Origin of the sequence: Vibrio sp. YT-17 (assembly GCF_033337375.1) — a bacterium.
Taxonomy (GTDB): Bacteria; Pseudomonadota; Gammaproteobacteria; order Enterobacterales; family Vibrionaceae; genus Vibrio; species Vibrio alginolyticus.
Map to the genome: position 1 here is coordinate 1 of NZ_JAWOQP010000004.1, position 57671 is coordinate 57671.

At 45.1% G+C, this 57671-nt stretch carries 48 protein-coding genes (1 of these 48 running past the window's edge); 26 read left to right on the forward strand and 22 right to left on the reverse strand.

Annotated elements, in window-relative coordinates:
* Positions 1 to 326 (forward strand): integrase core domain-containing protein (locus tag R7F67_RS05180; RefSeq protein ID WP_193843805.1); only part of this gene is annotated, 326 nt, incomplete at its 5' end.
* 30 nt (positions 327 to 356) lie between these two features.
* On the opposite strand, the gene R7F67_RS05185 is transcribed toward R7F67_RS05180, so the two are convergent.
* A complete protein-coding gene (locus R7F67_RS05185) occupies positions 357 to 1637 on the reverse strand; it encodes an HlyC/CorC family transporter (protein WP_005379948.1) in 1281 nt (426 codons plus the stop codon).
* A 124-nt stretch (positions 1638 to 1761) separates the two neighbouring features.
* Positions 1762 to 2556, reverse strand: a complete 795-nt coding sequence (locus tag R7F67_RS05190; RefSeq protein ID WP_005379950.1) for an inner membrane protein YpjD — start codon at positions 2554 to 2556, stop codon at positions 1762 to 1764.
* A 224-nt stretch (positions 2557 to 2780) separates the two neighbouring features.
* Here R7F67_RS05190 and ffh point away from each other — a divergent pair, with 224 nt between their 5' ends.
* From ffh to rplS, 5 genes are all read left to right on the forward strand, one after another.
* Entirely contained in the window at positions 2781 to 4163 is a 1383-nt protein-coding gene (ffh, locus tag R7F67_RS05195; protein ID WP_005385423.1) for a signal recognition particle protein, read from the forward strand.
* A gap of 209 nt (positions 4164 to 4372) precedes the next feature.
* On the forward strand, positions 4373 to 4621 hold the full coding sequence (gene rpsP / locus R7F67_RS05200; protein WP_005379962.1) for a 30S ribosomal protein S16: 249 nt from the start codon (positions 4373 to 4375) through the stop codon (positions 4619 to 4621).
* Positions 4622 to 4650: 29 nt separating this feature from the next.
* Positions 4651 to 5199 (forward strand): ribosome maturation factor RimM, encoded by a 549-nt coding sequence (rimM, locus tag R7F67_RS05205; protein WP_318057063.1) that lies wholly within the window; start codon positions 4651 to 4653, stop codon positions 5197 to 5199.
* A 27-nt stretch (positions 5200 to 5226) separates the two neighbouring features.
* A complete protein-coding gene (trmD, locus tag R7F67_RS05210) occupies positions 5227 to 5988 on the forward strand; it encodes a tRNA (guanosine(37)-N1)-methyltransferase TrmD (RefSeq protein ID WP_017635923.1) in 762 nt (253 codons plus the stop codon).
* A gap of 41 nt (positions 5989 to 6029) precedes the next feature.
* Positions 6030 to 6383, forward strand: a complete 354-nt coding sequence (gene rplS / locus R7F67_RS05215; protein WP_005379971.1) for a 50S ribosomal protein L19 — start codon at positions 6030 to 6032, stop codon at positions 6381 to 6383.
* Between the two features lie 312 nt (positions 6384 to 6695).
* Here the strand turns inward: rplS and yacG are convergent, their stop codons facing one another.
* From yacG to nadC, 8 genes are all read right to left on the reverse strand, one after another.
* On the reverse strand, positions 6696 to 6890 hold the full coding sequence (gene yacG / locus R7F67_RS05220) for a DNA gyrase inhibitor YacG (protein ID WP_017635922.1): 195 nt from the start codon (positions 6888 to 6890) through the stop codon (positions 6696 to 6698).
* 158 nt (positions 6891 to 7048) lie between these two features.
* A complete protein-coding gene (gene zapD, locus R7F67_RS05225; protein ID WP_005373086.1) occupies positions 7049 to 7789 on the reverse strand; it encodes a cell division protein ZapD in 741 nt (246 codons plus the stop codon).
* A gap of 27 nt (positions 7790 to 7816) precedes the next feature.
* Complete coding sequence (gene coaE / locus R7F67_RS05230; protein WP_054576332.1) at positions 7817 to 8431, reverse strand: dephospho-CoA kinase; 615 nt, start codon at positions 8429 to 8431, stop codon at positions 7817 to 7819.
* On the reverse strand, positions 8432 to 9301 hold the full coding sequence (locus R7F67_RS05235) for a prepilin peptidase (RefSeq protein WP_054576331.1): 870 nt from the start codon (positions 9299 to 9301) through the stop codon (positions 8432 to 8434).
* 64 nt (positions 9302 to 9365) lie between these two features.
* Positions 9366 to 10589: a type II secretion system F family protein gene (locus tag R7F67_RS05240; RefSeq protein WP_258475987.1), complete on the reverse strand. Its 1224-nt coding sequence runs from the start codon at positions 10587 to 10589 to the stop codon at positions 9366 to 9368.
* 23 nt (positions 10590 to 10612) lie between these two features.
* Positions 10613 to 12298, reverse strand: coding sequence for a type IV-A pilus assembly ATPase PilB (gene pilB, locus R7F67_RS05245; protein WP_017820394.1), 1686 nt, complete (start codon positions 12296 to 12298; stop codon positions 10613 to 10615).
* A 12-nt stretch (positions 12299 to 12310) separates the two neighbouring features.
* Complete coding sequence (locus R7F67_RS05250) at positions 12311 to 12748, reverse strand: prepilin-type N-terminal cleavage/methylation domain-containing protein (RefSeq protein ID WP_137282354.1); 438 nt, start codon at positions 12746 to 12748, stop codon at positions 12311 to 12313.
* A gap of 261 nt (positions 12749 to 13009) precedes the next feature.
* On the reverse strand, positions 13010 to 13897 hold the full coding sequence (gene nadC / locus R7F67_RS05255; protein ID WP_213885641.1) for a carboxylating nicotinate-nucleotide diphosphorylase: 888 nt from the start codon (positions 13895 to 13897) through the stop codon (positions 13010 to 13012).
* A 92-nt stretch (positions 13898 to 13989) separates the two neighbouring features.
* Between nadC and ampD the strand changes: the two genes are divergently transcribed.
* From ampD to lpdA, 5 genes are all read left to right on the forward strand, one after another.
* Positions 13990 to 14541 carry a 1,6-anhydro-N-acetylmuramyl-L-alanine amidase AmpD gene (gene ampD / locus R7F67_RS05260; protein WP_042521337.1) on the forward strand — a complete coding sequence of 184 codons (552 nt, stop codon included), beginning with the start codon at positions 13990 to 13992 and terminating at the stop codon, positions 14539 to 14541.
* A 405-nt stretch (positions 14542 to 14946) separates the two neighbouring features.
* Positions 14947 to 15714, forward strand: a complete 768-nt coding sequence (gene pdhR, locus R7F67_RS05265) for a pyruvate dehydrogenase complex transcriptional repressor PdhR (RefSeq protein ID WP_005379989.1) — start codon at positions 14947 to 14949, stop codon at positions 15712 to 15714.
* Between the two features lie 48 nt (positions 15715 to 15762).
* Positions 15763 to 18426 carry a pyruvate dehydrogenase (acetyl-transferring), homodimeric type gene (gene aceE / locus R7F67_RS05270; protein ID WP_005386612.1) on the forward strand — a complete coding sequence of 888 codons (2664 nt, stop codon included), beginning with the start codon at positions 15763 to 15765 and terminating at the stop codon, positions 18424 to 18426.
* Positions 18427 to 18445: 19 nt separating this feature from the next.
* The gene (aceF, locus tag R7F67_RS05275) at positions 18446 to 20338 is read left to right on the forward strand and encodes a pyruvate dehydrogenase complex dihydrolipoyllysine-residue acetyltransferase (RefSeq protein WP_005396678.1); all 1893 of its coding nucleotides are present in this window, start codon (positions 18446 to 18448) and stop codon (positions 20336 to 20338) included.
* Between the two features lie 267 nt (positions 20339 to 20605).
* On the forward strand, positions 20606 to 22033 hold the full coding sequence (gene lpdA, locus R7F67_RS05280; protein ID WP_005379993.1) for a dihydrolipoyl dehydrogenase: 1428 nt from the start codon (positions 20606 to 20608) through the stop codon (positions 22031 to 22033).
* A gap of 138 nt (positions 22034 to 22171) precedes the next feature.
* Here lpdA and opaR read toward each other — a convergent pair whose 3' ends face one another.
* A complete protein-coding gene (gene opaR / locus R7F67_RS05285; protein WP_005379994.1) occupies positions 22172 to 22786 on the reverse strand; it encodes a transcriptional regulator OpaR in 615 nt (204 codons plus the stop codon).
* Between the two features lie 319 nt (positions 22787 to 23105).
* Here opaR and hpt point away from each other — a divergent pair, with 319 nt between their 5' ends.
* The gene (gene hpt / locus R7F67_RS05290) at positions 23106 to 23636 is read left to right on the forward strand and encodes a hypoxanthine phosphoribosyltransferase (RefSeq protein ID WP_005379995.1); all 531 of its coding nucleotides are present in this window, start codon (positions 23106 to 23108) and stop codon (positions 23634 to 23636) included.
* A gap of 76 nt (positions 23637 to 23712) precedes the next feature.
* Here hpt and can read toward each other — a convergent pair whose 3' ends face one another.
* Positions 23713 to 24381 carry a carbonate dehydratase gene (gene can, locus R7F67_RS05295; protein ID WP_005379996.1) on the reverse strand — a complete coding sequence of 223 codons (669 nt, stop codon included), beginning with the start codon at positions 24379 to 24381 and terminating at the stop codon, positions 23713 to 23715.
* Positions 24382 to 24662: 281 nt separating this feature from the next.
* Here can and R7F67_RS05300 point away from each other — a divergent pair, with 281 nt between their 5' ends.
* The 4 genes from R7F67_RS05300 (at position 24663) to R7F67_RS05315 (ending at position 29329) form a co-directional block, all read left to right on the forward strand.
* Entirely contained in the window at positions 24663 to 26333 is a 1671-nt protein-coding gene (locus R7F67_RS05300) for a SulP family inorganic anion transporter (RefSeq protein ID WP_005379997.1), read from the forward strand.
* 250 nt (positions 26334 to 26583) lie between these two features.
* Positions 26584 to 27501, forward strand: coding sequence for an ABC transporter ATP-binding protein (locus R7F67_RS05305; protein WP_005380000.1), 918 nt, complete (start codon positions 26584 to 26586; stop codon positions 27499 to 27501).
* Entirely contained in the window at positions 27502 to 28272 is a 771-nt protein-coding gene (locus R7F67_RS05310; protein WP_005386598.1) for an ABC transporter permease, read from the forward strand.
* Between the two features lie 127 nt (positions 28273 to 28399).
* Positions 28400 to 29329 (forward strand): Kdo(2)-lipid IV(A) acyltransferase, encoded by a 930-nt coding sequence (locus tag R7F67_RS05315; RefSeq protein ID WP_258475983.1) that lies wholly within the window; start codon positions 28400 to 28402, stop codon positions 29327 to 29329.
* A gap of 53 nt (positions 29330 to 29382) precedes the next feature.
* On the opposite strand, the gene panC is transcribed toward R7F67_RS05315, so the two are convergent.
* The 7 genes from panC to sfsA all read right to left on the reverse strand — a co-directional run bounded on the left by panC (position 29383) and on the right by sfsA (position 35329).
* Positions 29383 to 30288: a pantoate--beta-alanine ligase gene (panC, locus tag R7F67_RS05320; protein ID WP_318057064.1), complete on the reverse strand. Its 906-nt coding sequence runs from the start codon at positions 30286 to 30288 to the stop codon at positions 29383 to 29385.
* Between the two features lie 11 nt (positions 30289 to 30299).
* Positions 30300 to 31094 (reverse strand): 3-methyl-2-oxobutanoate hydroxymethyltransferase, encoded by a 795-nt coding sequence (gene panB, locus R7F67_RS05325; protein ID WP_005386592.1) that lies wholly within the window; start codon positions 31092 to 31094, stop codon positions 30300 to 30302.
* 24 nt (positions 31095 to 31118) lie between these two features.
* Positions 31119 to 31604 carry a 2-amino-4-hydroxy-6-hydroxymethyldihydropteridine diphosphokinase gene (gene folK, locus R7F67_RS05330; protein ID WP_017635910.1) on the reverse strand — a complete coding sequence of 162 codons (486 nt, stop codon included), beginning with the start codon at positions 31602 to 31604 and terminating at the stop codon, positions 31119 to 31121.
* The gene (pcnB, locus tag R7F67_RS05335; RefSeq protein WP_213869173.1) at positions 31601 to 32968 is read right to left on the reverse strand and encodes a polynucleotide adenylyltransferase PcnB; all 1368 of its coding nucleotides are present in this window, start codon (positions 32966 to 32968) and stop codon (positions 31601 to 31603) included. Before pcnB ends, folK begins: the two co-directional genes overlap by 4 nt.
* Positions 32969 to 33070: 102 nt before the next feature.
* The gene (gene gluQRS, locus R7F67_RS05340; protein ID WP_047102653.1) at positions 33071 to 33934 is read right to left on the reverse strand and encodes a tRNA glutamyl-Q(34) synthetase GluQRS; all 864 of its coding nucleotides are present in this window, start codon (positions 33932 to 33934) and stop codon (positions 33071 to 33073) included.
* A gap of 95 nt (positions 33935 to 34029) precedes the next feature.
* Positions 34030 to 34476: an RNA polymerase-binding protein DksA gene (gene dksA / locus R7F67_RS05345; protein ID WP_005386584.1), complete on the reverse strand. Its 447-nt coding sequence runs from the start codon at positions 34474 to 34476 to the stop codon at positions 34030 to 34032.
* A 136-nt stretch (positions 34477 to 34612) separates the two neighbouring features.
* Positions 34613 to 35329: a DNA/RNA nuclease SfsA gene (sfsA, locus tag R7F67_RS05350; RefSeq protein WP_017635909.1), complete on the reverse strand. Its 717-nt coding sequence runs from the start codon at positions 35327 to 35329 to the stop codon at positions 34613 to 34615.
* Positions 35330 to 35395: 66 nt separating this feature from the next.
* On the opposite strand from sfsA, the gene hrpB reads away from it, so the two are divergent.
* The 10 genes from hrpB to R7F67_RS05400 all read left to right on the forward strand — a co-directional run bounded on the left by hrpB (position 35396) and on the right by R7F67_RS05400 (position 51722).
* Positions 35396 to 37864 (forward strand): ATP-dependent helicase HrpB, encoded by a 2469-nt coding sequence (gene hrpB / locus R7F67_RS05355; RefSeq protein WP_318057065.1) that lies wholly within the window; start codon positions 35396 to 35398, stop codon positions 37862 to 37864.
* Positions 37857 to 40229 carry a penicillin-binding protein 1B gene (gene mrcB / locus R7F67_RS05360; RefSeq protein ID WP_005380020.1) on the forward strand — a complete coding sequence of 791 codons (2373 nt, stop codon included), beginning with the start codon at positions 37857 to 37859 and terminating at the stop codon, positions 40227 to 40229. Before hrpB ends, mrcB begins: the two co-directional genes overlap by 8 nt.
* Before the next feature lie 122 nt (positions 40230 to 40351).
* Positions 40352 to 42682, forward strand: a complete 2331-nt coding sequence (locus R7F67_RS05365; RefSeq protein ID WP_033905586.1) for a patatin-like phospholipase family protein — start codon at positions 40352 to 40354, stop codon at positions 42680 to 42682.
* A 268-nt stretch (positions 42683 to 42950) separates the two neighbouring features.
* Positions 42951 to 45548, forward strand: coding sequence for a bifunctional aconitate hydratase 2/2-methylisocitrate dehydratase (gene acnB / locus R7F67_RS05370; protein WP_005380009.1), 2598 nt, complete (start codon positions 42951 to 42953; stop codon positions 45546 to 45548).
* A 99-nt stretch (positions 45549 to 45647) separates the two neighbouring features.
* The gene (locus R7F67_RS05375) at positions 45648 to 46016 is read left to right on the forward strand and encodes a YacL family protein (RefSeq protein ID WP_064368753.1); all 369 of its coding nucleotides are present in this window, start codon (positions 45648 to 45650) and stop codon (positions 46014 to 46016) included.
* Between the two features lie 188 nt (positions 46017 to 46204).
* Positions 46205 to 46543 carry a P-II family nitrogen regulator gene (locus R7F67_RS05380; protein ID WP_005386570.1) on the forward strand — a complete coding sequence of 113 codons (339 nt, stop codon included), beginning with the start codon at positions 46205 to 46207 and terminating at the stop codon, positions 46541 to 46543.
* Between the two features lie 27 nt (positions 46544 to 46570).
* Entirely contained in the window at positions 46571 to 47800 is a 1230-nt protein-coding gene (locus tag R7F67_RS05385; RefSeq protein ID WP_005386568.1) for an ammonium transporter, read from the forward strand.
* A 152-nt stretch (positions 47801 to 47952) separates the two neighbouring features.
* Positions 47953 to 48966, forward strand: coding sequence for a Fe(3+) ABC transporter substrate-binding protein (locus R7F67_RS05390; protein ID WP_005386566.1), 1014 nt, complete (start codon positions 47953 to 47955; stop codon positions 48964 to 48966).
* A 99-nt stretch (positions 48967 to 49065) separates the two neighbouring features.
* Entirely contained in the window at positions 49066 to 50691 is a 1626-nt protein-coding gene (locus R7F67_RS05395; protein WP_025768193.1) for an ABC transporter permease, read from the forward strand.
* A complete protein-coding gene (locus R7F67_RS05400) occupies positions 50691 to 51722 on the forward strand; it encodes an ABC transporter ATP-binding protein (protein ID WP_005380055.1) in 1032 nt (343 codons plus the stop codon). The genes R7F67_RS05395 and R7F67_RS05400 overlap by 1 nt, the downstream gene beginning before the upstream one ends.
* Positions 51723 to 51879: 157 nt before the next feature.
* On the opposite strand, the gene R7F67_RS05405 is transcribed toward R7F67_RS05400, so the two are convergent.
* From R7F67_RS05405 to R7F67_RS05415, 3 genes are all read right to left on the reverse strand, one after another.
* On the reverse strand, positions 51880 to 53292 hold the full coding sequence (locus R7F67_RS05405; RefSeq protein WP_005380053.1) for a phosphoglucomutase/phosphomannomutase family protein: 1413 nt from the start codon (positions 53290 to 53292) through the stop codon (positions 51880 to 51882).
* Between the two features lie 125 nt (positions 53293 to 53417).
* A complete protein-coding gene (locus R7F67_RS05410) occupies positions 53418 to 55826 on the reverse strand; it encodes a GH36-type glycosyl hydrolase domain-containing protein (RefSeq protein WP_193838121.1) in 2409 nt (802 codons plus the stop codon).
* Positions 55827 to 55910: 84 nt separating this feature from the next.
* Positions 55911 to 57671, reverse strand: partial view of a beta-N-acetylhexosaminidase gene (locus R7F67_RS05415; protein WP_005380048.1) — the 3' portion only. It continues 159 nt past the right edge of the window; the window shows 1761 of its 1920 coding nt (coding positions 160–1920); its start codon lies off the right edge, out of view; its stop codon occupies positions 55911 to 55913.

Sequence of the window (57671 nt, forward strand, 5' to 3'; positions counted from 1 at the left end):
TTATCTCAGCTCTCAGGCAACGGCAGAGTGAAGAAAAGCTAATACACCACTCAGATAGAGGCTCACAATACTGTTCGAAGGAATATCAAGATATCCATAAGAAACATAGAGTGACTTGCTCAATGACAGACGGGAATGACTGTTATCAGAATGCTTTAGCTGAGCGTGTAAATGGGATACTCAAAATGGAGCTCTTGCTGAAGAAACCGAAAGATCTGAAAGAAGCAAGGACGATGGTAGCAGAGTCCGTAGATATCTATAATCAAATGAGGCCTCATACGGCTTTAAAATACAAAACGCCCGATGAAGTACATCGAGCGTTTTAGTTAAAAAGTGTCAACCCATATCAGGACGGGTCATTTGGATGTCGATTTTTTCTTCTTCGGATAAACACGAACGAGCTTGATTCGGTTCTCTTCAATCTCAACAAGTTCCATTGGGTGACCCGCTACTCTCACGCTTAAATGGCTCTCTGGAATATCTTCCAGGTGCTCCAAAATAAGACCGTTTAACGTTCTTGGGCCATCCGTTGGTAAATCCCATTTCAGGCCTTTGTTAATATCTCGAATATTGGTGCTGCCTTCAATAAGAAAGCTTCCGTCACCTTGAGGACTGATTTCATCAGAGAGGCTTGGAGAAATTGACGTCGTGAACTCACCAATGATCTCTTCCAGAATATCTTCAAGAGTGATTAGACCGATGATATCACCGTACTCATCCACGATCAGACCGATACGTTGCTTGTTGCGTTGGAATTTCAACATTTGCACGTTCAGTGGTGTGCCTTCTGGGATGTAATAGACCTCATCAGCAGCACGTAATAGCGTTTCTTTGTTGAATTCGTTCTTTTCCAACATCAGACGATAAGCTTCACGCAAGCGCAGCATGCCAACCACTTCATCAATTTGGTCACGATAGAAAACTATGCGTCCATGTGGTGAGTGTGTTAGCTGGCGAACAATGGATTTCCAGTCGTCGTTAATATCAATACCGGTAATTTCATTGCGTGGGACCATAATGTCGTTCACGGTGACGTGCTCAAGATCTAAAATAGACACTAGCATGTCTTGGTGTCGGCGAGGGATCAAACCGCCAGCTTCATTTACCACCGTACGCAGCTCATCGGAGCTAAGATGATCTTCTGCTGAGTGATCCGCTCTTACACCAAGTAAGCGGATAAAGCCATTCGTAATAAAGTTAACAAGCATCACTAAAGGCGACAGTAACTTCATCAGTATGGTCAATAATATACTGCTCGCGTAGGACACACGTTCAGGGTAAAGCGCTGCAATTGTTTTAGGGGTAACCTCGGCAAAAACCAATACAACCATAGTTAGTGCACCGGTTGCGATAGCGACACCTAAATCACCATACAAACGCATACCAATAATGGTCGCGATCGCGGACGCGAGAATATTAACGAGGTTGTTGCCGATAAGAATAAGACCAATCAAACGATCTGGACGGTCTAATAGTCTTTCGACTCGCTTAGCACCCTTATGCCCGTTTTTGGCTAAGTGTTTTAAGCGATAACGATTCAGAGACATCATCCCTGTTTCTGAACCGGAAAAGTAACCTGATATGACGATAAGACACGCGAGTAGCGCAAACAAGATACCCGTAGAGATGTCGTCCAAAACGTTGCTGTTCCTTGTAAGTATTGGGTTATATAACGGTTGAGTAAGTCCGTTAAGTCAAAGAGTTAAGGCGTACTGTATTTTATCTAGCCTAAAATATAAAGGATAGGAGCCCTAGAGCTCCTTAATTCAAGATGATTTCTTTTACAAAGCGACTGCCAAAATATGCCAGAGTTAACAGTGTTGCTCCTGCAACAGCGAACCATGTGACTTTTCTACCACGCCAGCCTTTTTGATAGTGACCCCAAAGCAGTATTGAGTACACCACCCAAGCGATGAAAGAAAGAATGCCCTTATGTGCCTTACCTTGGGCAAACATATCCTGCACAAAGACAAAGCCAGTAATGAGCGTGGCAGTTAACAATAAGTTACCGATCAAAATAATTTTGAAGAGTTGACGCTCCACCATTAATAGAGGCGGCAGGTTTGGGTTAATCGCCAAAGATTTTTTTGCTTTCAGTTTGTGATCCAGCCAAGCCAACTGAAGCGCATAGAGTGCCCCGATAGTTAAAGTCGCGTATGAGAAGAGCGCAAATGAAATATGAATGAGTAGCTTAGGGTCATTCTCTAGGTGCTTTATAAACGTGCTTGGCAAAAATGTGGCAGCAGATAAATTGATGGCAGCAAAGCTATAAACGACAGGCAATAAAAACCACAGTCGGTTTTTCAACATAGCAAGGCTCATGACCAGAGAAATAATAAAACTGATCAAAGAAGCCACGTTGAGAATACTCAGGTTTTGACCTGAACCATCAAAGATCAGATCACTCAAAATCCACGCATGAAAAACAAGCGCACAGGCAGCACTAGCAAACACTGTTTTTGCTTTGATTCCTGACTGTTGTGAGAGTCCGGGTATGATGGTCGCAATCGCCAAGACATAAAGTATGGCGGCCGCGATGGCTATTAAGCTATCCATGAATCCTAAATATTATTGTGCACGATGGAGAAATTATACCTTGCATTACACTTTGGGGCTACGTTATATCCGACATCAATCGTGAGAGATGAGATATTGAAATTAATAAGTTACCGCACCATATATAAATAGAGACAAGAATAGGACAGCGGTACGGGTATGACTCAGACCTTGGCTAATGTATACTCACACTAATTAATCGCCATTTTAGCGAAGAGACAAAGATGTTTGAGAATTTAACGGATCGATTATCCAAAACGCTGAAAAATATCAGTGGTAAAGGTCGTCTGACCGAAGACAACATTAAAGAAACCCTACGTGAAGTCCGAATGGCTCTACTTGAAGCTGACGTTGCGCTTCCGGTCGTTCGTGAATTTGTGAACCGCGTTAAAGAAAAAGCGGTGGGCGTAGAAGTTTCTAAATCTCTGACTCCAGGTCAGGAATTTATCAAGATCGTTCAAACAGAACTTGAAGCCGTAATGGGTGAGTCGAATGAGGCGCTAAACCTTGCTGCTCAACCACCTGCTGTGCTTCTTATGGCTGGTCTACAAGGTGCGGGTAAAACCACATCGGTAGGTAAGTTATCTAAGCTTCTAAAAGAACGTGACAAGAAGAAAGTCTTGGTTGTGTCTGCCGACGTTTACCGTCCTGCGGCAATCAAGCAGCTTGAAACACTGGCATCAGACATCGGTGTTGACTTCTTCCCATCATCACCAGACCAAAAGCCTATTGATATCGCCAATGCAGCGATTGACCATGCGAAGAAAAAATTCTACGACGTATTGATTGTCGATACCGCAGGTCGTTTGGCAATTGATGAAGAGATGATGGGGGAGATCAAAGATCTTCACGCAGCTATCAACCCAGTAGAAACGCTATTTGTTGTTGACGCCATGACGGGTCAAGACGCAGCAAATACAGCAAAAGCCTTTGGCGATGCGCTACCTCTTACCGGTGTAGTTCTAACTAAGGTTGATGGTGATGCTCGTGGTGGTGCGGCACTTTCAGTACGCCATGTCACGGGCAAACCAATCAAATTCTTGGGTGTCGGTGAAAAAACTGACGCGCTAGAACCGTTCCACCCAGATCGTGTTGCTTCACGTATTCTTGGCATGGGTGACGTTCTGTCTTTGATTGAAGACCTACAACGCAACGTTGACCAAGAAAAGGCAGAAAAGTTAGCGAAGAAGTTCAAAGAGAAGAAAGGTTTCGACCTTGAAGATTTCCGTGAACAGCTAGGCCAGATGCAAAACATGGGCGGCATGATGGGGATGATGGATAAGCTTCCAGGAATGTCCCAGCTACCAGACAATGTGAAAGACAAAGTCGATGACAAGATGTTCAAACAGATGGAAGCGATCATCAGCTCCATGACAATGAAAGAACGTCAACGCCCAGAAATTATCAAGGGCTCGCGCAAGAAGCGTATCGCGGCTGGTTCTGGTGTGCAGGTTCAAGATGTAAACCGCTTACTAAAACAGTTCACCCAAATGCAGAAAATGATGAAAAAGATGCAAAAAGGTGGCATGAAAGGCATGATGCGCAACATGCAAGGCATGATGGGCGGCATGGGTGGCGGCGGTGGCTTCAACCCATTTGGTCGTTAATTAATCGATCACGCATAGATTCAGGGTGTTAGGTTCGTCACAAACTTTAAATTCAATTTATGTTGGTGAAAAAGTAACTAAACTCCTTGCATTGCTCCGGGAGAAGAGTAAAATTCCGGAGCTTTATTTTGGCACGAGACCCCAAACTGTTTAATTTCTTGAATGGTTTTTGGGGTTAATTTTATTTTTGAGAAAGCAAAGAGGACGACATGGTAACCATTCGTTTGGCACGTCACGGCGCTAAAAAGCGTCCATTTTATCAAATCGTAGTAGCGGACAGCCGCAACGCTGCAACTGGCCGTTTCATCGAGAAAGTTGGTTTCTTCAACCCAACTGCTAAAGGTCAAGAAGAAGGTCTACGTCTAGACCTAGACCGCGTTAACCACTGGGTTGGTCAAGGCGCGTCAGTATCTGACCGTGTTGCTAAGCTAGTTAAAGACGCTCAAAAAGCGGCTTAATTTTTTACTTGAAAAGTAGAAACTAGTTTATGTCGATGAAAGGTAAAGAAACAATGAGCAACGAAAAGATTGTTGTAGGCAAGTTTGGTGCTACTTACGGCATTCGTGGTTGGCTTAAGGTTTTTTCCTACACAGACAATGCTGAAAGCATTTTCGATTACAGCCCTTGGTACATTAACCAAAAGGGCAAGTGGGTTGAGTACAAAGTAGAAAGCTGGAAGCGCCATAACAAAGGTATGGTGGCTAAGCTGGAAGGCATGGATGTTCGTGAAGACGCGCATCTAATGACGAACTTTGAAATTGCTATTGACCCTGCGGTACTTCCTGAATTGTCAGAAGATGAGTTCTACTGGCGCGAATTGTTTGGGATGCAAGTTGTAACTACTAAAAGTTACGATCTAGGTGTTGTTACTGACATGCTAGAAACTGGCTCAAACGATGTTCTGGTTGTTAAAGCAAATCTTAAAGATGCTTTCGGGCAGAAGGAACGATTAATCCCGTTCCTTGAAGAGCAAGTGATCATTAATGTTGATCGCGAAGCTCAACGGATCGAAGTTGACTGGGATCCTGGATTCTAATCTCCAAAATTACAGAGCGAGATAAACATGTGGGTTGGCGTTATTAGCCTTTTTCCAGAAATGTTCCGTTCTGTTACTGATTTTGGAGTAACAGGTCAAGCGGTTAAAAAAGGTCTTTTGTCGATTGAAACTTGGAATCCTAGAGATTTCACTCACGACAAACATCGCACAGTCGATGACCGACCTTACGGTGGTGGCCCTGGTATGTTAATGATGGTTCAGCCTTTGCGCGATGCCATTCATACCGCGAAAGCAGCCTCACCGGGCAAGACGAAAGTCATCTACCTTTCTCCTCAAGGTCGCAAGCTCGACCAGAAAGGAGTGGAAGAACTGGCAACGAATGAGAACTTGCTTCTGATTTGTGGTCGTTATGAAGGGGTAGATGAGCGCATCATTCAATCTGAAGTCGACGAAGAATGGTCGATTGGTGATTTTGTGATGACGGGTGGTGAGATACCAGCCATGACGTTAATCGACGCTGTCTCTCGGTTTGTTCCGGGTGTACTAGGGGATTTCGCGTCAGCAGAAGAAGACTCTTTTGCAAATGGCTTGTTAGATTGCCCTCACTATACGCGTCCAGAAGTATTGGATGACAAAGAGGTACCAGCGGTACTGATGTCAGGCAATCACAAGGATATTCGTCAATGGCGACTCAAGCAGTCGTTGGGCCGTACTTGGCTAAGAAGACCAGAGCTCCTGGAAAACCTAGCTCTGACTGACGAACAGGAACAATTACTTGCTGAGTTTGTTAATGAGCATAAAGCCATTAAAGAACATAACGCAAAGTAACCTAATTTATTTAGTATCAGTTTATTCTAGGAATTTAAAAAATGAGTAACATCATCAAAGCTCTTGAAGAAGAGCAAATGAAATCAGACCTACCTAAATTTGCACCAGGTGACACTGTTGTAGTTCAAGTTAAGGTAAAAGAAGGTGACCGTGAGCGTCTACAGGCTTTCGAAGGCGTTGTAATCGCAATCCGTAACCGTGGTCTACACTCTGCTTTCACTGTACGTAAGATCTCTAACGGTGAAGGTGTTGAGCGTACGTTCCAAACACACTCTCCAATCGTTGATAGCATCGAAGTTAAACGCCGTGGTGCAGTACGTCGTGCCAAGTTGTACTACCTACGTGAGCGTTCTGGTAAGTCTGCTCGTATCAAAGAGAAACTTGCTAAGAAGTAATGCTATAACTAGCGTTCTCATCTTAAACGGAGTCCTTTTAGGGCTCCGTTTTTTTATTTGTGTAATTAGCTTGCTCGTTTCTTTTCTCCCGACCTGCACTGTCGATGCTCATGCACTGACGTACACTCCACGCCTCTACCTTGCTGTGAATAGATTCCTGATGCCGCTATGGCTCCTCGGAATGACAGGAAATGATGGTCAAAGATTATATAGCACTGAGGTTAAAATTCGTCATTCTGGACAGCGACGAAGGAGCGTGATTCAGATTCCCCAAGAAGGAACCTAGGGTATTCCTTTACCCTAGGTCTTAATTTAATACTGGTCTTCAGACCAGCCATCACTGTCGGACATATCGGGTGCGCCTGGGATGGTGTTTTCTTCATCTGCCCATTCACCAAAATCAATCATTTGGCATTGTTTACTGCAGAAAGGGCGATGAGGACTTTGTTCTCCCCATTCTACGTCGGCGCCACATTGTGGGCATTGAACGATGGTAACTTTAGACATAGTTGAGCGTCCCATTACTAATTGGTGTTAAAGGGTAGTATACCTAAACGAATTAAAGATGGCTTATTCAACGCGCTATTGCTGCTACGAAATTTTATCAAATATAAGCGCAATAAAGCGTTGAATTTTAGATTATGGAGGCGAGGCGTAGTGTCGTCTTAGCTGCAAACAGCAAGTTCAAATTCAATATCTTGTGTGCATGCTTGACCGTTTTCAAACGACATGAACTTGATCGCAAAGCGGTTTTTATGGCCTGAAATCATAGGATACACGCCATATTCCATTGGGATGTGAAGTCTTAGAATGTTGGCTTCATCAGCGTCACTTTGGAAGAAACCTGCACGACCGATTTGAGCTTTGAAATGTCCGGTCTCTCTAGTGAGCTTTAACCATAACGAAAGCGCATCAGATAAGGGCTTTAAGCTTGCTTGCCACTGTTGTGCATCACGCTTTTTACGTTCAATAGGTAGATGAAGCCAGTAGTGTAATGCTGGCAGATCAAAACAGCATGAACCACCCGGTAGATTAAAGCGTTGACGGATAGAGCTTAGGAAGCGATCTTCTTTTAATGCTTGGCCAAAACGTTCAGCACCCATTAGTTGGCTATGAACGACATCTATCTCTTGTAGCAAGGTATTTAATGCGTCTTGATCGACACCATCAACATTGAGCCAATGGCGGTACGACAGCCGTTGCTTCTCAAGATCTTTAGCCAGTTCACTTTTCAGTTGGATCTGTTCGAAGATTTCAACCATATCGAATAACGCACGAAAAAACAGTTGGTACTGGTGATTTTCGCTAAACCCAGAGGCCAAGTGAGCCTGACGCAGCAGAGACTCCACTCTTAGATAAATACGAGTTTTCTCATTTAACGGATGTTCAAATTTGTGCGTGGTCATCGACATAAGCCTTTGTGAGTTTCGTTCCTATTTTCGCAGATTTTTCTTACACATGGCTAGGTACTTTTCGTGCAAATCTGTGATTTGAAGCAAAAGATCTGGGTCACTTGGATTATTCTTAACCACATCGTCTGCAAGCGTGAGTCTTTGCTCTCTTGATGCTTGAGAGGCAAGGATAGCGCGAGCTTGTTCTTCATTCACATTGTCTCGTTTCATCGTGCGAGATATCTGTGTATTCGGTTCTACATCGACGACAAGAACTCGATCACACAAACTGTCTAGCTTGTTTTCTACGAGCAACGGCACCACAAGTAACGCATACTCTGAGGTGACTTGCTGCAAATCTTCGATCATCTTTTCACGAATTATCGGGTGCAACAGTGCGTTGAGCCATGCTTTTTCATCTGAGTTTGAAAAGATTTTCTCTCTCAGCTTTGCGCGATCTAAAGTTTGGTCTTCACGAACGATATCGTAACCAAAATGTTCAATAATCGCGTTTAGGCCGGGAGTGCCTGGCTCGACAACTTCTCTTGCTACAATGTCGGCATCGACGATATCGATTTTAAATTGTTGTTTGAACAGATTCGCGACGGTTGTTTTACCGCTAGCGATACCACCTGTTAAACCAATAACCAAAGCCATTTACACTCCTAGAACTGAAGTAAAGTACCAGTTTAAAATCTGGTCGCCCCAAATTAAGCTTATCCAACCAGCAATTGCTAAGTAAGGACCGAAAGGAAAAGCTTTTTCAATTCCCTGTTTTTGCAAGCGTAGTTGAATGATGCCAAATACGATGCCAACCACAGAAGAAAGTAGAATGATCATCGGCAGTGACTGCCAGCCCAGCCAAGCCCCTAGTGCTGCGAGTAGTTTAAAATCACCATATCCCATTCCCTCTTTACCAGTAAGTAGCTTAAAGCCCCAGTAAACGGACCAGAGACATAGGTAACCAGCAATAGCACCAATGACAGAATCTTGTAGAGTAACAGGACTTATTTCGACTAATGCTAAGGCAATGCCAGCCCAAGTTAATGGTAATGTTAATTGGTCAGGTAACAACATCGTATCGAGATCGATAAATGTTGCGGCGATTAAGATAAAAGTGAAAAAGAGTAGGGCAACGGTAAAGTAACTAAAACCAAAGTGGTAAGCGACAAAGCCTGAGCAGAACGCAGTGAGCAGTTCAATCAGTGGATAGCGTGCGCTAATGGCTGTCTGACAGTTGTGGCATTTGCCTTTTAAAAGTAGCCAGCTAATCACAGGGATGTTGTCTCGAATACGTATCGGCGTTGCGCACTTCTGACAGGAGGAGCGTGGGACGCTCAAGGTCAGCACTTCTTTAGGAGGTTCTATTTTGTATTCAGGAAATGACTCGGCACATTCGCGTCGCCATTCTAGTTCCATGATTTTAGGTAGTCGATAAATAACCACATTGAGGAAGCTACCCACGATCAGACCGAAGATGGTGGCAAACAGAACGAATAGCCAAGGGTAGTACTGGAATACTTCCATATTTGTCTCTTGAGCGATGAGTGAAATCAGCAAGATGCTGTTTTAAAGGAGTTAACAGCTCATTCTAGCCCAATACACTCATTAAGTTAAAGATTGGCAAGTACATTGCTGTCACTAATCCGCCAACAACGATACCTAAAAATACGATAATTAGTGGCTCTAGAATTTTACTAAGGTTGTCGACGGTGTTGTCGACTTCAAACTCGTAGATCGTTGCAACTTTATTGAGCATATCGTCAAGTCGACCAGACTCTTCACCGATCATGACCATTTGTAACACTAATTCAGGGAACACATTACAGTTACGCATGGCAACATACATTGGCATACCTGCGGCGGTATCACGGTAAACTTCTTCTATGGCGAGTTGATAGTGTAAGTTTCCTGAGGTTTTTGATGTGGTTTTTAAACTGGTTAGAATTGGAATACCCGCTGTAAAGCTTGTGGCGAGTGTTCGACTAAATTTGGCGATAGCGGCTTTTGATAATACAGGCCCAAGGACCGGAAATTTAAGCACAGAGCGGTTGAGCATTAAGCGAAAAGAATCTGAACGCTTAGAGAGGATTCTCGCCGAAATGAATAAACTAATGGAGCCTAGTGCGATAAACGGACTCCAGTTTTGTGTCCAGGCGGAAAGATCTAATACTTGCTTGGTAAACCACGGTAAGTCAGCACCAAAACCAACAAACATTTTTTCAAACTCGGGAATGACTTTGGTGAGCATGATAAACGACACGCCTAACGCTACTAGCACTACCATCGCTGGGTAAATCAGTGCTTTGATCACTTTCGCACGGAGTTGTTCATTTTTTTCTCGGTAGGTGGCTAAGCGCTCGAACACTTCCGCTAAGTTACCGGATTGCTCACCTGTGGCGATAAGATCAGTATAGAGTGGGTCAAAGTGTTCACTTGCAGTGCGCATGGCTTTTGACATGGGCGCCCCCGCTTCAACGGCGCGTGTCACGCTCATCAAAATGGATTTCATCTCTGCTTTTTTATGATTTTCTGAGACTAATTTTAAAGCCTGAACTAAGGGTACACCGGTTATCAACATCGTCGAAATCTGACGGGTAAACACCGTGATGTCTCTGCCTTTCACGCGATGGTTGAGTTTAGTGAGAAACGAGATACTGCTTTTCTTTAACTTCTTGATCTTGATGTGCTGTGCGTCTAGACGCTCGCGTACTTCAATTTCTGTCATCGCGAGGGTTTGCCCAGATGTCTTTTTGCCTGAACTGTTGATGCCTTTCCAGCGGAAGTTTTTAAGTTGTGGTGTAGTGCTTTTCATAGAGGTGACTGCTGATTAAAGGATTAAAAATAAAGTACGCGCTGTAGTTCACTAAAACTTGTGATCCCTTGTTTGAGTTTTTCTATGCCCGACATTTGTAACGTGCTCATCCCGTTTGCGATGGCGAGTTTTTCTAGTTCATGCACCGAGGCGCCTTTAATAAGCGCTTCGGAAAGAAATTCATCAAAGCGCATCACTTCATAAATCCCCGTTCGGCCGGAATAACCATGGGTACACTCATTACATCCATCGGGATTGGCTTTAAAAATGTTGTCGCTTGCTTGAATTCCAAGATGTTGTAGCTGAACGGTAAGCTCTTGTGATTTTTTACAGTGCGAGCACAGTTTACGGGCCAAGCGCTGGGCAATGATCAAACTAAGAGAGGAGGCCAAGTTAAAGCTTTCTACGCCCATGTTTGATAAACGAATAACCGTTTCAGCCGCAGAATTGGTATGTAAGGTTGAAAGTACTAAGTGACCGGTTTGCGATGCTTTTATAGCGATTTCGGCGGTATCTAAGTCACGAATCTCACCGACCATTACCACATCCGGGTCTTGACGTAAGAAAGAGCGCAGGGCTTCGGCAAAACCAAAACCAATCTTAGGCTGAACTTGAACTTGGTTAATGCCCGATAAGTTAATTTCTACTGGGTCTTCTGCCGTGGAAATGTTGATTTCTGGCTTATTGAGGATACTTAGCCCAGTGTATAGAGAAACGGTTTTACCGCTCCCTGTTGGGCCTGTCATCAGAATCATGCCTTGTGGGCGACGCAGCGCATCCAAGTACAATTGTTTTTGTTGTTCGCTATAACCAAGCTTGTCGATATCCAGTGACGCAGAGCTGCTGTCGAGCAGTCGTAGTACAATTTTCTCTCCGAATAGAGTCGGTAGCGTGGATACACGCATATCAATTGCGGTGTCTTGATTCAACTTGAGCTTAATACGCCCATCTTGTGGTAAACGTCGCTCTGCAATATCAAGTTTAGAGAGGATTTTGATACGAGCGGATAAGCGGCGACTTAAGTGGCTTGGTGGCTGCTGTGTTTCAATTAAGATGCCATCACAGCGTAGGCGCACGCGGTACATCTTTTCATAAGGCTCAAAGTGGATATCGGATGCGCCTTTGCGCACAGCGTCCAACAGAATTTGGTTGATGTAACGGCTAACAGGAGACTCATCTTGGCTCAAGTCTTCAATGTTGTCGATTTCATCTGCGCCCACATCAACCAGGTTGGCTAACTCTTCTTGGTTGATCTCTTTTAACCCAGACTTCTCATGATTCAATGAACGACCATACAAGCGTCGAATTGCCGCGCTGAGTTGACGAAAATCCGCCAAGACTAGTTCAACCTGTAACCCAGTGGCAAAGCGGAAGTCATCTTCGGCTTGTTGGTTGGTGGGGTCGGCAACGGCGAGTAATAACGTTGAAGACGTACGCTGGAGTGGGAGTGCGTTATGCCGTGTGATTAATTCCCTAAGACCAAGTTGCTGACAAAGCGAAGCGTACTCATACTGAGATAACTCAGACTGATTTAAACCAAAGAGAGAACTTAAGTGATCAGCGAGCTCACTTGACGTGAAGAATCCAGAACTGAGTAAAGCTTCCGGCATCGAAATGCCAGAAGCTTTGACTTGCTCTATTAACGATTCTTCTTGGGAAAATGTTAGTAACCCTTTTTGGCGAAGAACCGTTGAGAGTTTGGTTAGCATTATGGACAGCTATCAACAACCGGCAGGCACAACAGAAGTATCTTGGATTGTATGAGTACAACTCCATCCTGTTGCATTATCTTTGGTATATATAATTGTTGCTGCATTATTGCTAGCGCCGCCTGTTTTTAACGAACCGTCTGTAAATGTGAAAGTAGCAGTACCGCCACTAGTTGTTGATGCCAACGCTATCGAACCAAAAGCATTCATTGTTTGTGTGCCGCCTACTTTATTAATGTCAGTAGGGAAACTACCAACTTCTTGCTGATACATATCAATATTTGTCAACAGTCCTCTAACAGTTGCAGCAGCAGTGGCTGCTTCAGATTTAGCTACGTAACTTTTGTAGGCAGGTATAGCAACTGCAGACAACACACCAATAATCGCCACCACAATCATTAATTCAATCAGAGTAAAACCCTGTTGTTTTTTCTGTTTACTGTTTTTCATTTTTAACCCTTTCCTAAAAATTAATAATGCTCTTGCATTGGCGAAAGATTATGGAGAGTTAAGGTGGGTTGAAAATGGGGAAGAGATGGGCTCTCGAGTGAGATAAAACTCTTTGGTGAAAAGTTGCATATCGCATGCAGGGTTTTGCGAGTAGTACTATTTTTTTAGTGGATAAAAAGAAAGGGCCAATTGGCCCTTTTAAATGATGAGTTACTCACAACTCACTGAGTTAGTTGAAGTAATTGAGATTTGTTGCTTTTATTATTTGAAGCGCATCGAAAGATCCATCGCTTTTAAATGCTTAGTCAACGCGCCTACCGAAATGTAATCGACACCGGTTTCTGCGTATTCTGCGATGGTCTCTAGCGTAATGTTGCCGGAGTTCTCTAAAGCGGCACGACCTGCGTTAATCGCTACGGCTTCACGCATCATTTCTTTTGTGAAGTTATCGAGCATGATGATGTCGGCACCAGCCTCTATCGCTTGTTTCAACTCTTCTAAGCTTTCCGTTTCTACTTCTACCGGTTTGCCTGGGTTAAGCTCTTTCGCTTTTTGGATGGCTTGAGTGATGCCACCACAAGCAATAATGTGATTTTCTTTAACAAGGTAAGCGTCGAACACACCGATGCGATGGTTAAAGCCACCACCGCAGGTCACGGCGTATTTTAGTGCGCTACGCAGACCAGGAATGGTTTTGCGTGTGTCTAGTAGACGGCACTCAGTATGCGCGATTTTTTCAGCGTACTCTGCGGTAACTGTTGCGCAGCCAGACAACGTTTGGATGAAGTTCATTGCGTTACGCTCACCAGTCAACAAGTCACGAGCAGGGCCTGTCAGCGTGCAAAGGGTTTGGTTAGGTTCGACTTTATCGCCGTCCTTTACGTGCCATTCAATACTGACCTTGCCACCGAGCTGCTTAAAAACTTCATCTGCCCATGCTTGACCACAGAACACACCATACTCACGAGTAATAATCGTTGCGGTATTAACCGCATCGGCAGGGATCAAAGATGCAGTAATGTCATTATCTGCGTCGACACTGCCACCTAGATCTTCTTTTAAGGTATCAGCGACAGAGCGAGTGATCTCTAAAGGGAGTTGTTGTTTAAGGTATTCTAGGCGTTCTTGAATGTTGTGTGTGTTCTTCATCGCAAATCTTGTCTTGAAAGGGAGATGGCAACGAATGATACTCTCCGGTGTCAATAATTTCAGCAGTTAATTTGCAAAGTAGAGAGGTTGATATGCGCCCAATTATCGAGAATGGCTGGCTGACACAAGCAAAGCATGTTCCGTCACCATTTTTTGATGCCCGCTCTGATATAAACGACATCTCTCTGCTGGTGGTACACAATATCAGTTTGCCTCCTGGGCAGTTTGGTGGACCATATATAGAGGACTTCTTCACTGGCAAGCTAGACCCAAATGAACATCCATTTTTTGAAGTCATTCACAAAATGGGCGTTTCTGCACATTGCTTGATTAAAAGAAACGGCGAGGTTGTTCAATTTGTTTCTTTTCTCGATAGAGCATGGCATGCCGGTCAATCCAGTTTCGCAGGCAGGGAGCGTTGTAATGACTATTCCATTGGTATCGAGCTTGAAGGGACAGAATTTACTGCCTACACAGAAGCGCAATATCAATCACTTGCAGAGATCACTGAGGTGATTATGCAGTCTTATCCTCAAATCACCCCGCCACGAATTACCGGTCATCAATATATTGCGCCCTTGAGAAAAAGCGATCCTGGTCTAAGCTTTGATTGGGTGAAATATAGACTGCTTATACAGCGTTGATTTGTAGCGAAAGTGTAAATTCAAAAAAGCGAAATAAATAAGGCATACGATCAGGTATGCCTTTTTTTGATACCAGAAATATTAATGATTGTTAAAAGTTAACTACATTTTTACGCTCGCATATGCCGTTTTGGTGAATAAATAGACTGATAATTTTGTCATTTTCTGTATTTCTTTTCCAAAACTGCTAGCACGTCGACTTCCCATTTGTATGCTTTATGTAATTGGTCATACCAATTCTATTGCTGTTTTAACAGTCGATTGTTATCAGAGTGTTGGAAGTAAGCTCGTTCTATGATTTAGGTCAATTTTCGGCTGGACAGTGGCGTTTTAATTATGTTAATTTCTGCACCAACTTAAAATTGGTATTACCAATTACCTGCAAGAGTAGAAGAACAATAAATTATGGCTTATCAAAGGATTCGTCAGCCAAAACTCTCTGATGTTATAGAACAAGAGTTAGAAAGGTTGATAGTGGAAGGAACATTGTCTCCGGGGCAACAACTGCCTCCAGAGCGTGAACTGGCAAAACAGTTCGATGTGTCTCGTCCTTCAGTCCGAGAAGCCATTCAACGCTTGGAAGCGAAGCGTTTGTTGACTCGTCGCCAAGGTGGCGGAACATTCGTAAGTGAGAATATCTGGAAGAGCTTTTCAGATCCCTTGTTGAATTTGTTGTCTAGTCATTCTGAAACCCAGCTTGATGTGCTTGAGTCTCGTCATGCAATGGAAGGAATTTCAGCTTACTTTGCAGCTTTACGTGGTACCGAAGAAGATTTTGCGCGTATTCAAGGTTGCCTTGAACGCATTAGCCAAGAGCAAGCAAACAACGATATCGAAGCTGAATCTGCGGAAGTGATGCAATTTTTGATCGCTTTGACAGAAGCCGCGCACAACGTGGTTTTGTTGCACATTGTTCGAAGCTTAGCACCTTTGCTTGAGCAAAATATTCTACAAAATTTTAAATTACTACGTCGCCGCCCAGAAGCGGTCGAGAAAGTCAGTAAACACCGAGCCAATATCGTGGATGCGATTGTTTCTGGTCAGCCTGAAAAGGCGCGAGAAATGTCCCACTCGCACTTGGCTTACATCGAAGAAACATTGTTGGATTTGACTCGAGAAGAGTCTCGACGAGAGCGTTCTCTACGTCGAATTCAGCAGGGTAACGACTCGTAAGAGCGTTACTTAAATAAGTAGATCCAACCAACAGAAGGATAGATCGCCATGTCTGATATGAAGCATGACGTAGATGCACTGGAAACTCAAGAATGGCTACAAGCGCTTGAGTCAGTTGTACGTGAAGAAGGTCTAGAGCGTGCTCAATTCCTATTAGAGCAAGTTCTAGATAAAGCACGTCTAGACGGTGTTGATATGCCAACAGGTATCACAACTAACTACATCAACACGATTCCTGCAGACCAAGAACCAGCATACCCAGGTGACACAACACTTGAGCGTCGTATTCGCTCAATTATTCGTTGGAACGCTATCATGATCGTTCTACGTGCATCTAAGAAAGACCTAGAGCTAGGCGGCCACATGGCGTCTTTCCAGTCTTCTGCTGCGTTCTACGAGACATGTTTCAACCACTTCTTCCGTGCACCAAACGAGAAGGATGGTGGCGACCTAGTTTACTACCAAGGTCACATTTCACCAGGTATCTACTCACGTGCATTCGTTGAAGGTCGTCTAACTGAAGAGCAGCTAGACAACTTCCGTCAAGAAGTAGACGGCAAAGGTATTCCTTCATACCCGCACCCTAAACTGATGCCTGAATTCTGGCAGTTCCCGACAGTATCGATGGGCCTAGGTCCAATCGCTTCTATCTACCAAGCTCGTTTCCTTAAGTACCTAGAAGGCCGTGGTCTTAAAGATACTTCAGAGCAGCGCGTTTACGCGTTCCTAGGTGACGGTGAGATGGATGAGCCAGAATCACGTGGTGCTATCTCTTTCGCTGCGCGTGAGAAACTAGACAACCTATGTTTCCTAATCAACTGTAACCTACAGCGTCTAGATGGCCCTGTAATGGGTAACGGTAAGATCATTCAAGAACTTGAAGGTCTGTTCAAAGGTGCTGGTTGGAACGTAGTGAAGGTAATCTGGGGTAACAACTGGGATTCACTACTAGCTAAAGATACGACTGGTAAGCTTCTACAGCTTATGAATGAAACGATCGACGGCGACTACCAAACATTCAAATCAAAAGATGGCGCGTACGTACGTGAGCACTTCTTTGGTAAGTACCCAGAGACAGCTGCACTTGTTGCTGACATGACTGACGACGAAATCTTCGCACTTAAGCGTGGTGGTCACGAGTCTTCTAAGCTATACGCGGCATACAAAAACGCGGCAGAAACTAAAGGTCGTCCAACAGTAATCCTAGCTAAGACTGTTAAAGGTTACGGCATGGGTGAAGCGGCTGAAGGTAAGAACATCGCGCACCAAGTTAAGAAGATGGACATGACTCACGTACTACACCTACGTGATCGTCTAGGTCTTCAAGACATCCTAACTGACGAAGCAGTGAAAGAGCTTCCGTACCTGAAACTTGAAGAAGGTTCAAAAGAGTACGAATACCTACACGCTCGTCGTAAAGCGCTACACGGCTACACGCCACAGCGTCTACCAAAATTCACTCAAGAATTCATCGTTCCTGAGCTAGAAGAATTCAAGCCACTACTAGAAGAACAGAAGCGTGATATCTCTTCTACTATGGCATTCGTACGTGCGCTAAACGTTCTACTTAAGAACAAGAACATTGGTAAGAACATCGTTCCTATCATTGCTGACGAAGCACGTACATTCGGTATGGAAGGTCTGTTCCGTCAAATCGGTATCTACAACCCGCACGGCCAAACTTACACACCAGAAGACCGTGGCGTTGTTTCTTACTACAAAGAAGCGACTTCAGGTCAGGTTCTACAAGAAGGTATCAACGAGCTAGGTGCTATGTCTTCATGGGTTGCTGCTGCGACTTCATACTCGACAAACGACCTACCAATGATCCCGTTCTACATCTACTACTCAATGTTCGGCTTCCAACGTGTTGGCGACATGGCGTGGATGGCTGGTGACCAACAAGCACGTGGTTTCCTACTAGGTGCAACTGCGGGTCGTACAACGTTGAACGGTGAAGGTCTACAGCACGAAGACGGCCACTCGCACATTTTGGCGGGTACGGTTCCTAACTGTATTTCTTACGACCCAACATTCGCGTACGAAGTAGCAGTAATCATGCAAGACGGTATCCGTCGCATGTACGGTCCAGAACAAGAAAACGTGTTCTACTACCTAACGCTAATGAACGAAAACTACGCAATGCCAGCAATGCCAGAAGGCGCTGAAGAAGGCATCCGTAAAGGTATCTACAAGCTAGAAACTTACACGGGCGACAAAGCGAAAGTTCAGCTAATGAGCTCTGGTACTATCATGAATGAAGTACGTAAAGCAGCTCAAATCCTAAGCGAAGATTACGGTGTTGCTTCTGATGTTTACTCTGTAACGTCATTCAACGAACTAACTCGCGATGGCCAAGATGCAGAGCGTTTCAACATGCTTCACCCAGAAGCGGAAGCGAAAGTACCTTACATCCAAACAGTAATGGGTACTGAACCTGCTATCGCAGCAACTGACTACATGAAGAACTACGCAGAGCAGGTTCGTGCATACATTCCTGCTGAGTCTTTCAAAGTTCTTGGTACTGATGGCTTCGGTCGTTCAGACAGCCGTGAAAACCTACGTCGTCACTTCGAAGTGAACGCAGGTTACGTAGTAGTAGCAGCGCTAACTGAACTAGCGAAACGTGGCGAAGTTGAGAAATCTGTAGTTGCAGAAGCAATTAAGAAATTCGACATCGACACAGAGAAAACAAACCCGCTATACGCTTAATTAAGAAGGTAGATAAGAAATGGCAATCGAAATTAATGTACCAGACATCGGTGCGGATGAGGTTGAAGTTACTGAGATTCTTGTAAGCGTTGGCGACAAGGTTGAAGAAGAGCAGTCTCTGATCACAGTTGAAGGCGATAAAGCTTCTATGGAAGTTCCTGCTTCTCAAGCGGGTATCGTTAAAGAAATCAAAGTTGCAGAAGGCGACAAGGTTTCTACTGGTTCTCTAATCATGATTTTCGAAGCCGAGGGTGCAGCTGACGCTGCACCTGCTCCTGCGGCAGAAGCAGCTCCAGCAGCAGCTCCAGCTCCAGCAGCAGCGGCAGAACTAAAAGAAGTTCACGTACCAGACATCGGTGGTGATGAAGTAGAAGTTACCGAAATCATGGTTGCCGTTGGCGACAGCATCGAAGAAGAGCAATCTCTTCTAACTGTTGAAGGCGACAAAGCTTCTATGGAAGTTCCAGCGCCATTCGCAGGTACTCTAAAAGAGATCAAAGTTGCAGCAGGCGATAAAGTATCGACTGGCTCACTTATCATGGTATTCGAAACAGCAGGTTCAGGCGCTCCAGCAGCACCAGCGGCAGCTGAAGCTCCTGCGGCAGCAGCTCCAGCAGCGTCTGCGGCAAAAGAAGTGAACGTTCCAGATATCGGCGGCGACGAAGTTGAAGTTACTGAGATCATGGTTGCGGTTGGCGACACAGTGGAAGAAGAGCAATCTCTAATCACTGTTGAAGGTGACAAAGCTTCTATGGAAGTTCCTGCACCATTCGCTGGCACAGTTAAAGAAATCAAGATTGCAGCTGGCGACAAAGTGTCTACTGGCTCACTAATCATGGTATTCGAAGTGGCGGGCGCAGCACCTGCTCCTGCAGCAGCTCCAGCTCAAGCGGCAGCACCTGCAGCTCCAGCTCCTAAAGCAGAAGCTCCAGCGGCAGCAGCTCCAGCAGCGACTGGCGATTTCAAAGAAAACGATGAGTACGCTCACGCGTCTCCAGTTGTTCGTCGTCTAGCGCGTGAATTTGGCGTTAATCTTTCTAAGGTTAAAGGTTCTGGTCGTAAGAGCCGTATCCTAAAAGAAGACGTTCAAGCTTACGTGAAAGATGCACTTAAGCGTCTTGAGTCTGGCGCAGGTGCAGCAGCATCTGGCAAAGGCGACGGCGCGGCTCTTGGTCTACTACCATGGCCAAAAGTGGACTTCAGCAAGTTTGGTGAGACAGAAGTTCAACCGCTATCTCGCATTAAGAAGATCTCTGGCGCAAACCTACACCGTAACTGGGTAATGATCCCGCACGTTACACAGTGGGATAACGCAGACATCACGGCTCTTGAAGCATTCCGTAAAGAGCAAAACGCGATTGAAGCGAAGAAAGACACTGGCATGAAGATCACACCACTTGTGTTCATCATGAAAGCGGTAGCTAAAGCGCTTGAAGCGTTCCCAGCGTTCAACTCTTCTCTATCAGAAGACGGTGAGAGCCTAATTCTGAAGAAATACGTGAATGTTGGTATCGCGGTAGATACACCAAACGGTCTAGTTGTTCCTGTATTTAAAGACGTGAACAAGAAAGGCATCTACGAGCTATCTGAAGAGCTAATGGCGGTTTCTAAGAAAGCACGTGCTGGTAAGCTAACTGCGGCTGACATGCAAGGTGGCTGTTTCACTATCTCTAGCCTAGGCGGTATCGGCGGTACAGCGTTTACTCCAATCGTAAACGCACCCGAAGTTGGTATCCTAGGTGTGTCTAAGTCAGAAATGAAACCGGTATGGAACGGTAAAGAGTTCGAACCGCGTCTACAACTTCCACTGTCTCTATCATACGACCACCGTGTGATCGATGGTGCTGAAGGTGCGCGCTTCATCACTTACCTAAACTCATGTCTATCTGACATTCGTCGTCTAGTTCTGTAATAGAAATTAGATGAATGAGAGGCGGCAACTTAGCCGCCTCTGCTAATCATAATTACCGACAATTTGGTTATCAGCCTTGCTTCGTTCAGGGTTTTCACAATCGAATTGTTGTCTAGCTCACAGGCTAAATTGATTTACTTTTCACACCATTAACATCTCTGTAAACTGTTAGCGGTCTGAAAATAACTGTTTAAAACAAATCTCTCTTAAACATAAAAAATCGATACCCACTCAGCCTGTTAGGGATAATGACTACAAGAGGTCAAAATGAGCAAAGAAATTAAAGCCCAAGTTGTTGTACTTGGTTCTGGTCCTGCTGGTTACTCCGCTGCATTCCGTTGTGCGGACTTAGGTCTTGAAACTGTACTAGTTGAACGTTACAGCACGCTTGGCGGTGTATGTCTGAACGTGGGTTGTATCCCATCTAAAGCACTGCTTCACGTTTCTAAAGTAATTGAAGAAGCGAAAGCGATGGCTGACCACGGCGTTGTGTTCGGTGAGCCTCAAACAGACATCAGCAAAATCCGCATCTGGAAAGAAAAAGTTGTTAACCAACTAACTGGCGGCCTAAGCGGTATGGCTAAGATGCGTAACGTAACAGTAGTTAACGGTTACGGTAAGTTCACTGGCCCTAACTCTATCCTTGTAGAAGGCGAAGGTGAGCCAACAGTTGTTAACTTTGACAACGCAATCGTTGCGGCTGGTTCTCGTCCAATCAAACTGCCATTTATCCCGCATGAAGACCCACGTATTTGGGACTCTACTGACGCTCTTGAACTAAAAGAAGTGCCAGAAAAACTGCTTATCATGGGCGGTGGTATCATCGGTCTAGAAATGGGTACGGTTTACCACTCTCTAGGTTCTAAAGTTGAAGTTGTTGAAATGTTTGACCAGGTAATTCCTGCAGCAGACAAAGATATCGTGAAAGTATTTACTAAGCGTATCAAAGACAAGTTCAAGCTAATGCTAGAAACGAAAGTAACAGCAGTTGAAGCAAAAGAAGACGGTATCTACGTTTCAATGGAAGGCAAGAAAGCGCCAGCTGAAGCTGAGCGTTACGATGCGGTTCTAGTTGCTATCGGTCGTGTACCAAATGGTAAGCTAATCGACGGTGAAAAAGCGGGTCTAGAAATTGACGAGCGCGGCTTCATCAACGTTGATAAGCAAATGCGTACTAACGTTCCTCACATCTTCGCGATCGGTGATATCGTTGGTCAACCAATGCTTGCTCACAAAGGTGTGCATGAAGGTCACGTGGCTGCTGAAGTTATCTCTGGTAAGAAGCACTACTTCGACCCTAAAGTTATCCCTTCAATTGCGTACACTGAGCCAGAAGTGGCTTGGGTTGGTAAGACTGAAAAAGAAGCGAAAGAAGAAGGCATCAAGTACGAAGTAGCAACATTCCCATGGGCAGCATCAGGTCGTGCAATCGCATCTGACTGTGCAGACGGTATGACTAAGCTAATCTTCGACAAAGAAACTCACCGCGTAATCGGTGGTGCTATCGTTGGTACTAACGGTGGTGAACTACTTGGTGAAATCGGCCTTGCAATTGAGATGGGCTGTGATGCAGAAGATATCGCTCTGACTATCCACGCTCACCCAACTCTACACGAGTCTGTAGGTCTAGCTGCTGAAGTATTTGAAGGTTCAATCACTGACCTGCCAAACAAAAAAGCAGTTAAGAAGAAGTAAGCTTTTTCTGACTGAATGATAGAAGCCGCTGCATTGCAGCGGTTTTTTTATGCTTGTTATATAGGAATATAAATGTGTGCTTAGCAGACAATAAAAAGCCCACCAAACGGTGGGCTGACATATATTACGAGCTAAGCTTTAGTGTTCACGGTTGTAAATGCAAAGCATATCTAAGTATGAATTCACTAGATGTTTCAGCTCCGCTTCACCTTTAGCGCGGTTCGCTTGGACAAACAGTGAGTAACAAATACCGTGGAACAGGTTTGCCAAGTGTTCTGAATCGTGCTGGTCACACACTTCGCCACGTTCAATTGCTTTAATGAACATGTTTTGTACCAGCAACTGGTTAGTACGGTTAGTTGAAACAAACAATGGCCATACTTCGTCACGTGTTGAAGCACTCCACTCGAACCATACTTTTAGCCAGTGACAATCTTGGCTGACAAGCTCGATCATCGCATTAGTAATATTGGCGATGTTTTCACGTGCATGTAAGTCTAGGTCTATGTTATCCGATAGGAAGTTTGAGAACTGACGTACGACGTGATTGAGAACTTCATCCACCAAGTCTTCGCGTGTAGGGAAGTAGTTAAAAACAGTCGCTACAGAAACTTGAGCAATTTCTGCGATATCTGCGTGACCACCACGACCGATGCCGCGGCGCGCAAATACTTCCAATGCGATTTCCATTAACTGTTGCTTACGCTTAATTGGAGAAAGCCTAGTTCTAGGTCTCTTTGCAATTGAGTCCATATCCATTTTCCTTGCCATTTGAGTTGATATTGGGGGTAACCCCCTAATTGATTATTTTAATAGTTGCTTAAAGCAGTGATGAGTGTAATGGTGCATATGCACAAGGTCAACATCTGTAGAACAATTTATATACAGTAATGTCATTATTATTGATAAATTTAGCTATGAACTTTATAAAACTAAGACCTTCTTCCAAGATTTTTTGGCAACAGGATGCGACTTTCAACCCAATGAACGTGGTGATACACTACACGCCGTAAGATTAGGTGATCGTTTGCGTGCGACTTACCTCAACCCACAAATTTAGATTGAGCACAGTATGAAACATACAATAGAAGTCATGATTTCTGAGCAAGAAGTTCAGGAGCGAGTTCGTGAATTAGGCAAACAAATTACAGAGCGTTATCAAGGTAGTGAAGATCTTGTGTTGGTAGGCTTATTGCGTGGCTCATTTGTATTTATGGCAGACTTGGCACGTGCTATCGAACTGACTCACCAAGTTGATTTTATGACTGCGTCAAGCTACGGCAATACGATGGAAAGCTCACGTGACGTTCGTATCTTGAAAGATTTGGATGATGACATCAAAGGTAAAGACATTCTGCTTGTTGAAGACATCATTGACACTGGTAACACACTAAATAAAATCCGTGAGATTCTTTCGCTACGTGAGCCGAAGTCTATCGCTATTTGTACGCTCCTAGATAAGCCATCTCGTCGTGAAGTGAATGTTCCTGTGGATTGGATTGGTTTCGAAATTCCAGATGAATTTGTCGTTGGGGTGGGTATTGATTACGCGCAGAAATACCGCCACTTACCATACATCGGTAAAGTTGTACCTCAAGAATAATCATTGAGTTCAGCATTAAAAATATAAAAAACGCCCATCTAAGATGGGCGTTTTTCGTTCAACTTTTAGATATGACTTAGCGACAAAGGAGCTTGTTGTCTGTATTTAGAATCGTCGAAAGAGCTTTCTGGTAAGACGCTTCTACGGTTTCCTTAGAGTTAGAACGAATGCCTAAGTACTCTAAGCGACCATCTTCAATTCCGTATACCACACCATGAATTTCAACATCTTGCCCACGCTCCCAAGCGTTTTGCAGGATGGTTGAGTTACCCAAGTTGTACACTTGCTCTGCAACATTAAGCTCGCCTAGTTTATCCGCTCGATCTTGTTGCGGCATTTGATCTAGGTATGTGCGGTGTTTGAAATAGATATCTCTGATATGTAACAGCCAATTATTAATAAGACCTAGCTTAGGGTTATCAATGGCTGCATTTACGCCACCACATCCATAGTGTCCACAGACAATGATGTGTTTAACCTTAAGAACGTCTACGGCGTACTGGACGACAGATAGACAGTTGAGATCAGTATGGATAACTTGGTTTGCAACATTCCGATGAACAAAGAGTTCACCTGAGTATAGCCCGGTTAGTCGCTCGGCAGGAACGCGGCTATCAGAGCAGCCAATCCAAAGAAAATCAGGCTTTTGCCCCTCAGCGAGTTTTGCGAAGTATTCAGGTCGATCAGATTTGATCTCTTGAGACCATTTCGAATTGTTTTCAAATAACTGTTTTATTTCCGGCATTTTGCAAACTACTTCCCTTAAAAGACAAAATCGCTGCTGCTGTTTGTGTGCACATGCAAGCGATCAGTGTTGTAACTATACACAATGTTACAATTTCGATCTCGTTAAATATTCGTCAGATAGGACTCATCTGACTAGTTTTCATTAAGAAAAAAGTAAAATCTGGTGAAACTATTTGTGGTGTGAATTTAGCCTTAATCTATTTATGGTTTAAATTTTCGCCTAGCTCGTTAAAGTAGTGATATTTTACTTTTTAAAATTGAATGCAGGGAAAATCAGCAGTGTTCGGTAGTCGTTTTGAAGATATCAATTTCAAAGGGGATGTATTTGGCGGGGTAACCACGGCGATTATCTCTCTCCCTCTGGCGTTAGCGTTTGGTGTTGCATCCGGAGCCGGGGCTGAGGCCGGCCTTTGGGGGGCAATAATGGTCGGTTTGTTTGCCTCGTTATTTGGTGGTTCTAATACGTTAATATCAGAACCGACAGGGCCAATGACGGTAATCATGACCGCAGTATTAACCAGTATGATGGCGAAATACCCAGAAACGGGCATGGCTATGACTTTCACGGTTGTCATGATGGCTGGCGCGTTCCAAATCCTATTGGGGACATTAAAACTGGGTAAATACGTTACCTTGATGCCTTACAGCGTTATTTCCGGTTTTATGTCTGGCATAGGTGTGATTCTTATCATTCTGCAGTTATCGCCTTTGATGGGGCATGCTGCGCCTTCAGGGGGAGTACTCGGAACGTTATCTGCTTTGCCGGAGACCATTTCTAACCTTAAGTTCAGTGAGTTGTTTTTGGGACTACTGACTTTGGGGATTCTTTTTTTCTTCCCTAAGCAATATCGTAAATACGTTCCTGCACAGCTCGTGGCATTGGTCGCGGTGACTTTATTGTCTGTGATTCTCTTTGATACAGAAGATATTCGTCGTATCGGTGAAATTCCTGCTGGGTTACCTTCTCTCGTCGCCCCTTATATTGACACAGATATGTTTGTCGAGATGGTCATTGATGCATTAGTGCTAGGCACATTAGGTTGTATTGATACTTTGTTAACGGCGGTTATCGGTGACTCATTAACTCGTAAAGAACACGACTCAGATAAAGAGCTGCGAGGTCAAGGGTTAGCTAACATGATCTCAGGCTTGTTTGGTGCGCTGCCGGGGGCGGGGGCTACCATGGGGACGGTAACGAATATCCAAGTTGGGGCTCGTTCGCCATTATCTGGTGTGATTCGTGCACTAATGTTGGCGTTGGTTGTACTGGTTGCTGGCGGATTAACAGAGCCAATCCCGATGGCTGTGTTAGCAGGCATTGCGGTGTATGTTGGCTTTAACATCCTAGACTGGAGCTTTATTCAGAGGGCACATAAGGTAAGCTTTTCCGGAATGGCGGTGATGTATGGCGTTATGTTGCTTACAGTATTCGTTGATCTTATCGTTGCGGTGGGTTTAGGCGTCTTTATCTCGAACATTATCATCATCGAGCGTTTGAGCCGAGAGCAGGCGCGACAAGTAAAAGCGATCAGCGACGCGGATGAAGATGATGTGCCGCTGACTGACAGCGAGCGTGGTTTGTTGGATCGTGCTAATGGTAAAGTGCTGTTCTTTTATCTTTCCGGTCCGATGATCTTTAGTGTTTCTAAAGCCATTTCACGTCAGCACTCTAGTATTTCGGACTATGACGTGATGATTCTCGATCTTACGGATGTACCAATGATTGATGTAACCGTCGGTTTGGCGTTAGAGAATGCGATTAAGGATGCTCTCGATGCCAATTGTGCCGTGTATTTATTATGCCCGAATGAGCGAACACGAGAACAGCTAGAGAAATTCCATGTGATTGACCTTGTCCCGGATGAAAATATGTACCAATTCCGTTACGAAGCATTGAATGCGGCGGTGGCACATGTTGAGGCAGACCAGTATCAGCGCATAACGGCGTAATCATTCTGACAGTTAAAAACGCAACAGTTTCCTGTTGCGTTTTTTTATGCTCTATTTTGTCTTACTTAGAGATAACCTTTACGAGGTAAGGGTTATATTTCCAATATTATCGAAAGGTTTATTTGTAATCATCGTTATTCAACGATAAACTGATGGACCTCCAGTACGATACCCAAGGCGATTTTGTAGTAAACCGCTGCTAAATATGAGTCGGTATTAGTAATCACAAACAAACGGCAATCAAGACCTTATGTACGCATTAGAAATTGAACAATTGCGCAAGACGTATGCAGGTGGCTTTGAGGCGTTAAAAGGTATAAGTCTCCAAGTGAAAAAGGGTGACTTCTACGCGCTTCTGGGTCCCAATGGTGCAGGAAAATCGACCACGATTGGCATCATTTCCTCCTTAGTGAATAAAACCTCCGGAACGACGAAAGTTTTCGGTTATGACATTGATACCGACCTCGAATTGGCCAAGCAGAATTTAGGCTTGGTGCCACAGGAGTTCAACTTCAACCAGTTTGAAACCGTTGAGCAAATTGTGATGCAGCAAGCTGGCTATTACGGTGTGTCTAAAGTATTAGCCAAAGAAAGAGCAGAAAAATACCTGAAAAAATTGGATTTATGGGAAAAACGCCAAGAGCGTGCTCGTAACCTATCCGGTGGGATGAAGCGTCGTTTAATGATCGCAAGAGCTTTGATGCACGAGCCGCAATTACTCATTTTAGATGAACCAACGGCTGGAGTGGATATTGAACTACGCCGCTCAATGTGGGGGTTTCTGAAAGAGATCAACCAAGAGCAAGGAATTACGATTATTTTAACGACACACTACCTAGAAGAAGCGGAGATGCTGTGTCGAAATATCGGCATTATTAATCGTGGTGAGCTGATTGAAAATACCACCATGAAGGCGTTACTAGGTAAGCTAAGCGTCGAGACATTTATCTTGGATATTGAGTCAGAAGTCGAGGTGCCTGAGCTTGAAGGTGTTAATCGACAAAGTATTGTTGATGGCTCTTTAGAGATAGAACTAGATAAGAGCCAAGGATTGAATTCGGTATTCAGTCAGTTAACAGAGCATGGCATTAAAGTTCTCTCAATGCGTAACAAAGCCAACCGACTTGAAGAGTTGTTTGTCAGCATTGTAAGAGAGGGGAGTAATTAAATGTACGGTTTATATTGGACGGCATTTCGCAGCTTGCTGAGCAAAGAAGTCACTCGTTTTACACGTATTTGGGTGCAAACCTTAGTGCCGCCAGCCATTACGATGACGTTGTACTTCATCATTTTCGGCAATCTTATTGGCTCTCGAATTGGTGAGATGAGCGGCTTTAGTTACATGGAGTACATTGTTCCAGGTTTGATCATGATGTCGGTGATCACTAACTCATACTCGAACGTGGCGTCGTCATTCTTTAGTGCAAAGCTACAGAAGAATATTGAAGAACTGCTGGTGGCACCGGTACCAAACTATGTGATTATTGCTGGCTATGTGATGGGCGGCGTGACTCGAGGTTTGTTGGTCGGTGCAATTGTTACTTGTGTGTCACTTTTGTTCGTTGATTTGCAAGTGGAGCACTGGGGCATTATTGTCGCGACTGTCTTCATGACGTCGGTTGTATTTGCTCTCGGTGGCTTGATCAATGCGGTTTACGCAAAAACGTTTGATGATATTTCGATCATCCCTACGTTTGTATTGACTCCTTTAACTTACTTGGGAGGAGTCTTTTATTCGATCAGTCTGCTGCCTGAATTTTGGCAAGGCGTTTCTAAGATCAACCCAATCGTCTACATGGTGAATGCGTTCCGCTACGGCTTTTTAGGTGTCTCGGATGTGGGCATTGTCACTTCATTTAGTGTACTTGCAGTGTTTGTTGTTGCACTGTATGCCATTGCGCATTATCTAGTAACCAAAGGGATTGGGCTAAGAAGCTAAGCCATTCTCATAAAGCAAAGAGCGGCGATTCACGCTGCTCTTTCGCGTGCATAACAATACATACCCATACAATTTTTCGGTTTTTATCATGGTAGGTTTCAATCATTTGTAATAAATGAGTGATCCTATGAATATTGTCCCGCCGCCGCCTTTCTCCTATCAGTTACTTAAGCCCAAATATTGGTCTGTATGGCTGGCATTTGGATCTTTAGCGATTCTTGTTAATGTACTGCCATACGTAGTATTGCGAATCTTAGGTAGAATCATCGGCTGTATTGCGATGCATGTAATGAAGCGCCGACACAAGATCGCTCTGCGTAATCTCCAGCTGTGTTTCCCTGATTTTACGGATTGGCAATGTAAGGACGTAGTACGAAAAAACTTTCAATATACTGGAATGGCGATCATCGAAACCGGTATCGCTTGGTTTTGGCCAGATTGGCGGATACGTCGGATAACCTCTATTGTTGGAAAAGATCGTTTACTCGCTGAGGAAAAGAATGGACGTGGTGTGTTGGTGGTGTGCAGTCACCATTTAAACTTGGAGATAACCGCTCGTATTTTTAGCCAGTTTGCCCAAGGTTATGGCGTTTATCGCCCAAATTCGAATCCTGCTTATGAGTTTATTCAACATCGAGGTCGAACTCGTTTTGGACATCAAATGATTGATCGAAAAGACGTGAAATCAATGCTCAAAGTTCTGAAGAATGGTCATCGACTTTGGTATTTACCCGACCATGATTATGGCGTTAGCCATTCTGTTTTTGCGCCGTTTTTTGCTGTTGAACAAGCGGCGAGTACCGTCGGGTCTAGTGTTCTCATTGATGTAACAAAGTGCGCGGTTATATCTGGCGTTACAGTGAGTAAAAATCACCATTACACGCTGTACATTGGAAAAGACATTAGCGAGCGTTTCGAGAGACGTAATGCGGTTAAAGCGGCAAGCATCTTGAACCAAGAGCTTGAGAAAATGATAAAACGTGATATTCCAGCGTGGATGTGGCTGCACAAGCGGTTTAAAACTCGCCCTGAAGGGTTAGATTGCGTCTATACGTAGAGTATAAAAAAGGTCGACTAAGAGTCGACCTTTTTACTTTTATGACTCAGAGCTTACTCTGCGCTCTCTGAGTTTGTATTGTTAGATTCAGCTTCTTCCTTCGCTTCGACAACCATATCTACCGTTTGGTTATCGATAAGACGAGCTTTGCCTAGGAACGCAGACATCAGAATGACAGCTTGTGTCGTTTCTGGTGTGATCACTTGTAATGTACGAGCATCACGAATGAAGACCTCATCAGGGTGCAGACCTGCAGCTCGAAGTTGGTCGCTTGCATCTTCGATGATCGATGCGTAGTCATCGCGGCCACCGCGAATGGCACTGCTGATCCAACGCATTGTACGAGCAAGTACAGGTGCACGTTGACGCTCGTCCAGCGTAAGCAAGCCATTGCGTGAACTCATTGCTAAACCGTCCATTTCACGTACGGTTGGTACACCGATGATTTCAATGTCCATTGCTAGGTCATCAACCATCTTGCGGATAACAGCAAGTTGTTGGAAGTCCTTCTCGCCGAAGCACGCGACATCCGGTTGTACGATGTTAAACAGCTTATTCACAATCGTCGTCACGCCACGGAAATGACCTGGTCGAGACGCGCCTTCGAGAATTGTTGATAGGCCAGGGACATCGACGAAGGTTTGCTTATCCAGACCTTCAGGGTAGATAACTTCTGGTGTTGGCGTAAATACCACATCGACCCCTTCAGAGGTTAACTTGCTTAAGTCTTCCTCTAGCGTGCGTGGGTAATTATTTAAATCGTCTGCACGATCAAACTGCATCGGATTAACAAAGATGCTTACGACAACGATATCAGCGTATTCGCGTGCTTTACGCACTAAAGTTAAGTGGCCTTCGTGAAGGTTGCCCATGGTAGGGACAAACGCCACTTTACGACCTTCACGTTTAAAGGTTTTAAGGTGTTCACGAACTGCTGAGATTTCCGCAAAAGTTTGCATGCATTTATCCTCTAGGCAATGGTATGAGCGTCGTCTGGGAATACACCGTTGGCTACATCTTCAATGTATTTAGTAACGGCTTTGCGCATATCACCTGTTTCAGCAAGAAAGTTTTTGGAGAATTTCGGCATGTAGTTGGCAGAAATACCAAACATATCATGCATTACGAGAATTTGACCATCTGTTACGTTACCTGCACCAATACCGATAACAGGAACGTCAAGCACTTGCGTAATACGTTCAGCAAGCTCAGCTGGTACGCATTCTAGTAAGACGATTTGAGCGCCTGCTTCTTGCAGCGCTAATGCGTCTTTTACCATGCGGTCTGCTTTTTCTTGATCGCGACCTTGGATTTTGTAACCACCAAAAATATTAACAGCTTGAGGAGTTAAACCAAGATGAGCACAAACTGGAACTGATCGTTCAGTGAGCATTTTCACCGTGTCGACAAGCCAGTCACCACCTTCAATTTTTACCATATTGGCACCAGCACGCATCAGTTTAGCCGCATTTTCGCAAGCTTGCTCTGGGGTGGTGTAGCTCATGAATGGCATGTCTGCCATCAACAAACAATTTGGGCTACCAGCGCGTACGCAACGAGTATGGTAAGCGATATCATCGACCGTTACTGGCAGAGTATCGTTGTGACCTTGCAAAACCATACCTAGAGAATCACCAACAAGAAGTACTGGCATTTCTTGGCTTTCAAACAGTTGGGCAAAGCTCGCATCATAAGCGGTTGAAGTAGCAAATTTACGACCTTCTTGCTTCCACTTGATTAGGTCGTTGATGGTCATTTTTTTCATGGTTTTATCCTTACTAGGAGTTGGCTATGACTGCCAGATACTGAGGCCGTTTCTATCTACTTGTTCCAGTAGTTCAGAGACCTCGGTCCCATCAGGGAGTTGTAAACTTGGTGCAATTTCCGCAAGAGGGTAGAGTACGAATTCACGCTCTTTCATTCCATAATGAGGAACGATCAGCCTCTCGGAATTAATCACCTCATTGCCATAAAGCACAATGTCGAGGTCCAAGGTTCTTGGTCCCCAGCGTTCGTCTTTACGGACACGCCCTTGTTCTTGCTCTATAGCTTGTGTGCAATTGAGCAATTCAATAGGCGTCAAACTGGTGTTAATAGACACAACCGCATTGATGTAATCCGGTTGGTTTTGTGGCCCCATTGGCGTGCTGCTGTATAGCGAAGAAGCTTGAACAAACTCTGATTTAGGCAGCGTTTTTAATGCTTCAATCGCTTGCTTCGCTTGGCTGACAGGATCAGCCAAGTTACTGCCTACCGCAATGTACGCTGTAATCATGATTTGGGCTTACTCTTTTTCTTGCGATAAGTTTTACGGCGGCGCTGGCCTGTTTTCGGTGATTGACCGTCTAAGTCGGCAGCCATTGCTTGACGCATTTCTCGGCCTGCATTTTGAAAAGTTTCCCACCACTTGGCAAGCTTCTGAGTGTCACCACCTTCAATTTCACCGCGCATTTCAAGAAAATCAAAGCCAGCTCTAAATTTATTGAGCTCCATAAGACGGAATGCACGTTTACCGTTACGTCGTGGAAGACGAAGCTGTAACTGCCAAATCTCGCGAATGGTTGCGGTGTGGCGTCTTGGAATGGCAATTGTGCGAACTTGCTCGTCAAGAATGATGTTGCTCGCTTCCATAATGGCGTCGTAATGGCCTAAGTTGCGCTCTTCCATCAGTTCATCGGCTTTCGCACACAGTGGGTACCACAGCATTGCAGCAAACATAAATGCTGGATTGATGCGTTTCCCATCTTCGATGCGCATGTCGGTAGAATCTAGGACAAGATCCAACATCTGCTCAGTGTGAGAGGAGTAATCTTCTGTAAAGTGCGCTGCAATCGTCGGGAATAGTTGCTGGAATAGGTTGTACTCACGCAGTAGGTGGTAGGTTTCTAAGCCATGACCGGATTGCAATAATTTGAGTGACTCTTCAAAAAGACGCGCTGACGGAATGTCACCGAGCAACGGTGCCATGTGTTCGATTGGCGCTGCGGTGTCTTCTTCAATATCAAAGTCTAGTTTTACCGCGAAACGAACCGCACGCAGCATGCGTACAGGGTCTTCACGGTAGCGTGTTTCTGGATCACCAATAAGTCGAATTAGGCGATCTTCTAAATCTTCAATACCACGTGCGTAGTCGTGAATCGAGTAATTTGCGATGTTGTAGTACATCGAGTTAATCGTGAAATCACGGCGCTCAGCATCTTCATCGATGGTGCCGTAGACGTTGTCACGCAGCAGCATACCCTCTTTTGATTGCTGAGAAATGCTCTTATTCTTTTGCTCTTGGTGGTGACCACGGAATGTCGCAACCTCAATGATGTCTCGGCCAAACATAATATGAGCCAAGCGGAAGCGGCGACCAATCAAACGGCAGTTACGAAATAGCTGTTTGATCTGTTCCGGCGTTGCGTTGGTCGCAATGTCAAAATCTTTTGGTTTTTGTCCAAGCAGTAAGTCTCGAACCCCGCCACCCACAAGAAAAGCATCGAAACCAGCACCATTTAGGCGGTACAGTACCTTCAGCGCATTATCACTGATCTGCTTACGCGAAATGTTGTGCTCTTCACGAGTTATTACATTGAGAGCGAGCTCTGGAATTGTGGCAGGTTCGCTTGGTGTATAGTCGTTTGTATTCATGTGCATCTGGCAATAACTGGGTTTAATCCAATCTTGCTTTGGTTAGTTTTATACGCCTCTAGGGCCTAATTTGCGGCTAATGATAGCCTACACAATGCCATTTGAGAATCACGGTGTGATCTCGATCTCTGCTGGAAGCTGTTCCAACCGCCAGTTTTCGCAGCCCCAACGAAGAATATCTTCTATGTTGGCCGCCCTTACGGTTTCAGGTATCTCGAAACCTAAAAATGTCATGGCGCGCAATAGAGTAGGTTTTGGTGTATCTATATCAATAGCCGTCGCGTGATTTTGTTTCGACAATTTATTGCCGTTGTTGTCCATCGCCAATGGTAAATGCAAGTAGCTAACTTCAGGCTGACCAAGTATTTGGTACAGGCTAATTTGACGCCCTGTCGGCTCGATTAAGTCTGCACCTCGCACGACTTCTGTGACGCCTTGGTCGATGTCGTCCAATACTACCGCAAGATTATAAGCAAATAATCCATCTCGACGTTTAATAATGAAATCTTCATTAACGAGTTGCTCTGGAATCGTAATGGTTCCCTGCTTTTGGTCGAGGAAATGAGCGACAGGCTTGGTCATTTTTAGGCGAATCGCGCCGTCTTTCAAGTTTTTATCGCGGCAAGTGCCAGGATAAAAACCGCCATGCTCTTTAATTTGCTTACGAGTACATTGGCAATAATAGGCTTCTCCATTTTCGAGCCATTTGTTTATTTGAGCTTGGTAAAGGTCGTGACGTTCGCTCTGGTATACCACTTCTCCATCCCAATGCAGCTGATAGGCCTTGAGTGCCTCTAGGATAAGTTGCGCTGCACCTGGCATTTCTCTTGGTGGGTCTAAGTCCTCAATACGTACTAACCAAGCTCCGTTTTGTGCTTTCGCTTGAAAATAACTGCCAAGAGCGGCAATCAGTGAACCAAAATGCAGTGGACCAGAAGGAGATGGGGCGAATCGACCTACATAGCGTGTCATGCGTGTATCTCGAATTTAGTAAACAAATAGGGTGCGAAGATAGCCAAAACAAAAAGGGAGCCTGAGCTCCCTTCAACAATCATAATGCTGGGTGATTAACCTTGCATTTGCTTCTCTTTGATTTCTGCAAGTGTTTTACAGTCAATACAAAGGTCAGCGGTTGGACGTGCTTCAAGACGGCGAACGCCAATCTCTACGCCACAAGACTCACAGAAGCCAAAATCGTCTTCTTTGATTTTATCCAAAGTCTTTTCAATCTTCTTGATCAAACGGCGTTCGCGGTCACGGTTACGCAGTTCTAGGCTGAACTCTTCCTCTTGAGAGGCGCGGTCAACTGGATCTGGGAAGTTTGCTGCTTCGTCCTGCATGTGGTGAACAGTACGATCCACTTCAGCTCTTAGCTGGTCGCGCCAAGCTGTTAAGATTTTCGTAAAGTGTTCAACCTGCTCTGGTGACATGTACTCTTCACCAGGTTTTTCCTGATATGGCTCCACGCCGGCAATGGCTAGGATGCCTATCGTTTTCTTCTTTGATTCTGGCATACAGCATCTCCTACTTACACCTAGTCAACTGCTACGCAGTCAATTTAAGGCGGGTATCTATAGCAAAAAGAGGCGGTGCAAGCAAATACTGAATCGCAAAGTTATCGTCAATGTGAAGACGACATCATTTTTTCTCTTAATTGATAAAATCAATAGCGGAAATCAGCTTCATTCCAGTATCGCTCAGTTCAGCTTTGTAGCAGAGAACTTCCACTCCAGCGTCTTGTGCTTGTTTGAGTAATAGTGAATATTTCGCGTCTATATGGTGCGCCGCGGATACTTTTTCAATACCTGAATGTAAAACAGTGAATAAAAGTATGGCTCTACTTCCATTTTGTGCCATTTCTGTGAGCTCTCTCAGGTGTTTTTGTCCCCGAGTCGTGACCGCATCTGGGAAGTATCCTTGTCCAGTAGAGTCGGTCTCATCAAGAAGAGTGACGCTTTTCACTTCTATATAGCACTTTGGCTTGTCGTCTGCGCTGAGCAAGATATCAATTCGGCTATTTTCATTGCCGTATTTCACCTCAGTTTGAAGTGTGTCATAACCACAAAGCTCTGAAATGACATTATTTTCAATAGCCTCTACGGCTAATTGATTGGCGCGCGCGGTATTGATACAAATACGGTGGCCTTGTTCGGTTTCACTCAACTCCCAACTATTGGGGTATTTTCGTTTCGGGTTGTCGGAAGTAGAAAACCAAACCTTGTTTCCGGGCGTAGCACAACCCGTCATTGCACCTGTATTTGCGCAGTGGATTGTACGGATTTCACCAGTATCGAGCTCGATATCGGCAAGAAAGCGTTTATAACGTTTGAGTAGAGTGGCGGACTCTAAAGCGGGTGTGAAATGCATTTGCTTATTTAGACAAAAAATTTTTTATGTACAATGTTGCCACCATTACACCATAAGGTATTTTCTTTGTCACAATTGCCGATTGAAGCCGTGATGCCTGAGTTGCTGACGGCGGTCAAAAATCAACATCAAGTGATCTTAAAAGCGGCGCCTGGTGCCGGTAAGTCGACTTACTTCCCTTTGCAGTTACTCTTAAATCATTCGGTTGCTGGAAAAATCATCATGCTTGAGCCAAGACGACTCGCGGCGCGTAACATTGCCCGTTATCTTGCTGAGCAATTGGGAGAACAAGTTGGTCAACGCGTGGGTTATCGAGTTCGTGGCGAGGCAAAGGTAAGTTCTGCAACGCAGCTGGAGATCGTGACCGAAGGGATCATGACCAGGATGATCCAAACTGACCCTGAACTGGATGGGGTTGATCTACTGATCTTTGATGAGTTTCATGAACGCAGCATTCATGCCGATACCGCTTTGGCATTCAGTTTAGAAGTTCAAGAGGCATTGCGAGACGATCTCAAGCTGGTGGTAATGTCGGCAACGCTTGACCAACAAGCATTACAATCGTTGTTGCCGGAAGCCAGTTACATTGAATCTGAAGGGCGCAGCTTTGATGTGGCAATGCGCTACCAGCCGTTAGGTGTGAACGAGCATTTACCTACGAGTATGGCAAAAACAATAGAAAGTCTTATGAACAAAGAGTCCGGATCTTTGTTGGCTTTCCTGCCGGGTGTTGGTGCCATAAAACAAGTTGAAGAGCGGTTGTCTCATTTAGCGGATGATATCGACATATGCCCACTTTATGGTCAACTGAGTTTTGCAGATCAACAAAAAGCGATTACGCCAGCAGAACAAGGTAAGCGTAAAGTCGTTCTAGCGACCAACATTGCAGAAACTTCACTAACGATTGAAGGCATTCGCCTCGTGGTTGATTCTGGGTTAGAGCGTATTGCCCGCTTTGATTTGAAAAACGGTTTAACACGCTTAGAGCAAACACGCATTGCACAGTCTTCAGCGATTCAGCGTGCAGGACGAGCGGGACGAATAGAAGAGGGCATTTGTGTTCGTCTTTATTCTGAAAGCCAGTTCAAGCAGCAACCGCTGGTTCCCCTACCCGAAATTTTGCATTCCGATTTGGCTAGTTTAGTTATGGAGCTTGCCTTTTGGGGAACGGGTGATATCCACGATCTAAAGTGGCTTGATGTTCCCGCTAATGCGTCATTGGAACAAGCGAAGCAGCTATTGGTGTCATTGGGACTACTGACGGAAAAAGGGCAATTAACGTCCGAAGGAAAACAGGCGCATGAACTAGGCGTTGAGCCTCGTGCGGCTGCGATGCTAATTAAAGCGCTATCTTACAGTGATAAGATGTTAAATGCTGCTTTGGCGGCGGTCGCACTGATTGAAGAGCCAGAGAGAAATGTTACCAATATCGCTCATAGCTTGCATCGTTGGCTTGTTGGTACTCATCCAAAAAAGTCGATTTTGTTCAAGCGTGCTCAATCTCTGGCGTACAAATTGGATACGGTATTTGACCTGAAAGGCGTGGATGAAGATGCATTACCGCTGGTGTTAAGTTTGGCATTTCCAGATCGCATTGCGCAGCAGCGCACAAATCAATTTGGGCGATTTACTTTGGCTAATGGTCATGGTGCAGAATGTCATCAGGAAGACATGCTAGGTGGCTGTGAGTATTTGGTTGCCGTTGACTTAATGCGTTCTCATTCTAATTCAAGTCAAATTCATTCGGCATGTGAATTGGATGTCAATATATTGCGAACGACCTTTGATACGCTATTTTCGTCTGAAGAAGTAGTGGACTGGGATGAAAAAAGAGGCCGTCTAATAGCTGAGCGACAAACAAAACTCGGTCTGCTGGTCGTTGAACGCGAGCCGTTGCCAAGCCCGGGCAAAGAAAAAATGACACAAGCTTTACTCACGTATGTCCGCCGCCAGGGCTTACAGAGTCTAAACTGGACACCGGCAGCGGAGAGCTTGTTGGCTCGGATTCGTTGTGCGGTGGAATGGTTACCTGAGCAGTCATGGCCAGTGTTTGATGAAGCCAGTTTGCTGGATTCATTAGAGGAGTGGTTAGAACCATACATGACGTCTGTCAGCTCGGTTAAAGACCTGAGCAAGATAAACTTGGTCGAAGCGCTTAATGCTCTATTAGGTTGGCCACTCAATCAACAACTGGATGAATGGTTACCTGAGCATTACCAACTACCCACAGGTTCAAAGAAGCGTATCCGTTACCAATATGGCCACGAGCCGATATTATCGGTGCGTATGCAAGAAGTATTTGGGGAGAGTGGTTCCCCAACGGTAGCTCTTGGCCGCAAGCGTTTGGTGCTTGAACTGCTTTCACCGGCACAACGTCCATTGCAAGTAACGTCGGACTTGGCGGCTTTCTGGAACGGAAGCTACAAAGACGTTCAAAAAGAGATGAAAGGGCGCTACCCAAAACACGTTTGGCCAGATGATCCTGCCAATCATGTAGCAACAACGAAAACAAAAAGACAATTGAATAATGACTGACAGCAAGAAGCCTAGCGCGAAAAAAGCGCCAGCGAAGAAAAGTACAACCAATAAAGGAACCGCAAAACAGACTCGACGTACGCCGAGTAAAAAGCCGACTAACGAGAAACGTTCGTGGTTGAAAGTTCTGTGGTCGTTTAGCTGGAAAGCTGGCGTTGCACTTGCCGCTGTTTTGCTGTTTGTTGGGATTTACTTAGATAGTGTGGTGAAAGAACGCTTTGAAGGTCAGCTGTTTGAGCTGCCAACGGTGGTTTATGCCCGTATCTTGAATCTAAGCCCTGGTGAGAATATCACCATCCAAGAACTGCGCAACGAGCTAGATGTGTTGAATTACCGTAAAGTGAGTCAACCTCGTTACCCAGGCGAATATTCCTCTTCTTCCACTCGGATTGAATTGATTCGTCGTCCATTCGAGTTTGCCGATGGTCCCGAGCCGGATCGTCACATTATGCTGCATTTCTCTGATTCCGGCTTGCAACGTATTCAGTCTTTAGAATCTCGAGGAGACCTTGGTTACTTGCGCCTAGAACCGAAGATGTTGGGCATGCTGGAGAAAGACCGTGATGAACAGCGCCTTTTCTTACGTCGTGATCAGTTCCCTGAAATTTTGGTGGATGCACTGCTTGCGACCGAAGACCGGGATTTTTATCAACATGACGGGGTGTCACCGCTCGCGATTGCACGTGCATTGGTTGCGAACATTAAGGCGGGTCGTACTGTTCAAGGTGGTAGTACGCTGACTCAGCAATTGGCAAAAAACCTGTTTTTGACTCGTGATAAAACACTGTGGCGTAAAGTTCGAGAAGCGTATATCGCGCTAATTTTGGATTACCGTTACAGCAAAGATCGTATCTTAGAAGCCTACCTAAACGAAGTGTACCTAGGTCAAAGTGGAGGTGAAGCGATCCACGGGTTTGGCTTGGCGTCGCGTTATTATTTTGGGCAGCCAATTCAGGAGTTGCGAATCGATCAATTGGCGATGTTAGTTGGGATGGTAAAAGGACCGTCTTACTACAACCCAATTCGTTACCCTGAGAGAACGAAAGAGCGTCGTGATCTCGTTCTGCGCCTGTTAATGCAGCAAAACATGTTGACTTCAGAGCAGTATGAACAAGCTGTAAGTCGTCCACTCGATACGCAAAGCAAGCCACGTATTGCGAGCCGTCAGCCAGCTTATTTCCAACAATTGAGCATTGAATTAAAAGAAAAAGTTGGGGAGCGATTTAAAGCAGAGACCGGACTGCGCGTGTTTACGTCTCTGGACCCAGTATCGCAAAGCAAAATGGAACAAGCTATCGCGAAAAAGATCCCAGAACTAGCTAAACGGGGTGGTAAAGAGTTAGAAGCCGCTGCTGTGGCCGTTGATCGCCATAGTGGTGAAATCCGTGCGATGGTTGGTGGTAAACGTGTCGGTTATGAAGGCTTTAACCGCGCGCTCAATGCCAGTCGTCCAATTGGTTCTTTAGTGAAACCAGCGATTTACTTAACGGCTCTAGAACAACCGGATAAATACAACCTAGGCACGACGCTACACGACACGCCGTTAAGTCTGAAGAGCAGTAAAGGTAACGTGTGGACGCCGCGCAACTACGATAGAAAATATCGTGGTGATGTGCCACTTTACATTGCTTTAGCGAAATCACTTAACGTACCAACCGTGCGCTTAGGTATGGCACTTGGCATTCCTGAAGTCTCCAATACTTTAGAGCGTTTGGGCGTGAACAAAGACGAAATTCGCCCAGTGCCTTCGATGTTTTTGGGTTCGTTTTCTTTGACGCCATTCGAAGTCGCACAGATGTATCAGACTCTGACGAATTCAGGTAAGCGTGCAAAACTGACCGCTCTGCGCTCAGTCATGGATATGGAAGGTAATGTGCTGTATCAATCCTTGCCTCGTTCATCAAGAGCCGTGGATGAACAAGCTGCATGGCTAACGACCTACGCGATGAAACAAGGGGTTGCTCAAGGCACTGGCCGCTTCTTACAAAGCCAGTTTGGTTGGGCTGCATTGGCAGGAAAAACGGGTACCAGTAATGACAACCGCGATAGTTGGTTTGTCGGTGTTGATGGTCGTGAGGTGACGACAATTTGGCTAGGCCGCGACGATAATAAACCCGTGAATCTAACGGGGTCGAGTGGTGCATTACGAGTGTACGCAGAGTACTTGAAGCAGCGTATTCCTGAGCGCTTAGAGCTCCCATGGCCAAGAGAAATCACCACATTAGGGTTCAAGCCTACATCTGATGGAGGTTTAGAAATGAACTGCCGTAGTGATTACAAACTGCCGGTTTGGGATAAAACCGGTCAGATAAAGCAACAGTGTGAGAAGAAATCAAACTGGTTAAATAGCATATTTGATTGGTAGCATCGCCAAATCAACAACATTAGCTTGTTTATCTGATTAATTCTTAGTACATATTAGGGCGTGTTAGTACAGTACTGCTAGCACGCCCTACTTGATCAGATATTCAATAAAGGAAGAAGTGAATGTTCAAAAAGCTGTTATCAAGCCCATCGGTTCGCAACTTTGCGCTTTGGGTTAGTACCTTTTTGATGATCACTCCTTCTGTTTCCCTCGCAAACTCTCTAACAAAAACGGATGACTTGGAACCTCGACCAAAGGTGGCGGTTGTGCTCGCTGGTGGCGGAGCGAAAGGGGCGGCACACATTGGGGTTTTAAAAGCATTGGAAGAAATGCAGATCCCTGTCGATATTGTGACCGGTACCAGTATGGGCGCCTATGTGGGTGGGCTCTATGCCACGGGGATGAGTGCTGATGAAATTGAGAGTTTTATCTACACCGTCGATTGGGGCAGCGGTTATCGAGATCGTGTTGACCGTAGCCAACGTCGAGTTCGTGACAAAGAGTATGAAGACCGCTATCAAATTAATACCGACCTCGGCTTAAGGTTCGGTGAGGTACGAGCACCAACGGGTGTGGTGCAAGGCCAGAACATGTTGCGAGTATTGCGTGAGACTACAGGGAACTTAGGGCGATTCGATTCTTTTGATGAGCTTGCCATTCCTTATCGTTCTGTTGCGACTGATATTCTTGCCCTAGAAGAAGTCGTACTGGGTAATGGTTACCTTGTGGATGCCATGATGGCTAGCATGTCTGTACCAGGAGCACTTCCTCCCTATAAGCTCAATGGTCATATGCTTGTCGATGGCGGCGTCGTCAATAACATGCCTGTCGATGTGGCTCGCGCCATGGGGGCTGATGTCGTTATTGCCGTCGATATTAGCACCGACTACAAAACCGAAGATGAATTTACGGGGCTGTTTACTGTCGCGGACCAACTCTCTAACTATCTCGTTCGTCGTAGTACACAACAGCAAGTGGACGAGCTTGAACCTCAAGATATCTATATTCGTCCCAATGTGGGCACCATGGAAACCGTCGAGTTCGACAAAATGCCTTGGGCTTTTCAAGCTGGGTACGATATTACCAAGCAATTAAAAGACAAGCTGAAAGAGTTACGCTTGTCCAACGCGGACTATCAAAAATACATCGACCGCAAACAAGAAGTTCGTAAAACTTTGATTTATGGCGATCAGCGTGTGGTTGATGACATTGTGATTGTAAATAACACGCACTACAGCGATGTGTTGTTGACGAATCGTATTGAATTAGAAACCGGACGTCGTATTTCAACGGCCGAAATTGAGAAAGCCGTTGAAAACCTCTACGCGTTAGATCGGTTCGAGCTCATCACTTATCACTTTGAAGAGGTTGATGGTGAGACATTGTTGGTTTTTGATGTTAACGAGAAGTCGTGGGGGCCTAATTATCTCAACTTCCGATTTTTTCTTGAAGATGACTTCGATACAGATAGCCAGTACGGCATAGGGATATCAACCAACTTTACCAACTTGAACTCTCATGGCGCGGAGTTGGCGTTCAACGTAGAAATGGGCACGGATAAGCTGATTGAAGCTGAGTTGTATTCCCCTGTTTTATCTAGCCAAGAACTTTTTGTATCGGGGCGTATTTCCTATGGCAGTGAGAGCCGAAACTTACCTTTAACAGAGCCTCAAGCACCAGATTTAGAGTCAGTAAATGACTTTTTTCCGGTCACTTACGATGATTTTACAACAGAGTTAGCGATAGGTATCCAACCCACATTGTGGCAAGAACTTCGATTTGGCGCTCGCTACTCAACCGGAGATATTGAGCTTTCTACTTTGGCTTCTGCTGGTAAATTGGATTTTGAACGTCGTGGCCTGTTTGCCAATTATCGCCTAGATACACTCGATGATTTCGCATTTCCGACTCGTGGGCTTTTAGTCGATCTCGAATATTTAGTGTCTCATGATCAAAGTCCTCAAGGCGTTAGCCTTTTAGAAACTGACAAAATTATTGAAGATACCGTTTATGAAATCTCTGCACGATTTAAAGGTGCAGTGAGTCATCAGCGTCATACTTTAGTCGGACATGCTGAATATAGTTTTGTAGAGAGTAAAAACTCATCTTTACCGCTTGATCCCAGAGAGTTGGGCGGCTTTTTAAGCCTATCTGGAATCCCAAGAAATAGCCTGATCGGACAGAACTTATTTTTCAGCAGTTTGGTGTACCGATATAAGTGGTTTGATAATGATTTCGGATTGTTTGAAGCTCCAGTCTACCTGGGCGCATCGGTCGAATATGGCGGTGTTTGGTCTGATAATGATCTGAAACTAAACGAAGCGCCGCTTTACAATGCTGGCTCCATCTTCTTTGGTGTTGACTCACCAATAGGACCAATAATGTTGGCATACGGTCGTACCGAGCAAGATTTGGATGCTGTGTATTTGATCGTAGGAACATCGTTTAATTAATCGGGTATGAGAAAGCAAAAACTTGGCATATTTGGTCAAAATTAGCAGAACTTTAGTCGTAAGTTGCTATGTTGGTCAAAATGATAAGATTTTAATTTAAGGTTAAATTTGCTATTATTTTGCCCACAGTTTGGCCTCTACGGCGCTGTTTCTCAATCATAATTGAATGAAAACAAGGGCAATGGAGAGCCAAGTTTCCAAGGATGTTCACTCCTTTACTTTAACAATAGTAATAATAGAGGAGGAACCGCAATGAGAGGAAAAAGTCGTGCTTGAAGCCTACCGTAAACACGTCGAAGAGCGTGCTGCTGAAGGAGTTGTTCCTAAACCGCTAGACGCAGAACAAGTTGCTGGACTTGTAGAACTTCTGAAAAATCCCCCACAAGGTGAAGAAGAAGTCATTCTTGACCTACTTGAAAACCGTATCCCTCCAGGTGTTGATGAAGCTGCTTATGTAAAAGCGGGTTTCCTAACAGCAGTAGCAAAAGGTGAAGTTAAATCACCATTAGTGAGTCGTGAAAAAGCGGCTGAACTGCTAGGCACTATGCAAGGTGGTTACAACATCGAACCGCTAGTTGAGCTATTGGATGATGAAGCACTGGCAGAGATCGCAGTAAAAGCGCTGTCTCATACGCTGCTAATGTTTGATGCTTTCTATGACGTAGAAGAGAAAGCAAAAGCAGGCAATGCGCATGCACAGAAAGTACTTCAATCATGGGCTGATGCTGAGTGGTTCCTTTCTAAGCCTAAGCTTGAAGAAAAAGTCACTCTAACCGTATTTAAAGTAACAGGTGAAACGAACACGGATGACCTTTCACCTGCACCTGACGCTTGGTCTCGTCCTGATATCCCAGTACACGCACTGGCGATGCTTAAAAACGAGCGTGAAGGAATAAACCCTGATCAACCGGGTACTATTGGCCCGATCAAGCAAATTGAAGAGTTAAAAGACAAAGGTCATCAATTGGTTTACGTTGGTGATGTTGTTGGTACTGGCTCTTCACGTAAATCTGCAACCAACTCAGTGCTTTGGTTTATGGGTGATGATATCCCTTACGTTCCAAACAAACGAGCTGGTGGGTATGTGCTTGGTGGCAAAATTGCCCCTATCTTCTTTAACACAATGGAAGATGCTGGCGCACTACCAATCGAAGTTGACGTAACTAAGCTCAACATGGGCGATGTTATCGATGTTTACCCATATGAAGGTAAAGTTTGCAACCACGAAACTGGTGAGGTTCTAGCTGAATTCTCGCTAAAAACAGAAGTACTGATTGATGAAGTTCGTGCTGGTGGTCGTATCCCATTGATCATCGGTCGTGGTTTGACAGACAAAGCGCGTCAATCGCTAGGTCTTGAGCCTTCGGACGTATTCCGCAAACCTGGTGAAATCGCAGATTCTGGCAAGGGTTACACGCTTGCACAGAAAATGGTTGGTAAAGCATGTGGCGTAGAAGGCATCCGTCCTGGAACCTACTGTGAGCCGAAGATGACGACAGTAGGCTCGCAAGATACTACAGGCCCTATGACTCGTGATGAACTTAAAGACTTGGCGTGTCTCGGCTTCTCTGCTGATCTTGTCATGCAGTCTTTCTGTCACACATCGGCTTATCCAAAACCAGTAGACGTTAACACTCACCATACACTTCCGGACTTTATTATGAACCGCGGTGGTGTATCTCTTCGTCCTGGTGACGGTATTATCCACTCATGGCTAAACCGTATGCTACTACCGGATACTGTCGGTACGGGTGGTGACTCACATACTCGTTTCCCTCTGGGTATTTCATTCCCAGCAGGCTCGGGCTTGGTTGCCTTTGCAGCTGCGACAGGCGTTATGCCGCTAGACATGCCAGAGTCAATCTTGGTTCGTTTTAAAGGTGAAATGCAACCGGGTATTACACTGCGTGATCTTGTTCATGCCATCCCTTACTACGCGATTCAGCAAGGTCTACTAACGGTAGAGAAAGCGGGCAAGATCAACGAATTTTCTGGCCGTATCCTTGAGATTGAAGGCTTAGAAACGCTAACGGTTGAGCAAGCATTTGAGCTTTCTGATGCATCTGCAGAGCGTTCGGCGGCAGGTTGTACTGTGAAATTGTCTCAAGAGTCGATCGAAGAGTACTTAAACTCTAACATCGTGATGCTGAAGTGGATGATCTCTGAAGGCTACGGTGATCGCCGTACTATCGAGCGCCGCATTACAGCAATGCAAGAGTGGCTAGCAAACCCTGAGCTGATGCAAGCAGATAAAGACGCTGAATACGCACATGTGATTGAAATCGATATGGCTGAAATCAATGAGCCAGTACTATGTGCACCGAATGACCCAGATGACGCTCGTTTGTTGTCTGAAGTACAAGGCACAGCGATTGATGAAGTGTTCATCGGTTCTTGTATGACGAACATCGGTCACTTCCGCGCAGCAGGTAAATTGCTTGATAAGTTCAATGGCCAGTTAGCAACGCGCCTTTGGGTAGCGCCACCAACAAAGATGGATAAAGACCAACTGATTGAAGAAGGCTACTACGGTATCTTCGGACGTGCAGGGGTTCGTATTGAAACGCCAGGGTGTTCACTTTGTATGGGTAACCAAGCGCGTGTTGCAGATAAATCAACAGTAATGTCGACTTCAACGCGTAACTTCCCGAACCGTCTGGGTACTGGTGCGAATGTTTACCTGTCGTCAGCTGAGCTAGCTGCAGTAGGTGCAATTCTAGGTAAGATTCCAACCAAAGAAGAATACCTAGAATACGCGAAGCAAATCGACGCTACGGCAACGGATACGTACCGCTACTTGAACTTCCATAAAATGGATCAATACACCAAGAAAGCGGACGAAGTGATCTTCCAAGAGCCGGCATAATCAGAAATGCACAATTCAAAAGCACCTCACATGAGGTGCTTTTTTTATGGGAGCAATTCGCTATACTCGCACCAAATTGATACGAAATAGGCAATCTCGGTGGAATTTGAATTCATTCGTAACACGTTGATGGGCGAGTACTACGTAAAATGTAGCATGGGACATGAGATTGTAGGGCGCTGGTTGCAAGAAGAAATTGGCAAAGATCCGATGAAGATTGCACAAGTTGAAAAGCTAATTGAGCAGTCATTTTTAGCGCCTTCTCAGGAGCATAACCTAACAGGCACGGAAATTAGCTTGATGATTCAGGGCGACGAAGTTCTTGTACAAGAAAACGCATTAGCCCATGAATATGATGTCGAGATGGAAAGTGAGTTCGACTTCTACAATGCAGAAAGTACAGCAAGTTGTGGGATAGAGGATTTCATGACACTTATCGAACAATGGAAAGACTTTTTGAACATTTAATGCACAGTTTTGGGTAACTTCTCTGCCGTTGCTTTAAATTTGTGAAAAGGGCGCACCGATATGGTGCGCTCTTTTTGTTTATAGATATGTAAATTGAGGTTAGCTTTTATTATTCAATGACTTAAAAACTTGGCACGTAGATTGGATTATAAGAAGTGTTTCAGGATGAAAGCTTCGGAGATAACTCAATGAAAATAATCAATGCCATTATTAAGCCGTTTAAATTAGACGATGTACGAGAAGCATTGGCTGATGTCGGTATCGAAGGGATGACAGTATCAGAAGTTAAAGGGTTCGGTCGTCAAAAAGGTCATACGGAATTGTACCGCGGTGCAGAGTATCAAGTTGATTTCCTACCAAAGGTGAAAATTGAAATCGCGACTCACGCAGACAATGTAGATCGTGTTGTTGAAGCAATTACAAAAGCTGCGCAAACCGGAAAAATCGGCGACGGTAAAATTTTTGTTTACGATCTGAACCAAGCGGTGCGTATCCGAACTGGCGAAATGGACGCAGAAGCACTTTAAGAATTCAAAGGATTGGAGATACTTATTATGGAATTAACAACAACAGTAACCGAGTTACGTTACGCACTTGACACCTTTTTCTTCCTCATTTCCGGTGCGTTGGTAATGTGGATGGCAGCAGGCTTTGCGATGCTAGAGGCTGGCCTTGTGCGCTCTAAAAACACAACAGAAATTCTTACGAAGAACATCTGTTTGTACGCCATCGCATGTACGATGTTTCTGATCGTCGGTTATAACATCATGTATGTCGATAATGGAGAAGGAGGCTGGTTACCTTCATTTGGTACGCTAATTGGTACTCAAGGTGAAGGGGCCGACCACTCTTTAGAGTCTGACTTCTTCTTCCAAGTTGTCTTCGTTGCAACTGCCATGTCCGTCGTTTCTGGTGCGGTAGCTGAGCGCATGAAGCTTTGGTCTTTCTTGATTTTCTCTGCGATTTTAACTGCGTTTATCTATCCAATGGAAGGTTACTGGACATGGGGTGGAGGCTTCCTAGCAGAAGCTGGATTTAGTGACTTTGCGGGTTCTGGTATCGTACATATGGCAGGTGCTTCTGCTGCTCTAGCTGGTGTGTTACTGCTTGGCGCGCGTAAGGGTAAGTACGGTAAAAATGGTGAAATTTATCCGATTCCAGGTTCTAACATGCCTTTGGCAACGTTGGGTACTTTTATCCTTTGGTTTGGCTGGTTTGGATTTAACGGTGGCTCTCAGTTGATGGTTTCAGATTTTGAGAATGCTACAGCGGTTGGTCAGATCTTTCTAAACACTAACGCAGCAGCGGCTGCCGGTGCAATTGCGGCGCTATTCGTTTGTAAAACTACTTGGGGTAAAGCCGATTTAACGATGATTCTCAATGGCGCGCTAGCTGGCTTGGTTGCCATCACTGCAGACCCTCTATCGCCATCACCACTGTACGCGGTTGCGATTGGTGCAGTGTCGGGTGCACTAGTTGTATTCAGTATCATTGCTCTAGATAAACTTAAAATTGACGATCCAGTAGGTGCTATCTCAGTTCACGGTGTGTGTGGTTTCTTCGGCCTAATGGTAGTGCCACTGAGCAACGGTGATGCAACGTTTGGTGCACAGCTTTTAGGTGCCGTAGTTATCTTTGCTTGGGTATTTGGTGCCAGCCTAGTTGTGTGGGCAATCTTGAAAGCAACCGTTGGGATTCGCGTTACAGAAGATGAAGAAATGGAAGGTATGGACATGCATGATTGTGGTGTTGGTGCTTACCCAGAGTTTGTTACGGTGAAATAATCATTAGCTTGTAATAAATGGTTACACACTTAACACAATAAAACCTGCTCCGATGAGCAGGTTTTTTAATATTCGTCATTGTCTTCTTATTGAACATACATATAATAACGCAACTGATAAACGTTATCATTAGCATGGTAAAGGATTAAACAATGAAAAAACTGCTAACTCTTTCAGCACTAACTTGCGCTACTCTAGCTCCAACAGCAATGGCTGCTGAAGAAGTGAACGTCTACTCTTACCGTCAACCTTTCCTAGTTGAACCTATGTTCAATGAGTTCACTAAAGAAACTGGCATCAAAGTAAACGTAAAATTTGCTAAAAAAGGCTTAGCAGAAAAGCTAGCTCAAGAAGGTGAGTACAGCCCTGCTGACGTTATTCTTACGACAGACATCAGCCGTCTAGCTGAACTGACAAACAAAGGTTTAGTTCAGAAAGTCGATAGCAAAATCATTGAAGAAAACGTACCTGCTCAATACCAAGATAAAGAGAATGAGTGGTTTGCTCTAACTCTACGTTCTCGTAGCGTTTATTCATCACGTGATCGCGTAGGTAAACTAGGCGCAGATTTCAACTACGCAGACTTAGCTAAGCCAGAGTTCAAAGGTAAAATTTGTACTCGTAGCGGTAAGCACCCGTACAACGTTTCTCTAGTTTCAGCAATGATTGCTCACAATGGCGAAGCAGAAACCAAAGAGTGGTTGGAAGGTGTGAAAGCAAACCTTGCTCGCAAACCACAAGGCAACGATCGTGCACAAGTTAAAGCGATCAAAGAAGGCCTATGTGATGTTTCTCTGGGTAACAGCTACTACCTAGGTAAAATGGTTAACGACAAAGAGCAAAAAGCTTGGGCTGATGCAGTTTACATCAACTTCCCTAACCAAGAGACTACAGGCACTCACGTGAATATCTCTGGTATGGCGATGGCTAAGTACTCTCCAAACAAAGACAATGCTGTGAAGCTAATGGAATTCCTAACGGGTGACAAAGCGCAGCAAATGTACGCAGAAGTTAACTACGAGTACCCAGTTAAAGAAGGCGTGAAGCGTTCTGAGCTTGTGGAATCTTGGGGTGACTTTAAAGCAGACAAGCTTTCTCTAGACGATATTGCAGCCAACCACGAAGCGGCAATTAAGCTATTAGATGAAGTGAAATTTGACCTTTAATTCCTTGTGGGGGTATAACAGTACCCCCATTTGATTAAAGGATATGAGATGTATTTGCAACAGCATTTGTATTTCATACAGCCTTGCAGTAATTAGGCGATGAAAGATAAACACTCTTTATGGAAAACCAGTAGTGGGGTAATAACTCTGCTACTGGTTTTGCCGATCTTAGCGATCTTCTACACCGCAATTGGTGAAACGGATGATTTGTTTGCTCATTTAATGGCAACGGTCATGCCGACTTATATTTTTAACACGGTTGCGCTAACTGTTGGCGTAATGGTGCTGTCCTTAATTCTTGGTATTCCAAGCGCTTGGATAATGGCCATGTGTAAACTGCCGACCGAAAAATGGTTGCAGTGGGCATTGGTGCTACCTCTTGCAATGCCAGGTTATATCATTGGTTATATTTTTACTGATTGGTTTGATTTTGCAGGCCCGATTCAGATCTTTTTGCGTGATGTAACCGGATGGGGACCTGGCGAGTATTGGTTCCCTGACATTCGTACGTTGCCTGGTGCGACCTTTGTGTTGGCTTTGGTGTTGTATCCTTACGTGTATTTATTGTGCCGGGCTGCGTTTATGGAGCAAAATGTATCTTTATTGCAAAGCGCGCGTTTGCTCAAGTGCTCTCCATGGGAAAGCTTTTGGCGCATCTCGATGCCGTTAGTAAGACCCTCTATCGCAGTAGGTTTATCATTGGTCGCAATGGAGACCATCGGTGACTTTGGTACGGTAAGTTACTTCGCGGTGAATACGTTAACCACAGCGGTCTACGATACTTGGTTGGGGTACTCTAATCTTAATGCGGCAGCCAAGATTTCTGCCATGATGCTCGTCATTGTAGTACTGCTTCTTAGTGCCGAACGATACAGCCGCCGTAAACAAAAGCTTTTTCAAAGCCAATTTAACAGTCACGAAGATTTTCGTTACGAGTTGACGGGCTGGAAAAAGTGGACCGCACTGGTTTGGTGTTGGGGCTTGGTTTCAGTCGCTTTTATTTTGCCGCTACTACAGCTGATTGATTATGCGATCACTTATTTTGCGCAGAGTTGGACCTCAGAGTTTCGTGAATACGCATGGAATAGCTTAGTTGTGTCTGTTATTGCTGCGATTATTGGTGTTGCTGTCGCACTGATCGTTAACTTTACCCATCGAGTCAGTGGTAAACGAGAAAGCTTGGCATTTATGCGTCTTTCTTCTATGGGCTATGCAGTACCAGGAACGGTACTAGCCATCGGTGTGATGGTCGCTGTGCTGTTTATGGATCATCGTGTCAACGATGTTGCTAAAGCCATGGAGTGGGGAAGGCCGGGACTTATCTTTTCTGGTTCCATGTTCGCACTAGTATTTGCCATGGTTGTGCGCTTTTCCGCGGTAGCGATTGGTAGTATCGAAAGTAATTTAAATAAAATTTCTCCGTCGTTAGATATGGCATCGCGCACTATGGGTTGTAAGCCCAATGCCATGCTGTGGCGCGTGCACTTTCCGCTGGTTAAGCGCGGTGCACTGATTGCGGCTTTATTAGTGTTTATCGAGTCGATGAAAGAGCTTAATGCGGCTTTGTTACTTCGTCCGTTTAACTTTGAAACACTAGCCACATACGTTTATAACTTCGCCTCGGATGAGCATTTAGAATTGGCCGCTTTGCCAGCGGTTCTGTTGGTTCTTGTTGGGTTGATCCCGCTTGTTGTTGTTAACCGTTCACTGGAGCAAAATCACTGATGAGCTGTGCATTATCAATTAAAAACCTAACGTGCCAATATGACGATCAAACTGTACTCGAATCATTGTCTCTTGAGGTAGAACAAGGGCAGATTGTCTGTTTGCTAGGAGCCAGTGGCTGTGGGAAAACAACACTATTAAAGGCCGTTGCGGGATTATTGCCGTTAACGTCAGGCGAAATGAGTCTAAATTGCGTCACAATTGATGATGGGGAAAACTGGTTGCCGCCAGAACAGCGTAATATCGGGATGATTTTCCAAGATTACGCACTTTTTCCTCACTTGACGGTGGAGCAAAACATTGCCTTTGGCTTAAAGCAGTGCTCGACAAAAGAGAAAAATGCCAAAGTTCAAGAGATGTTAGAACTCGTGCATCTTCAAGGTTATGGCGATCGTTATCCTCATCAATTGTCTGGTGGACAGCAGCAGCGTGTTGCGATTGCTCGCTCATTAGCTTACAGCCCAGACTTATTGTTACTTGATGAACCGTTTTCTAATATTGATACGCAAGTTCGCCATGAGTTGATAAGTGAGATCCGTAAGATTTTTAAGGCCCAAGGTGTGACTGCCATTTTTGTTACGCATAGCCGTGAAGAGGCTTTTGCTTTCGCCGATAAAATGGCAGTGATGAACAATGGAGTCATCGAGCAATATGGCACAGCATCTGAGCTTTACTACCAGCCTTCAAGTAAATTTGTCGCTGATTTCTTAGGTGGTGGCAGTTACCTTGCTGCTAAACGGGTTTCGAATTCAGAATATGAAACCCACTTGGGCGTGGTTGAAGCCACGGCTCAACAAGATATTCCAGTACAGGCGGAGTGCTCTTTACTGCTAAGACCGCAGCATGTGCAAATTCAATCCGATGAAGATAGTTCGGTAACCGTATTGGAACAGCATTTTATGGGTGATCACTGCCGTTATGTGATTAACGCGAATGGTGACCGTTTGTTAGCTACAGCTTCGCAAGCATTAAATATAGGTGAGTCCGTCGCGGTGAAAATTGAAACGCAAGGCGTCCTGGCATTTGCTTAACGCTCCTGAGTATCTTTTCTATCTCGTTTACGACTTCCCAACATACAATAAAAAAGCCCGGCTGTGGAGCCGGGCAAGTGCTCTTCTCCTGTTGATGAGCGCCTTTTCAGACAGCGTTGACTCTCATCATAGTGCTCGAAGCGGGCACAAGGTTCAGTTATAAAGACAAGAAGTCTTTAAACTGTTGAAGAACACGTTCCGCAGTGTCCTTATCTTGCATCTCTGCAAAAATTCGTAGCAGTGGCTCAGTGCCAGAGAAGCGAGCGATGATCCAACCGCCGTTCTTGAAGTAGACTTTCGCACCATCTTCATAGCTGACTTTTTCGATTTCAAACTCAAACTCAGGCAACTGCTTTTCAACATAAATCTTGTTGAACAGTACGTCTTTTTGCGCTGGTTTGAACTTGCAATCGCCTTCTGCCATGTAGGCATAGCCGTACTTGCCGTAGATTTCATCCAGCAACTCAGACAGCTTCTTGCCGGTTACTGAAATCATTTCTACCAATAGGCTTGATGCGAATACGCCGTCTTTACCTTTGATGTGGCCGCGAATGGTTAGGCCACCAGAGCTTTCCCCGCCAATCAGTGAGTCATCCGCTTCCATTTGGGAGCTGATGTGCTTAAAGCCTACAGGAACCTCAAAGCATTTCTCGCCATGATCTTCGGCGACTTTATCGAGAAGGTGGGTGGTTGCGATGTTACGTACCACGGAGCCTTTCCAGCCTTTGTATTCAAGTAGGTAGTAGTAAAGCAGCAGTAGCACTTCATTTGGATGAATGAAGTTACCTTTTTCGTCGATAATACCAAGACGGTCCGCATCGCCATCAGTACCGATGCCAATATCGTAACCTTGCTCTTTCACTAGGTGCATCAAACGGTAGAGTGTTGCAGCGCTTGGCGAAGGCATTAACCCACCGAAGTCTGGGTTTTTGCCATCGTTAATCACATCAACGTCACAGCGGCCGTTGATTAATACGGTTTGCAGTGCGTTTTTCGCGACACCAAACATTGGGTCGATCAAAACACGTAAATTCGCCTTCTTGATCGCTCCGATGTCGATAAAGTCGATGATTGAGTCAACGAATTCGTTCATCGGATTGATGATTTCAATCAGCTTATCTTCAACCGCTTGTTCAAAGTCGACGCTTTTTACATCTTGCGCAGTGAGCGCGTCTATTTGTGATTCGATTTTTTGGGTGATGATTTCATCTGCGTCACGACCACCTTCAATGAAGACTTTAATGCCGTTGTAATCGGCAGGGTTGTGTGATGCGGTAATACATGCCGAGTATGCGCAGCCCATTTCTTTCGCTTTAAACATTACGATAGGTGTTGGGACAAATTTGTCGATAAAGCTAACCATAATGCCGTTTGCTGCTAGAACTTCAGCGAACCAACGACCTGCTTTATCGGAAAGAAAACGACGGTCATAGCCAATCACAAAACCGCGATCAGCAACCGATTCGTTATTCGTGATGTTTGCAACTGCTTGGGCAACCAAGCGTACGTTATCTTTGGTGAACTCCTCACCAATAAATGCACGCCAACCGCCTGTACCAAATTTGATCATGATTCGATCCTCGATAAGAGCGGCATCCCACCGCGTCTTAAATCTTTGCTAGCGAACCGATGCACTTGTAAAACATAAATGCACCGGATAAATCAAAAGGGGAGAAGGACTCCCCCAAAAGATGATTAACCTAGAGTAACGATAACTTCGTTTACTGAACCTTCCGCTTGAACTGGTACAGATGCACCATTTACAGCTTCACCGTTCACGGTAATCGACTTAACGCCTTTGCTTACTGAGTCTGGGTTAACGACTTTGATGTTGTACGTTGCTCCTAGCCATTGGCGAGTCACTTCGAAACCAGGCCAGTTCGTTGGGATACATGGATCGATAGTTAGGCCATCGAAGCCTGTACGCACACCAAGAATAAAGTTGGTAACAGCGAAGTAAGCCCAGCCTGACGTACCTGTTAACCATGGGTGGTTTGCACGACCGTGGTCTTGGTGGTCACGACCCATGATGAACTGAACGTATGAGTATGGTTCTGCAATACGTTTTTCGATGATGTCGTTCTGGTTGTATGGGTTTAGCGCATCGTAGAACTTCATTGCACGATCACCACGACCCAGTTTCGCTTCAGCTACCCAAGCCCATGGGTTTGGATGCGAGAATATCGCACCGTTCTCTTTTACGCCTTGGTAAACACGAGTTACGAAGCCGATATCATCATTCGGTGTTGCAAAAGATGGTGAGTTTAGGTGAAGGCCGTATTCAGAGAACAGGTTCTCATCGACAGCGTCCATCGCTTTTTCGCCGCGCTCTTGAGATACCGCACCAGAAAGTACCGCAAGTGTGTTTGACTCTAGGTGTACTCGGCCTTCCGCTTGTTGCGCAGTACCGATCTTGTCGCCATTCTTCGTCAGACCACGGATGTACCAACCGCCTTCGTCATCCCAAAGGTGGGTTTCACACGCTTCACGAACGTTTGCTGCCATCACCGTGTATTTTTCAACGTCGGCTTGTTTACCTAGGTATTTCGCTAGGTCGATGAACTCCTGCAGTGCCCAGAAATGTAGGAACGACACCATTGACGATTCGCCGCCACCTAGGTTCAGACAGTCGTTCCAGTCTGCACGCAGACCTTTACAGATACCGGTTTGACCTACGTATTCAGCCGAGAAGTCTAGCGCGGCTTTCATGTGGTCATAAACCGTTGCATCGCCACCGTCGGCGTAAGGGATCACTTCGTCGAAGAAGCTGTGCTCACCGGTTTCCATCACGTACTTACAGATGGTTGGAACTAGCCATAGATGGTCATCGGAACAAGTGTCTTCGATGCCGTGAATTTTGTCTTCATCAGAAGGTGTTGGAACTACGGTTGGAGACTTCGATGGTTTAACATCAGCTTTTTCTGGATCAAACCAATCTGGATCGAATAGGTGTAGACCGTAGCCCGCTTTTACTTGGCCACGCAGTAGGTCAACGATACGTTTGCGCGTCATTGCTGGGTTAGCGTGAGGAACTGAGATTGCATCTTGCGCTGTATCGCGGTAACCAAGACCAGTACGGCCTCCCACCTCGATGAATGAAGCAAAGCGAGACCACACCACACACGTTTCCGCTTGGTATAACGTCCAAGCGTTGATCATGGTATCTAGACCTTCGTTTGGTGATTTCACTTGGAACTTGCCACAACGCTCATCCCAGTGTGCTTTGATACCCGCAAATGCGTTGTCGACTTCTGCAAGGTCTTGGTACTTAGCACGCAGACGCTCTCCGTTGCCTTTACCGATACCGAGAATGTAAGCAAAGCGAACTTCTTCACCCGGCTGAATAGTAAATTGCTTATGCAAAGAGCCACAGTGGTTGTAACAAGTTTGCGCTGTATTGAAACACTTACCTTGTTCTACCGCTAACGGGTTTGCTTCGTCACGGTATAGGCCTAGGAAGCTGTCACGTTGGCCGTCGTATGAATCTGGGGCAAATGTTGAAGCTAGGTAGTAGAAGCCTTCGAAATCGTTGGTGTTGTAGTACAGGTCGTACTCTATCACGCCTTCGTTGTAAGCCGTACCTGCCGAGTACAGAGACATCTGATGGTTTTGGTTATCAGATTGAATGTGGCTGAATGAGAACTCAACAAATGAGAATGCACTGATCGTACGTGGTTTGTCAGAGGTGTTTTTAATCACTACATCCCAGATTTCAGCGTCTTCGCCTTTTGGCACGAACAGAGTTTTTGTTGCGGTAATACCGCTGTATTCACATTTGAACTTAGAGTAAGACAAGCCGTGACGAACTTCGTAGTTTGCTTCGTCTAGGCTCTTCGCAACTGGTTGCCAAGAGATTGACCAGTAATCACCTGTCTCATCATCACGCAAGTAAACGTAGTGTCCTGGGCGATCGAATGTCGCATTTGGACGGAATTTAGTAACACGGTTGTATTCTGGAGAGTTGTAGAACGAGTAGCCACCCGCGTTGTGCGAGATAACCGTACAGAACTTCTCAGTACCTAGGTAGTTGGTCCATGGTGCTGGTACGTCAGGGCGAGTGATGACGTATTCGCGATTCTCGTTATCGAAATAGCCGTATTTCATTTGTGTCTTTCCTTTTTACGAAGCTGCATCAGCAGCCAAAATTTAAAAACTCTTCAAGCGTGATGTTTCGACATCAGTTTTGTATTACTTCCACGGTTTACGGTAATTCACTCCCTGCAAATCAAGCAGAGGTAGATGGCCTTTCAAGCGTGATAAATAGTCGGTCCAATCTCGGTGTTGTTTGTCTGTCCAACATGCTTCTGCCATTGCAGTTAAACGAGGGAAGATCATGTAGTCCATGCGAGGTTGGTTATTGATAATTTCGCACCATAATGCTGTTTGAATGCCCCAAATGCGCTTACGTATTGGGTCGTCAGCAGGCACTTCAGCGAGCGGCTCGTAGTTGTAAGCTTTTTCTAGTGGCAGTGGGTTTGCCCAGTCCACGCCCGGTTCTTCAGGTGCGTAGTCTTGGGTCATATCTAGGTAAGTGGTTTGTGCTGGTTGCAGCACCACATCAAAGCCTTGGCGAGCACAGTTCAAGGCCGCTTCTTCGCTTAGCCATGAGTAGATCACCGTATCTTTACTGACTTTGTCGCCGTGTTGAGCTTCTTCCCAGCCCAGCATGCGTTTGCCCAATTTACGAAGTTTGTCTTCGGCATAACGCAAGAAGTGTCCTTGCAAATCTTTGTAGTCGCTGTAACCCAGTTGTTCCATTAGTGCTTGGCATGCTGGGCTTTTTGACCATACGCCGTTAGGTACTTCGTCGGCACCAATATGAACGTAAGGCGCAGGAAAAAGCGCAGAGACTTCTTCTAGCACTTTGTCGATAAATTCATAGCTCCCCGGCAGAGCTGGGTTAATGACGTTGTCGTTGTAATGCTGAATACTGCGGTATTCGGTGGTATCTTCCGCTTCTACCAATAGGTGTGGTAACGACTTGATGGCGGCTCGGCAATGACCAGGTACATCAATTTCAGGAATGATGGTGATGCCGCGTTGCGATGCAAATTCGATAACGTCTTTGATGTCTTCTTGTGTGTAGAAGCCGCCGTAACGTTCATCAAAGTGCGTGTACTGTGGTTCATTGATCTCATCCAATCCGCGCCAAGCACCAATATCGGTCAGTTGAGGCAGTGATTTGATTTCAATTCGCCACCCCTCATCGTCGGTAAGATGCCAATGGAACGTATTGAACTTGTAATGAGCCAGTTGGTTGATCAAGCGTTTGACTTGCTTAACGGAGTGAAAATGACGAGCACAATCCAGCATCATACCGCGGTAACGAAAACGTGGCCTGTCCTTGATTGAACAGCAAACTACTTCCATTGAGTTAGGTTGATCGCCAACTTTGATTAGTTGTAATAACGTTGCACAAGCATGGGTAAAACCAGACGAAGATCCTGCTTCAATTTTGATTGACTCTTCGGCTACTTTCAGTTTGTAAGCGCCTTCATCCAAGGTTGGGTTGCCTTTGAAGATGATCTGACTGCCATTGTCTGATGCGAACTCAAATTGGTGAATGCGCTTAAGCTCATCAAGTAGCCATTCTTTAGCTGAATTGGCCAGGCTTGAATAAACCGCGACGCCAGCATGATGATCAAAGCTAAAATAGTGATCGCTGACCTCAATATGGTTTGGTTTTGGCAGCAAGGGCTGTGCATGGGTTAAACTTGCAGGAATCTCACTGCGTTCACGGTATGGTGAAGCTAATACGATAGGCGTGACATCCACTTGTGCGCGCTGTGGGTTTCCATCAACGACAAAGTTGATCATCGCTTCGTTAAAGCCATCCGAGTAATAACGGAATGGGTTCGAACCAATACTGAATTCACAGTAATAGTGATGGTTGGCAGCCAGTACCACCCCTTCTGGCTTAAGTGTGCAAAAACTACCAATTTGAGTCAG

What these genes read in the sequence shown, in the direction of transcription:
- R7F67_RS05190 (WP_005379950.1), bottom strand. Translation starts at nt 2,556, where the DNA reads ATGGATAGCTTAATAGCCATCGCGGCCGCCATACTTTATGTCTTGGCG.
- ffh (WP_005385423.1), top strand. Translation starts at nt 2,781, where the DNA reads ATGTTTGAGAATTTAACGGATCGATTATCCAAAACGCTGAAAAATATC.
- rpsP (WP_005379962.1), top strand. Translation starts at nt 4,373, where the DNA reads ATGGTAACCATTCGTTTGGCACGTCACGGCGCTAAAAAGCGTCCATTT.
- rimM (WP_318057063.1), top strand. Translation starts at nt 4,651, where the DNA reads ATGTCGATGAAAGGTAAAGAAACAATGAGCAACGAAAAGATTGTTGTA.
- trmD (WP_017635923.1), top strand. Translation starts at nt 5,227, where the DNA reads ATGTGGGTTGGCGTTATTAGCCTTTTTCCAGAAATGTTCCGTTCTGTT.
- rplS (WP_005379971.1), top strand. Translation starts at nt 6,030, where the DNA reads ATGAGTAACATCATCAAAGCTCTTGAAGAAGAGCAAATGAAATCAGAC.
- yacG (WP_017635922.1), bottom strand. Translation starts at nt 6,890, where the DNA reads ATGTCTAAAGTTACCATCGTTCAATGCCCACAATGTGGCGCCGACGTA.
- zapD (WP_005373086.1), bottom strand. Translation starts at nt 7,789, where the DNA reads ATGACCACGCACAAATTTGAACATCCGTTAAATGAGAAAACTCGTATT.
- coaE (WP_054576332.1), bottom strand. Translation starts at nt 8,431, where the DNA reads ATGGCTTTGGTTATTGGTTTAACAGGTGGTATCGCTAGCGGTAAAACA.
- R7F67_RS05235 (WP_054576331.1), bottom strand. Translation starts at nt 9,301, where the DNA reads ATGGAAGTATTCCAGTACTACCCTTGGCTATTCGTTCTGTTTGCCACC.
- R7F67_RS05240 (WP_258475987.1), bottom strand. Translation starts at nt 10,589, where the DNA reads ATGAAAAGCACTACACCACAACTTAAAAACTTCCGCTGGAAAGGCATC.
- pilB (WP_017820394.1), bottom strand. Translation starts at nt 12,298, where the DNA reads ATGCTAACCAAACTCTCAACGGTTCTTCGCCAAAAAGGGTTACTAACA.
- R7F67_RS05250 (WP_137282354.1), bottom strand. Translation starts at nt 12,748, where the DNA reads ATGAAAAACAGTAAACAGAAAAAACAACAGGGTTTTACTCTGATTGAA.
- nadC (WP_213885641.1), bottom strand. Translation starts at nt 13,897, where the DNA reads ATGAAGAACACACACAACATTCAAGAACGCCTAGAATACCTTAAACAA.
- ampD (WP_042521337.1), top strand. Translation starts at nt 13,990, where the DNA reads ATGCGCCCAATTATCGAGAATGGCTGGCTGACACAAGCAAAGCATGTT.
- pdhR (WP_005379989.1), top strand. Translation starts at nt 14,947, where the DNA reads ATGGCTTATCAAAGGATTCGTCAGCCAAAACTCTCTGATGTTATAGAA.
- aceE (WP_005386612.1), top strand. Translation starts at nt 15,763, where the DNA reads ATGTCTGATATGAAGCATGACGTAGATGCACTGGAAACTCAAGAATGG.
- aceF (WP_005396678.1), top strand. Translation starts at nt 18,446, where the DNA reads ATGGCAATCGAAATTAATGTACCAGACATCGGTGCGGATGAGGTTGAA.
- lpdA (WP_005379993.1), top strand. Translation starts at nt 20,606, where the DNA reads ATGAGCAAAGAAATTAAAGCCCAAGTTGTTGTACTTGGTTCTGGTCCT.
- opaR (WP_005379994.1), bottom strand. Translation starts at nt 22,786, where the DNA reads ATGGACTCAATTGCAAAGAGACCTAGAACTAGGCTTTCTCCAATTAAG.
- hpt (WP_005379995.1), top strand. Translation starts at nt 23,106, where the DNA reads ATGAAACATACAATAGAAGTCATGATTTCTGAGCAAGAAGTTCAGGAG.
- can (WP_005379996.1), bottom strand. Translation starts at nt 24,381, where the DNA reads ATGCCGGAAATAAAACAGTTATTTGAAAACAATTCGAAATGGTCTCAA.
- R7F67_RS05305 (WP_005380000.1), top strand. Translation starts at nt 26,584, where the DNA reads ATGTACGCATTAGAAATTGAACAATTGCGCAAGACGTATGCAGGTGGC.
- R7F67_RS05310 (WP_005386598.1), top strand. Translation starts at nt 27,502, where the DNA reads ATGTACGGTTTATATTGGACGGCATTTCGCAGCTTGCTGAGCAAAGAA.
- R7F67_RS05315 (WP_258475983.1), top strand. Translation starts at nt 28,400, where the DNA reads ATGAATATTGTCCCGCCGCCGCCTTTCTCCTATCAGTTACTTAAGCCC.
- panC (WP_318057064.1), bottom strand. Translation starts at nt 30,288, where the DNA reads ATGCAAACTTTTGCGGAAATCTCAGCAGTTCGTGAACACCTTAAAACC.
- panB (WP_005386592.1), bottom strand. Translation starts at nt 31,094, where the DNA reads ATGAAAAAAATGACCATCAACGACCTAATCAAGTGGAAGCAAGAAGGT.
- folK (WP_017635910.1), bottom strand. Translation starts at nt 31,604, where the DNA reads ATGATTACAGCGTACATTGCGGTAGGCAGTAACTTGGCTGATCCTGTC.
- pcnB (WP_213869173.1), bottom strand. Translation starts at nt 32,968, where the DNA reads ATGCACATGAATACAAACGACTATACACCAAGCGAACCTGCCACAATT.
- gluQRS (WP_047102653.1), bottom strand. Translation starts at nt 33,934, where the DNA reads ATGACACGCTATGTAGGTCGATTCGCCCCATCTCCTTCTGGTCCACTG.
- dksA (WP_005386584.1), bottom strand. Translation starts at nt 34,476, where the DNA reads ATGCCAGAATCAAAGAAGAAAACGATAGGCATCCTAGCCATTGCCGGC.
- sfsA (WP_017635909.1), bottom strand. Translation starts at nt 35,329, where the DNA reads ATGCATTTCACACCCGCTTTAGAGTCCGCCACTCTACTCAAACGTTAT.
- mrcB (WP_005380020.1), top strand. Translation starts at nt 37,857, where the DNA reads ATGACTGACAGCAAGAAGCCTAGCGCGAAAAAAGCGCCAGCGAAGAAA.
- R7F67_RS05365 (WP_033905586.1), top strand. Translation starts at nt 40,352, where the DNA reads ATGTTCAAAAAGCTGTTATCAAGCCCATCGGTTCGCAACTTTGCGCTT.
- R7F67_RS05380 (WP_005386570.1), top strand. Translation starts at nt 46,205, where the DNA reads ATGAAAATAATCAATGCCATTATTAAGCCGTTTAAATTAGACGATGTA.
- R7F67_RS05385 (WP_005386568.1), top strand. Translation starts at nt 46,571, where the DNA reads ATGGAATTAACAACAACAGTAACCGAGTTACGTTACGCACTTGACACC.
- R7F67_RS05390 (WP_005386566.1), top strand. Translation starts at nt 47,953, where the DNA reads ATGAAAAAACTGCTAACTCTTTCAGCACTAACTTGCGCTACTCTAGCT.
- R7F67_RS05395 (WP_025768193.1), top strand. Translation starts at nt 49,066, where the DNA reads ATGAAAGATAAACACTCTTTATGGAAAACCAGTAGTGGGGTAATAACT.
- R7F67_RS05400 (WP_005380055.1), top strand. Translation starts at nt 50,691, where the DNA reads ATGAGCTGTGCATTATCAATTAAAAACCTAACGTGCCAATATGACGAT.
- R7F67_RS05405 (WP_005380053.1), bottom strand. Translation starts at nt 53,292, where the DNA reads ATGATCAAATTTGGTACAGGCGGTTGGCGTGCATTTATTGGTGAGGAG.
- R7F67_RS05410 (WP_193838121.1), bottom strand. Translation starts at nt 55,826, where the DNA reads ATGAAATACGGCTATTTCGATAACGAGAATCGCGAATACGTCATCACT.